Genomic DNA, 56,783 nt, shown 5'->3' with positions numbered 1-56,783 from the left:
TGCCACGGTCGACGCCGCCGGCGCCCTGGAGTTGGTGGCCTGTGTCGTCGTCGGCACGCTCGCCATGTTCGCGGCGATCACCGGGAGCCGTCCGCTGCTGCGCCGCGTGACGTCGGACCCGGCGCAGACGGCGGACTGAGGCATGATGCCGCTCATGACCACCCCGAGCCCCAGCCCCTCCGGCGCCGGTGCCCCCATCAGGGTTCTGATCGCCGACGACCAGGACATGGTCCGCACCGGTTTCCGGTTCTTCCTGGACGCGCAGCCGGACATCACGGTGGTCGCCGAGGCCGCCGACGGCGAGGAGGCGGTGGCGCTGGCCCGCCGGATCCGGCCCGACGTGTGTCTGCTGGACATCCGGATGCCGAAGCTGGACGGCCTGGAGGCCACCCGGCTGCTGGCCGGACCCGAGGTGCCGGACCCGCTGCGGGTGGTCGTGGTCACGACCTTCGACCTGGACGAGTACGTGTACGGGGCGCTGCGCGGCGGTGCCTGCGGCTTCCTGCTGAAGGACTCCGGGCCGACGCTCCTGGCGGAGGCGGTCCGGGCGGCCGCCGCGGGCGACTCCCTGGTCTCCCCGTCGGTGACCGTCCGTCTGCTCCAGCACCTGACGGCCCCGCGGACGCCCACCGCGGGACCGCGCCCGGCCGCCCTCCCCGAACCGCTCACCGAACCGCTCACCGACCGGGAGCTGGACGTCGTACGCCTGGTCGCGCTCGGCCGGACGAACGCCGAACTCGCCGCCGAACTGTACGTCTCCCTCTCGACGGTGAAGACGCATCTGTCCAGCGTCCAGCTGAAGCTGGGCGCCCGCAATCGCGTCGAGATCGCCGCCTGGGCCTGGCAGCACGGGCACGCGCGACCCAGGCCGTGAGGGTCAGAGGTCCAGCAGGCGGGCGATGGTGCGCAGGACGCCGTTGTCGTTGTTGGACGGGGCGAGGTGGCGGGCCCGTCGGACGACCTCCGGGTGGGCGTTGGACATGGCGAAGGACCAGTCGGCGGCGTCCAGCATCTCCAGGTCGTTGAGGTAGTCGCCGAACACCATGGTCTGCGCGGGGGTGATGCCCAGCTCGGCCTGGAGGCGGCGCAGGGCGGCGCCCTTGTTGGCGGTGCGGTTCATGACGTCGACCCAGTGCTCGCCGGAGACGACGACCTGGTGGGTGTCCGCGAACGGGGCGAGTGCCGGGGCGGTGGTCTCCGCCGCGGACCCGAAGTCGAACAGGGCGACCTTGATGACGTCCTCGTCGACGGCGGTGAGGTCCTCGACGGTCTCGCAGCGCAGGTAGTACCGGCGCACCTCGGCCAGGAAGGCCTCGTCGGTCCGCTCGACGTAGGCGGAGCGCTTGCCGCAGACGACGGCGCCCAGGTCGGTCCCGCCGGCCGCGAGCCGCCGTACGGCGTCGACGACGCGCGCGGTCACGCCGGGTGCCAGCGGGTCGGAGCTCAGCTCCCGGCCGTCCCGGACCACGTAGGTGCCGTTCTCCGCGATGAACACCATCCCGGCGGCCACCTCGGCGAACTCCGCGGCCAGCGTGGCGTACTGCCGTCCGCTGGCCGGGCTGAACAGCACCCCGCGCTCGCGCAGCGCCGCGAGGGTGTCCCAGAGTCCTTCGGGTACGCGCTTGTCGTCGTCGAGCAGGGTGCCGTCCATGTCGGTGACGATCAGCCTGATGTCGACGGCGCCGGCGTCGGCACCCGTCGACGCCTCGGGAACGGCCAGTTGGGGGACGTGAGAGTAGGGCATGTCCTGCTTCTTGTCCGGGGATGATCGGAATTTCACCCTACCGGGGGACTGGTGAATCCCGGGACAGCGGTGATCATCCGGCGGCAGAATGGCAGCCGGAGAGTCAGGTGTGAGAAGGAGCGGGGACGTGAGCGGGACACGGCTGGACACGAGCGTGGCGCACAACGCGCGGGTGTGGAACTACTGGATCGGCGGCAAGGACAACTACGAGGTCGACCAGCGGGTCGGCGAGCACGTCGCCGGGATGTTCCCGCTCATCCGGGACATCGCCCGCGCGGACCGCTGGTTCCTGGGCCGGGCGGTGCGGTTCCTGGCCGAGGAGCGCGGGATACGCCAGTTCCTGGACATCGGCACCGGGCTGCCGACGGCCGACAACACGCATGAGATCGCGCAGCGCGTCGCGCCGGAGTCGCGGATCGTGTACGTCGACAACGACCCGATCGTGCTGGCGCACGCCCGCACCCTGCTGACGGGCACTGCGGAGGGCGTCACCGACTACATCGACGCCGATGTCCACGACCCGGCGGCGATCCTCGAACGGGCCTCCGGGACGCTCGACTTCGACCGCCCGGTCGCGGTGATGATGCTGGGCATCCTGAACTTCGTCCTGGACGTCGAGGCGGCCCGGACCATCGTCCGCGAGGTCATGGCCACGGTCCCCTCCGGCAGTTTCCTGGTGCTGACCCACCCGACGTACGACCCGGAGGTGGGCGGCGAGGGCCAGATCCCGGCGATGAAGTTCTGGAACGAGAACGCCACCCCGCCGATCACCGCCCGCGCCGGAACCGAGATCGCCGCGTTCTTCGAGGGCCTGGACCTGCTGGAGCCGGGCCTGGTGTCCTGCTCGCGCTGGCGCTCGGGCGACGACTCCCCGGCGGTGGTGCCGCAGTACGGCGCGGTCGCCGTGAAACCCTGACGGGAGGCACCACCTCAGGAGGACGCATGAGCACCCTTGCCGACCCCGTCCCCGGCGGACGTCCCGGAGACGTCGAGCGGGCGTCCGCGCTGAGCGGGGAGCTGTCCGGCAGGGGCGTGCAGGGGATCGTCCTGTCGTACGTCGACACCGCGGGCGTCGGCCGGGTGAAGACGGTCCCGACGGCGGGCCTCGCGTCGGCGGCGGCCTGGGGCGTCGGGATGTCCCCGGTGTTCGACACGTTCCTGTCCGACGACGCGATCGTCACCACCGACGTCCTGGGCACCCCGGACGGCGATCTGCGCCTCTACCCCGACCTGGACCGGCTGGTGGTGCTGGCGGGCCAGCCGGGGTGGGCGTGGGCGCCGGTCGACCGGATCACCCAGGACGGCGAACGGCATCCGGGCTGCTCCCGCACCTTCCTGCGCCGGATCGTCGCCGACGCGGCCCGCGAGCACGGCCTGGCCTTCCGGGCGGGCATCGAGATCGAGTGGTCGCTCGGCCTGGACTCCGCGCCCGCCGGCGAGTTCGTCCCGGCGACGACGGGACCGGCGTACAGCGCGACCCGGCAGGTGGAGCTGAGCGCGTACACCGCCGACCTGCTGGCCGCGTGCGCGGCGCAGGGTGTGGATGTGGACCAGGTCCATCCCGAGTACGCGCCCGGCCAGTTCGAGATCTCGGTGGGCGCCCTGGACCCGGTGGCGGCGGCCGACCGCAGCGTGCTGGTCCGGCAGACGATCCGCGCGGTGGCCCTCCGGCACGGCCTGCGGGTCTCCTTCTCCCCCGCGGTCACGGCGAAGGGTGTCGGCAACGGCGGGCACGTCCACCTCTCCGCCTGGCGCGACGGCGTCAACCTGCACGCCGGGGGCGAGCGGCGGTACGGCATGACGGCCGACGCGGAGGCGTTCGCCGCCGGTGTCCTGGCCCGGCTGCCCGCGCTGACGGCGGTGACCGCGCCCAGCCCGGCGAGCCGGCTGCGGCTCAAGCCCTCCCAGTGGGCGGGGGTGTTCACCGCGTGGGGGCTGGAGACCCGCGAGTCGGCGGTGCGGCTGGTGCGGGGCACGGCCGGGGAGCGCGGCGAGCGGGCGAACCTGGAGGTGAAGCCGGTGGACCTGGCCGCCAACCCCTATCTCCTGCTCGGCTGTCTGATCGCCGCGGGCCTGGACGGCATCGCGCGGTCCGCCGTCCTCCCCGAGGAGACCACCGGCGACCCGGCTCTCCTGGCGGCCGAGGAGGCCGAGGCCCGGGGTGTGCGCCGGCTGCCGACCTCGCTCACCGGCTCCCTCGCCGCCTTCCGCGCGGACACGGTGCTGCGGGCCGCGCTCGGCCCGGTCCTCGCCGACGCGGTGACGGCCGTACGCCAGGGCGAGATCGACGCGGCGCACGGGCTGGACGACGAGCGGCTGGCCGCGGCCTACCGCTGGCGGTACTGACATGGGCGCGGTCCATGAGGCACTCGCCGCGCTGGAACTGGTGGACCACCACTGCCACGGCGTGACCACCGGCCCCCTGGACCGGCCCGGCTTCGAGGCGCTGCTCACCGAGGGCGGCAGCTGGCCGGAGTTCTCCCCCTTCGACACCCCCGCGGGGGTCGCCGTACGCCGCCACTGCGCACCCCTGCTCGACCTGGAACGGCACGCCCCGCCCGACGTCTACCTCGCCCGGCGCGCCGAACTGGGCACACGGGAGGTGAACCACCGCTTCCTGACCGCCGCCCGTACCGGCGTCCTCTGCGTCGACACCGGCTTCACCCCGCTCCCCCTCGCCACCCCCGCCGAACTCGCCGACGCCGCGGGCGCGGTCGCCCACGAGGTCGTACGCCTGGAGCCGGTCGCGGAGGCGGTGGCCGCGCGGGGCGTCGACGCGGGCGGGTACGCGGACGCGTTCCGGGCGGCGGCGCTGGACGCGGTGCGCGCGCCCGGGGTGGTCGGCGTGAAGTCGGTGGCGGCGTACCGCACGGGCTTCGACCTGGATCCGGCCCGGCCCTCGGACGCGGAGGTCACCAGGGCGGCCCGGCGGTGGCTGGGCCGGGGCGGTGGCCGGCTCGACGAACCGGTGCTGATCCGCCATCTGCTCTGGACGGCCGTGGACCTGGGCCTCCCCCTCCAGCTGCACACCGGCTTCGGCGACAGCGACATCCGGCTGCACCGGGTGGACCCCACACTTCTCACGGACTGGCTGCACCTCACAGCGGGCACGATCCCTGTGCTCCTCCTGCACTGCTGGCCCTACCAGCGGCAGGCGGCCTACCTGGCCGCCGTGTTCGAGCAGGTGTACCTGGACGTGGGGCTGACCCTGCACCACGTCGGCCCGGTGCGGGCACGCACGGTGCTTGAGGAGGCGCTGGAGATCACACCGTTCCGCAAACTGCTGTACAGCTCCGACGCGTACGGTGTCGCAGAGTTCTACGGCCTTGGCGCGCTGGCGTTCCGCCGGGGCCTGGGGGACCTTCTCCAGGACCGGGTGGACGCCGACGAACTGAGCCTGCCGGACGCGCTGCGCCTGGCACGCTGGGCCGCGGCGGACAACGCCCGCCGGGTCTACCGGCTTCCCGACGGACACTGAAAGTATGATCAAGCAATGTCAGACTTGACCGATACCACGCCAGGTTGGCTGAGCCAGGACGAACTCGAACTGGCCCGCGCCCGGATGCCGATCCTCTACGTCGAGGCCGTGCCCGTGCGCGTCGACGACAGCGGCGAAGTCACCAGCATCGGCCTGCTGCTGCGCATAGGACCGGACGGCAACGTCAGCCGGACCCTCGTCTCCGGCCGGGTCCTGCACCACGAGCGGGTCCGTGACGCCCTGCTGCGGCACCTGGAGAAGGACCTCGGCCCGGTGGCGCTGCCCCGGGTGCCGACCTCGCTCCAGCCGTTCACGGTGGCCGAGTACTTCCCGACCCAGGGCGTCACCCCGTACCACGACCCGCGCCAGCACGCCGTCTCCCTGGCCTACATCGTGCCGGTGTCCGGCGACTGCCGTCCCCGGCAGGACGCGCTGGACCTGGTGTGGTTCAGCCCCCAGGAGGCCGCCTCGCCCGCCGTCCAGAGCGAGATGCCGGGCGGCCACGGCTTCCTGCTCCGCCAGGCCCTGGCCCACGTCGGCCTGTCGGCCTCCTGACCGGAATGGATCCTCTACCGGGCCGGCGACGCCCCTGCACACTCGTGGTGTGCAGGGGCTGCTGCTGCGGAGACCCCGGCAAGCATCCCGGCTACGACCACGAAGCGCAGCTGACCCGCCTGCGGACGGCCGCCGCCGACTCCGACGGCGCCTTCCGGATCCGTACGACGGACTGTCTCGGCCCCTGCGACCAGGCCAACGTGATCGTCGTGCAGCCCTCCCCCACCGGCCGGCGGGCCGGCGCCCGCCCGACCTGGATCGGCTTCGCCACGGACGACGACTGCACGGACGAGATCCTCACCTGGGCGGCGTCCGGCGGCCCCGGCGTGACCGCACCACCGGCGACACTGGAACTTCAGTTCATCGAACCGCCGAGGGACGCACGGGTGCGCAGCCGGCGCTGAGCCGGCGGGCCGGTGGGTGCCGGTTTCGCCGCTCCCTCACTCCGTGAGCTGTTCCGTCAGGGTCGCGCGGGCCCTGGCGACGCGTGAACGGACCGTGCCGACAGGGCAGTCGCTGACCTCGGCCGCCTCCGCGTAGGGCAGGCCCAGGAGCTGGGTCAGTACGAAGGCCTCCCGCCGGTCCCCGGGCAGCGCGGCCAGCAGGTCGAGCAGGACGACACCGTCGTCGAAGCCGGGCAGCCCGCGCGGCTGGGCCAGTTCGACGGCCGGCTGCCAGTCCGGCACGTCCGCCAGGCGCGGGCGGGCGGCGGCGTACCGGTAGCTGTCCATCACCGCCCGGCGCGCGATGGACAGCAGCCAGGCCCGCGCCGAGGACCGGCCCTCGAAGCGGTGCAGGCTGCCCAGCGCCCGCAGAAACGTGTCCTGGGCCAGATCGTCCACCGCCTGCGGATCGGCGCAGAGATGGGCGACGTACCGGGTCACGTCGCGGTGCAGCGCCCGTACGAACCGCTCGACGGCGTCGGCGTCTCCGCCGCGGGCGGCGAGCGCGAGAGCGGTGGTGGTCTCGTCGGCGGCGGCGTGCGCGGAGGTCCGCCGGACCTTGGCGTGCTTGTCGGTCTTCGAACCGTGTCGGCTCTTCTGATGGTTCTCGTGCTTCTGGTGCCGGACAGGGGTCAACGTCAGAGTCCTTCTCGGGGTGGGCGGGCAGAACGGCTCCGGCTGCCGTCAGGCGGCAGCGGCCCGCGCGGGCGGACCCCGAGAAGTGATCGCGTGGGCGAGGAGGAGGGTGCGCGGCGGTTGATCCGCACCGCCGCGGATCCCGCGGACGCAGGGCGGAACGGGTGGCAGCGGCCGGTCCGACGGTCGTCGCAGCGGCGCGGCCAGCCACCCGGCGACGGCCCGCAGCAGCCGGAACACGGCCCGTTCCCCGTACGCCAGCCACAGGCCGCACAGCAGCGCGGTCAGCAGATGGGCGACGACCATGCCGCCCGACGTCTCGGAGGGGCCCATGGCGCCCATGTCGTGCCCGGCGGCGGTGCTCGGCGCGAGGGAGAACGCCGTGTGCAGGGCCGCCTGGGCGCCGAGCGCGCCGGTCGTGACCAGCGGCACCCCACGCTCACGTCCGGTCAGACACCAGCCCACGCCCGCCGCGCCGACGACTCCGCCGGCCAGTGCCCACCGGGACGGTTCGTCGCCGGCCATCATGACGTGCCCCAGGGCGGCGAGCAGCACGCACACGGCCGCGAACACAGCGGCCCGCAGCATGCGTGAGCAGCGGCCCGGGGTCATGGCGCCTCATCCTGGCAGCGGCTTCGCGGACGTCAGGGAGGGTTGGGCGAATCCACAGTCACCCTCGGCAGGTTCACAGGTGGTGGAACGCCGACGTGACAAACGCGGAAAGGGCACTCGCCGACTCCCGTCGGTGAGTGCCCTTCTCGCTGTCGGGACGACAGGATTTGAACCTGCGACCCCTTGACCCCCAGGAGTAGGGGCCAAGGGTATTTTCTGGATATATTAGATCTAATCAGGGCGCATGATGTGCGCAGAAGGATCCCTCGTGCGCCATCGCGCACACCGTGTGGTCCCCAACTGGTCCCCACCCGCGGTCATAGCTCTGCCGCACAGGTACCCCCCAGGGCGATATCTGCACTCTGGGGCATAGATGACGCGGTGGGTGCGGGTCGCGGCCAGGTCGTGAGCGCGTCCCGGCACAACCCAGGTGAGATCTACAGCACAGTGTCGGCCGGTCTGTGACGACCTGGACATTCACTCCGAGGCAGCGGTACTCGGCCGAGTAGTCGGCGCTGCTGTCACCGACCCGGAGGCACTCGGCGAGGGTCCCATCGAGCAGCGCGAAGTCCGAGTCTGGCTCGCGCAGCACTTCACCACGGCCGACACCGCGAGGCAGTTCCGTGCAGCGAACACTGGTCCCCAGAGCTGGTCCCCAAGCCAACGTTGCCGAGGTCTCCGCCGAGTTGGAGGAGGAGACGCTTGCGTCATCGCCTACAGGGCATCCATGACACACGCCCAAGGGCCGCGGGTCACGATGCCGGTTCGCCAGGGGCCGGTCACGGCGTGAGATCTCGCCACCCTCCGCCTGAGCTCGCGGATGGTGTCGCGCCACTGCCAGGAATCACTGCTGCACCACTCTGCTTCATCGGTCGACTGCCAGGGCGCCAGTTCGTCCAGGCGAGCGATCACTGTGGAGGTCTGGGCGCCGGGGATTCCGCTCCCGCCGTCAAGTCGCCATTTGATGTCGTGCAATTGGTGAGCCGCACTGTAGTAGGACAGCTGGGAGTCGCTGAGCCCGCGCATGGCGTAGCCACCACATTTGCTGCACCAGTCGAAGTCCGTGCGAGCCATGAGTTCGGCGATCGTGAGGAGGTCGTCGCCGGCCACAACCGCACGTTCGTGAGCGTGCCGGCACAGTGGCGAGTGGCCCTTGCCCTCGATCAGAGGGTTGGCGTTGGTGGTGTAGAGCTGGACTGCGGCCAAGGGCCCCAAAGGGAGGCCGCTGCCGCTTCGCCAACGATCACTACCAGGCTGCCGGAAGGGCACGAGGTCGAGGCGTTCCTCCGTGAGCAGGGTCCAGGCGCGGTGAGACACCACGATGGTGATGCGTTCGGCCTTGGTGCGGCCGAGCTCCTGGAAAACCTCCTGTTCGGCTTCGGCGTCGATGGCCGATGTCGGTTCGTCGAGGATCCAGATGGGCGCGTTGCGCAGGTAGATCCGTGCCAGCGCGAGGCGCTGCCACTGGCCGCCGGGATTCCGATCCGCCCCACTGCTCACCGAGCTGGGTTTCGAGCCCGTGGGCATGGCGCGTACGAACTCGCCGGCCCGGGCGGCGTCGGTGCCAGCCCAGATCTGCTCATCGGACACGTCGTCGTCCGGGGTGCTGAGCGCCACCGCCTGCCGGACGGTGAACTCGTACTGGCCGAACTCCTGGGTGAGGAGCCCGAACTGGCCGAGCCACGCGGCTTCGCCGAGCTCGGCTCGCTTGCGGCCGCCGACGGTGACGGCACCGCCAAACGCCGGTGACATCGACGGATGCCGAGTGCCGCACGGCCTCCGGGACACCGCCTTCATAATCCGGCACGGCGCGCTCAAGCCTGCTGTGCTCCGGCACGGCTGCCGAGACGAACACCTGACGGCCCAGAAGCTTGGACAACTGTCCATCCAGGTCAGGGGCCTCCACCGAGAGGGCTGTGCCGCCCGGCAGCAGGACCCGGACCACGCCGGAGTCGTCCATGGGGCTCCGGCAGCGCAGCAACGCACCCCACTTCCGCAGGTGCTTGGCACTACCCACCGCACCCGACTCGTCGAGGACGGCGTAGGCCCGGTTCCTTACGCGACCCGCTGATCGTGGGGAAACACCGTCGAGGTCAGGTGTTGCGCAGTATTGGCGCGATGTCGGTGCCGAGGCGGTCCAGCGACTCGCGTACCAGGTGGTCGGGGAGCCCACCCCAGTCGACCAGGGCCTGTACCCGGTCGAACGGGACTGCCTCATGCAGCAGGAGAAGTTTCTCGGTGACCTGGTCGGCGGTGCCGATCATCAGGTGCCGTCCGGGTCGAAGTCCCTCGGAGAAGGCTTGAGGCGAGACGGAGAACCCAGGACCACCCGATCGCTTGGGCCGGAGAAATTCGTGGTAGTGGCGATACGTTGAGGCTGCCTCGTCCTGCGACCTTCCGGCGAAGTAGTGCACCGCGACGCCGACTTCGAGGCGGTCGGCGTGACCGGCCTCCGCGCCGGCGGCGTGGTAGAGATCGACGAGTTGCCGCAGGTGCTCCGGTGTGCCGCCGATGTAGCCGAGGATGAGCGGGAGGCCCGCCGCTCCGGCGCGCACGACGCTGCCTGGACTGCCGCCCGCGCCGATCCATACCGGCAGCGGATCCTGCAGCGCGCGCGGCATCACGGCCGTCGGCACGACCGGTGGACGGTGCCGGCCCGTCCAGCGCGCGGGTCGCCGTCGCGAAGGCGCAGCAGCAGCTCCAGCCGCTCGGCGAACATCTCGTCGTACCGTCCGATGTCCACGCCGAACAGTGCGTTCTTGGGGGGCTTTTTCTTAAAGCGTGGGCACCGTTTGCTATGCGGCAGCGGTCAGCGTAGCTGATCGTTGTTCGAAGGCAATCGGGCTGACCTGGCCGAGCTTTGAGTGCCGCCTTCTCGTGTTGTAGCGGGTGACCCACCGGAATACCGCGAGACGCGCCTCACGGGCGCCTGGCCAGCGTTTCTTGCCTTGCAGAGTCTCCCTTTTCAAGGTCGCGTTGAACGACTCGGCAGCGGCGTTGTCCGCGCTCGTGCCGACCGCACCGCGTGAGCGGGTCACCCCGAGTTCATGGCATACGTTCGCGAACTCCTTCGATGCGTACTGGGCGCCGTTGTCACTGTGGAAAACGGCTCCCTGCAGGCTGCCGCGGGTGCGGGCGGCGGCCCGGAGCGCGTCGGTGACGAGCTCGGTGCGCATATGGCCGGCGATCGACCAGCCCGCGAGCCGTCTCGAGTGCAGGTCCAACACCGTTGCCAGGTAGAGGAACTGGCCGCCGCCGATGGGCAGGTAGGTGATGTCGCCGACGTACCTGGTGTTCGGCTCGCTCGCGGTGAAGTCGCGCTGCAGCAGGTCGGGCACCGGGGGCGCGGACGGCTCGGGAACGGTGGTGCGGACCTTCTTGCGCAGGTGCACGCCCTGGAGGCCGATCCTGCGCATGACGCGGGCGACGCGCTTGTGGTTGACGTCGATTCCGGCGTCCTTCAGTTCGGCGGTGACGCGCGGGATGCCATAGGTTGCGCCGGACTCCCTGTGGATCTCCCGAATCCGCCGCGCGAGGCGGGCGTCGGAGCGGGCCCGCGCCATGCGGGCCGGGGCGGCCTTCAGCCACCGGTAGAACCCGGACCGGGAGACCTCCAGGACCTGGCACAGCCGCTTGACGCCGAAGGCGCCGCGATGATCCTCAACGAACTGGAAACGGCTCACCAGTTGGTCTCGCCGGCGAAATACTTCGCAGCCCTCCGGAGGATCTCCCGCTCGGTCTCCAGCTCCCGGATCCTGGCCCTGAGCTGCTTGTTCTCCTTCTCCAGCATGTCGTCGGAGGGTACCTGGGCAGCTTGCGGGGGCCGTGGTGAGCCGCTTGTGCCCGCCGCCCGGCCCGTCCGGGCCCGCTCGGCCCGCACCCAGTTCCGCAGCGTCTCCCGGCTGATCCCCAGGTCCTTGCCGACGCCCTCGAACGTGTTCTTCGGGTCCGACAGGTACAGCGCGACGGCGTCCGCCCTGAACTCCGCCGAGTACACCTTCATCACCATGCGTGACATCTCTTCCTCTGAACCCTCAAGGTCCAGTCTCCAAGGTGTCCACGCTCAGGGGCAAAGGCCCCGCCGGCGGTGTGCACGGTGATCCTCGTGGACCCAGGTTGCGCAAACCGGCCCGTCAGTCGTGGATGTCGACGGACAGGACGACGCGGTCGAACCGGCCGGCAGCCAGGTCGTCCAGCCGGATCATGTAGTTGAGGTACTCGCCGTTTTCGGTCGGGGACTCGAACACATGCAGCAGCACCATCCACTCCTGCCGGGCCCGGGCCTCAAGCTCCTCCATGTCGCCGCCGGTCCGCTCATGCTCATCCCGGGCCATGGCCCACTCTGGCGGGTACTGCTGGGCGCTCGGGTAGCCGCCGACGCCGTCGAGACACTGCTTCGACTCGTTCCACATTCCCTCGATCGCGTCGTTGAGGCGTTGGCACTCCTCGTCGGGGAGCTGGCAGTAGAAGTAGTCGAGACCCAGTTCGAGCGACGGGATGGCGTACAGGTCGACCCGTTCGGCGATCTCCGGCTGGTACTCGCTCTCGGGTGGCGTGCGTTCGGCCGCCTCGACCGTGTCCGGCACGTACAGCACCGCGAACGCGTCCGGATCCCGGACGATGTTGCAGTCTTCGGCCTCGGCGTCGCTGGCGTAGAAGAACAGCACCTGCCCGGAGTCCGGCAGCGGCGCGGCGAGATGGTCGCGTGGCAGCGCCGCACAGTCCAGCGCCCCGATATAGCTCAGGGTCAAGCCGCAGCAGGAGGAATGAATCGGCCAGGCGACGTCGGCGGGCAGCCGCGGCAGGCCGCCCAGCCGGAACGCCGGCGCAGCGCCGGTGGGCTTGCTGCTGAGGCTCACCCGGCGGCGCACCATGCCCGGCAGTTCCGTTTCCAGGACACGGTCGATGTCCGGCGCGTCCCACCCGGACTCGAGCAGGAGTTGGCGGATCCGCTCCCGTAACGCCGGCAGTTCGAGGGTGCTCTCGATCATGCGGTTTCCCATTCTCGTCGGCGACATCGCAGGAAGGTAACCTAGCGGGCGCGGATGGGCCGGTCGCCGTCGCGTAAGGGTCGGCCGCTTCGGCCGTGGCGAGTGGCCGCCGCTGACGTACGAGACACGATGCGCCAGATCCGCGACGAAGCCCCGTCGCTGCCCGCCCAGCAACGACGCTGACCGACGCACACACGGTGCTGATCGCGGGGTCCGTGTTTCCCCCTCCAGCACCGGACGGGGCGTTGTCACGTTGTTGAGTGTGTGGGTGCCTGATGGCGTGTCGGGGTGTGGTGGGGCTCGGGTGCCGGCCTGTGGTCAGGCCGTGGTGAGCCGGCCGGCAGCGCCGGTGATCTGGTCCCAGATGGCGAAGCGGATGGTCATTTCGGCTCGGTGTTGGGATGCGGTCATCAGGTGGCGGTGGGGTCGGAAGTGGGGTGAGATGCCGCTGAATGCGGACAGGAACCGCTGGGCCGCGCCGACGGAGCTCGTCGGCCTGGCCGGAGCGGCGGCCGCGCAGGCCGCCTCCGGCGGCGGGCTGCGCTGGCGCGCCCTGCTGGCGCACTCGTTGCCGCCGCTGGCGGTGGCCCTGCTCACCGGCGCTTTCGGTAGGCAGCTGTCGGCGGGGGCGGCGGTGTGGCTGCTGGTCGCGGCGACCTTGTGGGGGCTGCGCGGCTACCTGGGACGCCTCACCCGCGACGAGACGGGCCCCCGGGCCGTCTCGTCCTGACCGCCTGGGCCTGCTGAGGGCGGCGGGCGGCGGTCAGGGCGTGGCTGCGGCGCCGGGGGCGGCGGTGTGCTGGTCGAGGCCGCCGAGGATGAGGGCGAGGCCCGCCTCGAACGCCGCTTCGTGATCGAGCGCGGGAAAGTCGTCGGGCAGGTCCCCGGGGTCCGGGGTGTCGGCGTCGGCCTGTTCCTCCAGCACGCAGCCGATGATGAAGCGGCTGGAGGCCAGCATCGCCATCTGCGCCTGCTGCTCGGGCACGCCGGAGGTGACGAGGAAGGCCATCTTGTGGCGGAGGCGGTCCAGGGCGCCGGTCGGGGTGCTGCCCGCATGCAGGAGGGCGCCGTCGCGGCGCATCAGCAGGGTGCGGCGGAAGCTGCGGGAGTTGTCCAGGAACCAGGTGCGCCAGTCGTCCCCGTGCTGAGGCAGGGGCGCGGTGGCGTGCGGAGCCATGGCCGCCTCCGCCATCGCGGCCAGCAGGTCCTTCTTGGTCTTGAAGTGGTAGTAGAGCGACGGCTGCTCCACGCCCAGGCGCTTGGCCAGCCGCCGGGTGCTGACGGTTTCCAGACCTACGTCGTCCAGCAGGTCCAGCGCCTCGGTGACGACGGTCTGACGGTTCATCTTGGTCACGTTGACAATCTATCACCGATAGAAGAACCTGGAGAGGAAAAACCAATCACCGATAGATTTTGGAGTGGGCCATGGCGGGCATCAACGTGAAGCGGTCGCTGCGGATCCTGGTGGCAGGCGGCGGTGTCGCCGGGCAGGCGCTGGCCTTCTGGCTTTCGCGCGGCGGCCATGAGGTGACGGTCGTCGAGCGGTTCCCGGCGCTGCGGGCCTCGGGGGCGCAGGTGGACCTGCGCGGACAGGGCATCGACGCGGTGGAGCGGATGGGGCTGCTTCAGGAGGTGCGCAGTCAGCTGGTGGACGAGGCCGGGGTGGCGTTCGTCGACTCCCGGGGCAGGCCGAAGGCGACGATCATGGCGAACACCTCCGGCAAGGGCCGTCAGACGCTGACCTCGGAGTACGAGATCATGCGCGGTGACCTGGTGCGCATCCTGCACGAGGCGACGAAGGACGGCGCCGGCGCCGAGTACGTCTTCGGCAAGAGCGTCAACGGCTTCGACCAGCATGCCGACATGGTCACCGCGCACTTCTCGGACGGGACCTCGGGCGAGTACGACCTGCTGATCGGCGCCGACGGGCAGGGCTCGCGCACCCGCCGGGCGCTGCTGCCCGAGGGCTGCGACCCCTACTGGCGGGTGGGCATCCACATGGCGTACTGGTTCGTGCCGCGCATCGCCTCCGACACCAACATCCGCGACACCTACATGGTCCCGGGCGGCCGGCAGGTCATGCGGCGCAGCCACAACGCGACCGAGACGCAGGCGTACTTCGTGATGCGCGAGGACTCCCCGGAAGCCTCCGCGATCCACCGCGCGCCCGTCGAGGAGCAGCAGAGGTTCTGGGCCGAGCGGTTCAGTGACGCGGGCTGGCAGACCGAGCGGTTCGTCAAGGGCATGAAGGACAGCCCGTTCTTCTACTCCCAGGAGGTCGCCCAGGTGCGCATCGACAGCTGGTCCAAGGACCGGGTGGTTCTGGCCGGGGACGCCGCGCACTGCGCCTCCCCCTACAGCGGCATGGGGATCTCCGGCGGCCTGGTCGGCGCCTACGTCCTGGCCGGGGAGATCAACCGCAACCCGGGCGACCTGCCGACCGCGCTGGCGAACTACGACAGCGTGCTGCGGCCCTTCGTCAACAAGATCCAGGGGGAGGTGAATCCGCGCCTTCTGCGCCTGGCCATGCCGATGACCCAGCGTGCGATCGACGCCTTCCAGGCCGCCACCGCACTGGCCTGCGTCCTGCACGTCCCCGACCTCGCCGCGCGCTTTTCCAAGGAGGACCGCGGCGGCAGTTGGCAGCTCCCCGAGAACCCGGCGCCGACCAGCACCGCCTGAAAGCGGCCGGACATCAGGACCGATGGGCGTCGCGAGTAGCACGGCAAGAACAAAGGCGCTGGCCCGCAGAGCGATCAGCGCCTTGTCGACTCTTGACGCTCACTTCTGCCCGCAGTTGTCATCATCTTCGTCCGTGTGCGGTTCGCGTAGCCTTCGCAGCCCCCGGCGCGGCAGGTCGGGTGAAGGCGTGGCGGCCGAGGAAGTTGATGTGGTCGTACTGGACCGGGGAGAGACGGGCGAGGAGTTCGTCGGTGACGGGGAAGCCGTCGGCGGCGAGCTGTTTGACGGCGGCGTCGATGTAGAGGTTGTTGAAGAGCGCTACGGAGTTCAGGGCCAGGCCGAGCGCGCTGAGCTGGTCTTATCCGAACTAGTGCCGCATCAGGGAGCGTTCGCCCTGTTCACGACATCGAGGAGGCGTTCGTCGGCGGCGTGCTTGTTTCACCAGATGATGTAGCGACGGATCACGGGTGCGTCGAGGAGATCGCCGTCGTGCCCGCCGGCCGGGAGGGGGTGATGCTTGCCGCGGGTGTGGAGGCGCTGCCGGTGACCACCCGGGTCTGACAGATATATTTCGTAGCTCGATATATACTCGATGCATGGCCAGACGGAATCCGCCCTTGACGGAACCGCAGTACTTCATCCTTGCTGCACTCATGGATGGTCCGTTGCACGGCTACGGCATCATCAAGGCCGCCGAGCGGACCACCGACGGGCGGCTCCGGATCGCTGTCGGCACTCTCTATGGTGCGCTGGAGCGGATGGAGCGGGCCGGGCTGGTGGCCGCCGGCGACGAGGAGATCGTGGACGGGCGGGCCCGACGCTACTACCGGCTCACGGAGGACGGCACCGAGGCGCTCGCCCGGGAGGCGCTGCGGATGCAGCAGGCGGCGGCTGTCGTCATGGGGCGTGCGCGGGATGCCGGGGTGGCCCCGGCATGAACCGCCTGCTGCTCGCGGCCTATCCCGAGCCCTACCGTTCCCGGCAGGGAGAGGAGGTGCTGGCCTGCCTGTCCGAGGCGTATCCCGGCCGCTCCTGGCCCCCGCCGCGTGAAGTTGTCGCCCTGGCGCGTGCCGGGGTGCGGGCCCGCGCCCGCGCCGTCGTCGACGACACGGCCCGGCCGTGGTGGCTGGACGGCATCCATATGGCCGCCCTGGCCCTCGCCGCGCTGGCGCTGGTTCCGTACCTGCAGGATGTGTGGCACTGGGCGCTGCACATCGATCCCGGCCACAATGCCATCGCCTTCCCCTTCTCCGGCTGGTACCCGTGGGCGCAAGGTCCCGGCGGCGGGACACGGCTGCTGCCCTACGGGCTGCTTCCGCTGGTCTGCCTGATCGCCCTGCTGCGCGGCAGACCGTGGATCGCACTGCCGGCCGCGGCAGCCATGATCTGGGCCGGTGCCACGTCCCACGGCCGCACCCTCTTCGGCAACGAGGGCAAGGGGGGCTTGAGCTACTACGGTCTCGGCGCCCCGATAACCGCTCGTGACCTGGCGCTCTCGGGGACACTGTGCGCCGCGTGCGCCGTGCTGGCGCTCTGCCGTCCCAGTCGCCTGCGACGCCGCTCCTACCGCTGGCTGGCCCCCGTCGTACTCGCCATGTTCATTGCCGGGAGCCTGCACATCATCTACGTCAGTCCGACCTTCCAACGCGGCCTGTTCGTCCTCGAAGCCACCGCGCTGATCGCCGCGTGGGTGGCGACGGCAGCCACCGGCGACCACCGGTGGCTGATCCCCGTCGCGGCGGTCGCGATCGTCCGCACGCAGGCGATCGTCGTCCGGCCGGACGCGTTCATGCAGTCCTTTCCAGACCTCGTCGTCCTCATCCTGCTGATCGCCCCCCTCCCCGCCCTGGCGTTCACCGCCCAGCGCCGACAGAACCGGGCGCTCCTCGAATAGGAGCAGATCCCCCGGTGGGCCGGCCGAGCCCGGCGGCCCACCGCGTGCAACAAGAGGCGCGTGACCGAAGTGCTCCCACGGACGAAAGCAAGCGATGACCCAGCATGATTCCTCCACCCCGCCCACGCACCGGTCGACCGGCTCCGGACGAGACCTCGCAAGCCCCGGCCGGCTCCGGCCCTTGGCGGACGACACGGTGGCCGTGGACCCCAACTCTCGTGTATTCCCTGGGGTTCCTGGCGATCTACCTGCTCGCTGCCTGCACTCCGGTCGGGCAAAGGGCGGAGAACGCCGTGTTCGATCTCGGTGTGCCCGACATGGAGAAGGCATGGATCTTTCCCTGGTCGGGAGGGGGCATCGGCTCGACAACCCTGCCACCGCTGGAATTGACCCACATCAAGACCCTGATCGTGGGCCTGGGCGTCATCGCGGTCGTGACCCTGGTGCGCAGGTGCTGGTGGCAGGGGTGTGCGGCGGTCGGGGTCGTGGTGGCCACGATCGGGGCCAAGGAAGTGCTCAAGTCGGTCCTGCCCCGCCCGGACCTGGTAAACGCACGGGAAACGCTCATCGAGGGGAGCTTCCCCAGCGGGCACACGGCCATCCCCGCCGGCTGACCCTCGGCGTCTTCCTCGTCGCGTCCCCCCGCATCCGCCCCTACGTCACCACGGTCGGCGTGCTGTGGCTGGCCTGCATCGCCGCCGCCGTCCAGGCCCTTGGTCACCACCGGCCCAGTGACGTGCTGGGGGCAACACTGCTGGCCTGCGCCTGCTACAGCCTCGTGTCCTGGCTGCTGCCCGCCGCCGCACCGGACATCACGCGCGGCCCCCGTGCGCTGCCGTCCGTCACCCTGGCACTGTCCGCGGCCGTCGCGGTCGCCGCCGGCGTACGGAGCGACACCCTCGCGGGTTCATTGATCGACGCCGCCGCGGCCTTCGTGTGCGCAGCCCTGCTCTGGTACGCCGCAGTCGGGCGACCCGTACACACCGCCAGGCGGCTATGAATTGCTGTCGGCCGCCACCGTTCACGTTCCCGAGGTGGTCACTTCGTATGTGGAAGGCCTGGCCGAGCTGCTGACAACCATTGTGAGCGAGGTCGTCCCGGGGACAGCGCAGCAAGTGACCAGCGTGCTCCTCACGTTCACCCGAGGTCTGGAGGACGACCTTCGCGCCCCCTAGGCTGCCCACCGTGACCTCAAGACCGGCGTTGACATGATCACGGGCGGCGCGCGCGGCCGTCCCGCTCCGGGCGGTGGCCTCCAGGACTCCACCGGCACGTAACAGCGAAAGCAGGAAACATGAGCAGAGCGGATACCCCTGTCTACTACCGCGATCAGCAGGCTTGGCGCGATCTCCAGCAATTCCTGCCCGCTCGACTTCAGTTAACCGACGCAACCGCCCCCGAGGAAGAGTTCTGGGACTGGCGCGGACATCGCGTCCATCTCGACCGCTACCCGAACCCGGAAGCGAAGGCCAAAGTCATCCTGCACCACGGTGTGGGCACCAACGGCCGCCAGATGTCGCTCATCCTGGGCGCCCCGCTTGCCGGCCGCGGCGTCGAGACCGTCGCTCTGGACAATCTCGGCTACGGCCATACCCAGGTCATGCCAGGTACGACGCCCTCCTATGACGACTGGGTCGATCTGGTCGTCGACTTCCTTGCCTACGAACAGTCACGCGACGACCGCCCGATCGTGCTTTACGGGCTGAGCGCGGGAGGCATGCTCACTTACCACGTCGCGGCCAGGACTCCCCGTGGCTCCCTGGCCGGGATCGTCGGTATGACCTTCCTCGACCAACGGGTCCGCCAAGTCCGCGACGAGACGTCCCATGACATCGTCAGCGCACGCCTCGGCGCTCCGTTCATGGGTCTGATGGCCAAGACACCTGCCCGCTCGCTGAAATACCCCATGGGCTTGGCCTCCAAGATGTCAGCCCTCACTAACAACACGGAAGCCCTGAAGGTGTTCCGCAAGGATCCGACGTCCGCCGCGAACTGGGTCAGCCTCCGCTTCCTCGTCAGCTACCTCACGTATGCCCCTGCCGTCGAACCGGCCGACTTCGACGCCTGCCCGGTCCTGCTGACCCAGCCTGCCCAGGACCGCTGGAGCCCTCGTCACCTGAGTCAGCCAGTACTGTCCCGCATCACTAAGGTCCCCGTCGACACTGTCATGCTTGACAAGGCTGGCCACTACCCGCTCGAAGAGCCCGGCCTGCAACAGATGGAAGACGCGATCGTTGACTTCTTGACCACGTACGCCACGTGACCGACGCTCCGCGTGCCGCTGTGGGCCGGCAGTCCTGACCTCGGACATTCTGCCCAGCCGGGAACTCGCAAACGACAGAACCTCTTTGTCCGCCATAGTCGCTCGCATCGGGGAACGCTCAGAACAGAGTCATGAGGTTCACTCGAAGTGGGACCGCAGGACTTGCTTGTGATCAGATCCGTACATCTGACTGGCTCTTCTTGACTACAGCTGAGGAGTACCACGAAGTGGCAAGGGGGCACCGCGTCGCAGGCGTCACTGCGTTTGACGGCGAACCAGGAGTGGTGAACATCAAAACGATTAGTGAAGTGCCGATAATTCGGCATTATGAGCGCCTTCGGTAAGATGGCGTTGGTGGAGGTGGTTTCCCTTTGGAGCCGCCTGTACGTCTCTCGTCGCACTCCGCATCGGAGTGAGATAAGCCATGAACATCGAGATGGAAACCTAAGAATTCTCCACCAACCTTCTCCGCAAGGAGGCCGCAAAGCCCCGGCCTCGCATAAGATGGGATAGATCGGGCTATCGAATCGACAAGGATAAGGAGCACATCATGGAACGTACGAGCGGCAGAGGGCTTACCGTGATCACAGGAGCTTCTTCTGGGATCGGGGCTCAGTTGGCACGCGAACTGGGGAAGCAGGGTGCCGCCCTTTTGTTAACCGGTCGTAACGCTGAACGGCTCCGACGCGTGGCCCGTGAAATCGAGACGGTCGAAGGCGTGACCGTCGAGACCGTCCCTGCCGACCTGACGCGGACCGAGGGTGTGGACGCGGTGGTCAGAGCCATCGAAAACCGCGACGTAGACGTGCTGATAAACAATGCCGGGTTTGCAACCTACGGACCGCACCACACAATTGATCCGGATACAGAGGCATCGCTCATCTCCGTCAACTGCGGAGCACTCGTCGCGCTCACGCACGCAGTTCTTCCGCAGATGATCGAACGCGGCCGTGGCACAGTGATGAATGTAGCCTCGACCATCGCGTTCCAGCCCGCACCCCTTCAAGCCGTCTACGGTGCGTCCAAGGCATTTGTGCTCTCGTACAGCGAAGCACTGCACGAAGAGACCCGAAGCACCGGCGTCTGCGTGATTGCCTTGTGTCCCGGACCTACGTCCACAGGATTCATCGCCGCCATGAATTCCCCCGAGGCTTCGCAAAGCACGGTCTACGGGAAGGTTGACAGCGCGGAGCGTGTGACCCGAACGGCCGTCCGGGCGCTAAGAAAGCGGCGCGCCATAGCGGTGGTGGGAATCAAGAACTCGTTGACCATGAATGCGGCACGCTTCGCCCCCAGATCGGTCACCCGTCGGCTCGCGGCACGGATGCTTCGGCCGCGGTAACCAGTTCCGCGCTGACGACGACCCGATACCGTTGCACCACCCTTTGGAAATCCGCAAGCTGGCTGTCGCGGGGCTCAGCACAGACGGAAGTCGGTTCACTCTTTACGGTCAGGCAATGCGAGGGGGAATAACATGGCGTCGCAAATATCCGCCGCTCAGTTCGCCCGTGAGCAGGTTGGCCCGGCACTCCAATCGCCAAGTGCACGTCTTGCGCTGATGCGCCGTCTCTACGAAGGTACGGGCGGACCTCAGCGGCCGCATCTGCCCTACCGTCGCGCAGTCGGCGCCTTCATGGACTGGCAGATTCGCCGTGGTCTGCTCATGCCACGTACCGCTCCGGCGCCCGGGAGCGCGTGGTGGCGTGCAGTCAACGAGCGCCTGTTGAGCGATGGCTGGGAGGCGCTGGGCCTGTACCTTGGCATGCCCGGAAAACCCAGCGCGCCGAGTGTCGCTGCCACAGTGGAGTTCATTCGCGCACCGAACCCGAGCACGTGGTACCGCGCGCACAACCTCAGCGTGGTCTCTGCTTACCTGGAGCACCAAGAACTGGCGGAGACGGAAAGCCGGACTGAGCGGTTTTTCATGAACGTCGTCCTGCTGCGCGTGCTGTACGCACATGCGCTGGTCTCCGCTCCGCGCCTGGCGCTCGGCCGGCTCAGCCAAGCAGCCCCGTTCCTTGGCGATCCCAGGCTCGGGATGACGGGGATCTTCCTCTCGCTCTCCCGCGTTCTGCCCAACCGTTACCCCTTGAGCGACGACGTAGAGATCTACGTCGCGCGCGAACACGGACTCGGCCGTCTACTCGACCACGGTGTCATCACACCCCGGCTCGACCTGCTGTACGGCTGGTCAGCGAAGACGCTCCGCGAGCCACGGTTGGCGGACCTTCTAAAAGGTGGGATACCGGTGTACACCTGGCCCGCGCAAGACACTCGGCCCTGGCAGCCGAAGCCTTCGCCGATCATCCGCGCTGTGCGCAACATCCTGCCCACATCACAGCAGAAACAGACCGGTGAGCGTCACGGAACGATCTAAGCGCCATGTTCGCGGAGCATCTCCTCGTCGGCACGCCATCGCCGACGGGGGACTGACCGTCTGTACCAGCTCGACGACGTCGGCCTCATCAAGGTCAGGACCTCCTCGGCCAGTAGCACGACGTTTGCCAGCCTCATCAACACCACAGCGGGTAACAGATGAATCGGACTACACGAAGGGCTGAAGGACACAAAATGACGGGCAGCAAGCAGCAGATCGCATTGATCACGCCGGTGGCCACAGAGATTCAGCAAGAAGCACTTGCCTTCGTGGCAGACGGGCACGAGGCTAAGGCCGTGAAATGCCTGCGAAAGGCATCCGGTCTCGGCCTCCCTGAAGCGCAAGCTGCGCTCCAACTACTTCGCTCCGGAAAGGCCCTGCCTGCCGATTACCCCCAGGCTCTGGAAAACCTGGAGGCGCTGGACTCGGACCTGATGCGCGAGTTGGGCTCTTCACTCGCCGAGGGCGACAGCGTCAAAGCCGTCAAAGTGCTACGCGAACGGATGGACCTCAGCTTGACCAGCGGCTACCGCCTGATCAAGCAGTTGGAGGATCGCGAAGCCAGCTGATTCAGTACAGCGCGGGCTCAAGCGTGTATCTGGAGCAGCTCTGGGATGCAGATATTCCCCGGTTCCCGGCGCGGAGTCTGGCTCGGGTGCTTTCAGCCCACTTGCGACGCAGAAGGAAGCCCGGCACGCGCAACCCTCTACTGTCGACCAAGGAACGCCGTAGAGTCAGATAATGGCGAACTACTGAGCTTGAACTCATGAAGTCGTTGGGGTGAGGGATAGGCCGGTCCCGGCAGGGCGGTTTCAAAGTCCTGAACCTCATGAATTTATGCAGATCACGGCCGTGCCACGGTGTATCGGTGACCCGCCACGTACGCAACGAAGCTCCAGTTGAAGGGGTGACCTTGCCAAGTCGCCCTGTCCAACCGGAGCTTCGATGTGCCGTCAGTCTGCCAGCGTCTGCCTGATCAAGTCGCCCTCGCGTCAGCACCGCGCGCTCCCACGTCTGTCGCAGCGGCTGGTCACGCTGGCCGATCCGCGCCACCGGCGCGGGAGGCGTCACTCGTTCGTGAGCGTTCTGCTGATCGCCTGCTCCGCCGTACTGGCCGGGGCCCGCTGGTTCACGGCGATCGGCCAGTGGGCCAAGGCGGCCCCGCAGACAACCCTCGCCCGGCTCGGTGCCCGCGTGGCCACGGTGTTCAGCGTCCGCATCGCGCCGAGCGCGGCGACCGTGCTTATGGGATGTGGGTTATCCAGTGAGCGCCAGGTTGTGTAGGCGGGCGATGCCGAGCATGGCTTGGTGAACGCCGTTGTCCTTGAGTCGGCAGTCGCGCAGGATTTTCCAGTTCTTCAGCCGGGACAGGGCGTGTTCCACCCGGGCTCGCGCCCGGCGGTGTACGGCATTCTCTGCCTCCTGCTGTGGGCTGAGATGCGTCTGGCCTCGTCGTCTGCGGTGCGGGATGAGCAGGCCGGTGCACCTGGTATCCGCCGTCGGCGATGACAGGTGCACCGCGACAGGCCAGGTCGACGCCGGACTCCGTGAAGGCCCGGCAGTCATTGCGGCTGCCGGGCAGCGGTAGGCCGATCGCCACGACCAGGCGACTGTTGGCGTCGATGACCACTTGGAGGTTGGTCGAGTACCGGTAGTTCTTGCTCGATGCCGCAATGTTGCGGTCGCGGGTGGGCACCAGGGTGCCGTCGACGATGTAGACGGTGTCCTTGCGCGGCCGACGCGCCAGCGAGATCGCCAGCAGAGGTGCGAGGTGGTCCAGAATTCTGTCGGCTGCGGACTTCGACACCCCGAACAACGGCGCGGCCCGCCGCAACGTGAGGTTCGTGCGCCAGTACGTCGCGACCAGCAGTATCCGATCCTCCAACGACAGCCGCCATGGCCAGCCCCGCTGAACGTCACCGCCACGACGCCACCAGCCTGCCGAACTGCCCCTCGGTCAAACCTGCGAACGGCTCGATCTACTTCGGATCATCCGCTGAGATCACCCCACCCGTGCCCAGCCAACGCACCAACCGCCCCACCAGTTACGGGACAACCTCTAGTAATCCATACACGGACCACGGCCCCAACTGCCCCGGTTCTGCTTATCGGTTCGCGCAGGGAGCCCTCTTGGGCGCATTCTGATCTCATGTCCGTTGAAGACGAAGACGTCCTGAATCTGCCCCGCCCGAAGTGGGAGCACCGCGAGATCGCGATCCTCGGTGGAAGTCAGGAGGACGACCTGGCGATGGCGGGTAACTACGCCTCCGCCGCCGAGATCGTCGCCCTCCACTGGATCGAGAAGGGGCCGGACGACGGGCTTCCCCTGCCGATCCTGTATCTGTACCGCCACAGCCTCGAACTGGCGCTGAAGTGGCTGATCAGGGTGGCAGCGCGGTGTGCTGTACGGGACGGCTACGCGGGGCAGGAGAACCTGAGCCCGGCCCGGGTGGACGAGCGGCTTCGCGAACTCGGGCACAACCTCAAGGACCTGGCCGACTGCCTCGACCGATACATGCAGTTGCTGAAGCGATTCGGCCCGAACAACAGTGTCGACCGCGACTCGCGGAAGCTCCTGCGCAAGCTGAGTAACGAGGACGAGTGGGGCGACGCCTTCCGGTACGCCGTGATCGGCAAGGCCCCGAACAGTGCACCGGCCCGGCCGACGCAGGAGTCCCGCAACTTCTACGAGGAGGTGAACGAGCTCCACAAGCTCGCCATCCTCCTCACGCACGGGTACTCCACCGAGCTATACAACTACGAAGAGATGCAGACCAGCGGCTTCTGATCACCCGGCTACGGGCGGCGAATCGGCTATTCGCCGATCCGCCGCCCGCACGCCGGCGCCGCTCCCGCCGGCCAGCTGCGCCGGAACCGGCCGGGCTGTGGGAGCGTCGGGAGGGGCGTGAACAAGCACGGCGTCCTACTTGATTCCGTCACCGCATCCTGCGGCTCGTCGTTGATCAGGACTGTAGAAGGCCACCTGCACGCGGCCGAAGCGATCCTTGCTTGGATCCCACGAGGACAAGCTGCCGCTAACGAGCTGGTGCACGACAAGCGGTGAGACGTCGAGCCCGTGATGGTTGATCATGGTCGGGTGGTGGGGAACAGGACTCGTGCAGTGATCGTCAGCAACCGTCGCATCACGGGCCTGACGGGCGATGTGATCGCTGAACTCGTAGCCGAGGTAGGTCCGTTGTGGCATGAGCGTCACCAGGCCAAGCTGGCTTCTCGCCCGCGTAAGCGGGCCGTGGGCGGCGGGCCGAAACACCAGTTGGTGTTCGTCGATCGACTGCTGGCAACTCTCGTCCATCTTCGTCACGGGGCCACTCACGACGTGCTGGCCTGCTGGTTCAGAGTGGACCGCTCCACCATCACCCGGTCCATCGGTGAAGTGCGGCCCCTGCTCGCCGAGCGAGGCTGCACCGTCAGCCCCGACGTGCGGCTACGGACCCTGGCCGAGGTCGTCGAGCATCTCGGCACGAGTGGGACAACCGGCATCATCGACGGCACAGAGATTCGGGTCCGGCGGCCCGCCGTCGGGCGCAAGGAACGGGACAAGTTCATCTCCGGCAAGAACAAGCAGAACGCGGTCAAATCCATGGTGGTCACGGATAGCGGAGGCCGGGTGCTGTGGTGCAGCCCGGCCCAGCCCGCAAGCTGCGCGGACATCACCCACGCCCGCCAGTTGGGGCTGGTCACGCTCCTGAGCGATGGCCCTGCGGTGGAGATCCTCGCCGATGCCGGCTACCAGGGTTTGGGGGCTCAGACCGGTGGCCGGGTGGTGACACCACCACACCGGAAGTTCAAGAAGAACGCCCCGGACTGGTACGAGGAGATGTACGAGCGTCAGCGCAAGGCACACTCCTCGCGCCGCATCCGGGTCGAGCACGGCATCGCCCATCTGAAGAACTGGCGTGCCCTGGCCCGACACCTCGGCCGCCGCGAGCACATGAGCGACACCGTCCAGGCCATCGCCAGCCTGCTGTCCCACCAGCAGACCACAGACCTGCACTCAACACGGCAGACGTGAACACGGGCCTCACCGAGGTTCTCGACGCCTCACCGCTTGTCGTGCACCAGCTCGTTAGCGGGATTCCATAACCATCCGTCATGCCAGAGCGTTTCAATCCCTGTTTACCGCGACCGCCCTGCGACCTCACCACCGCCGGGGGCTTTGGTGATCGAGCCGTCGACGGCGATCTGGTCGAGCTCGAGGCCGCCGATCCGGTCGTAGGCATCCAGCGCGATCTGCTTGAGCTTGGCGAAGACACCGAGCCGGATCCACTCGTCGCGATGGTTGCGGATCGTGGTGGCCGAGCAGGTCGTGTCGGCGATCGCCTGGTAGGAGCAGCCGAACCGCAGACTCCTGCTTGCGGACCACCGAACGGAACATCAGCAGTAGCCGGGCCAGGTCGTGCTGACCGACCCGGACCGTGTTCGCCTCTGGGTCGTAGCCGTACGGGTTGGAACACCTATCAAAGTGGCCCTGGAATGTGGGCAGTTGTGGGGGTTGTTGACCTGTGCATGAGGAAGGGGCAGCAGTCGCCGTGGATCGTGGCGGATGAGCTGTGGGTGCGGATCGAGCCGTTGCTGCCCGGTCGTGCCGCGCCGGCCAGATCATCCCGGCCGTAAGCGTCTGGATGACCGGAAGGTCCTGTCCGGCATCCTGTTCGTGCTCTACACGGGCATCCCGTGGGAGTTCCTGCCTCAGGAACTGGGCTTCGGCTCTGGAATGACCTGCTGGCGACGCCTGCACGACTGGAACGACGCGTCAAGCCCTGTTGCAAGTCGGCCTGTAGTGCGTAGGCACCAGGACACGTGAGTGGCTGGTCCGGGTGCACCAGGGGAAGACGGTGGCGGAGGACGATGCCCGGCGGGGCGCCGGAGGGGAGTGTGGGAGGCGCGTGAATCTCGCGCATTCCCCTTGCCTAGCGGTATCTGGAGCGATCAACAGATGGCAGTATTTCTTTACCGGATCGGACGGTGGGCCTTCCGGCGGCGCCGGCTCGTCAGTGCTGTGTGGCTGGTTGCCCTGGTGCTGGCCGGGGTCGCCGCCGCCACGGCGCCGGAGGGGAAGGAAGAGGACCTCTCCATGCCCGGCACCGAGTCGCAGAAGGCGTTCGACCTGCTGGACGAGCGCTTCCCTCAAAGCAACTCCCAGGGCGCCGAGGCCCGCTTGGTGTTCCAGGCCCCGGACGGGCAGCGGGTGACGGCCAAGGAGAACAAGGCGGCCGTCGAGGACACGATCGGCTCCCTGGACGGCGGCTATCAGGTCGCGTCGACCACCGACCCCTATGAGACCGGCGCCGTCAGCGAGGACGGCACCATCGCCTACTCCACGATCACCTACACCGCGGACGCCGTCGACCTGACCGAGCCGACGAAGAGCGCCCTGGAGGACGCTGCGAGCCGGGCCCGGGACGCGGGGCTGACCGTGGAGATCGGCGGCTCGGCCCTGGATGCGGAAGTGGAACCGGGCGGTACGACGGAGCTCATCGGCGTGATGGTGGCGGCGGTGGTGCTGGTCCTCACCCTCGGGTCGCTGGTCGCGGCCGGACTGTCGCTGCTGACCGCCTTCCTGGGCGTGGCCATCGCCTTCGCCCTGGTCACCGCGCTGGCCGTTCCGCTGGGCCTGACGTCCACCGTCGCCATCCTGGCGCTGATGCTGGGCCTGGCGGTCGGCATCGACTACGCCCTCTTCATCACCTCCCGCTTCCGCGACGAGCGCGCCCAGGGCAGCGAGCCGGAGGAGGCCGCCGGCCGGGCGGTGGGCACGGCCGGATCCGCCGTCGTCTTCGCCGGCGCGACCGTCTTCATCGCCCTGGCCGGGCTGGGGGTCGTCGGAATCCCCGAACTCACCAAGATAGGCATGGGCGGCGCGGGCGCCGTGGCCCTTGCCGTACTCGTCGCACTGACCCTGGTCCCCGCGCTGTTCGGCTTCTTCGGCCGACGGGTACTGTCCCGCACCGTCCGCAAGGCCACCCGGCCGGGACGCGAGCGCCCGCACCCGGTGCCCACCGCGGCCGGCCGACCCGGGCTCGGCACCCGCTGGGCGCGGTTCGTGCTGCGCAGGCCGGTGGCCGTGCTGATGGTCGCCGGACTCGGTCTCGGCGCCGTCGCCCTGCCGGCGCTGAGCCTCGAACTCGGGCTGCCCGGAGACGAGTCCAAGTCGGTGGAGACCACCCAGCGCCGCGCCTACGACCTGCTGTCAGAAGGCTTCGGCCCCGGCTTCAACGGCCCGTTGACTGTGGTCGTGGACACGTCGAAGTCCGCGGACCCGCAGGCCACCACGGACCTGGTCGTCAAGACCGTACGGGGAGTGGACGGGGTCGAGTCGGTCGGTGATCCGGTTCTCAGCCAGAACAAGGACACAGCCGTCCTCACCGCTGTTCCGCGGACCGCGCCGAACAGCGGCGAGACCAAGGACCTGGTGCACGCGATCAGGGGCGCGGTCGACGGCGTCGAGGCCGACACGGGCGCCGGCATCGCGGTGACCGGCACCACTGCGCTGAACATCGACATCTCCGAAGCCATGTCCGACGCCCTCATCCCCTATCTGATGGTGGTCATCGGCCTTGCGGTGCTCCTGCTGCTGGTGGTCTTCCGCTCGGTCCTGGTCCCGGTCAAGGCCGCGCTCGGCTTCCTGCTGTCGGTGGGTGCCGCCTTCGGTGTCCTCGTCGCGGTCTTCCAGTGGGGCTGGGGGGCAGACCTTGTCGGCATCGAGCAGACCGGGCCGGTCATGTCGCTGATGCCGATTCTCATCATTGGCATCGTGTTCGGCCTCGCCATGGACTACGAGGTCTTCCTCTTCACCCGGATGCGGGAGGCGTACGTGCATGGCGCGTCCCCCGGCGAGGCGATCGTCAGCGGTTTCCGGCACAGCGGACGTGTCGTGGCCGCGGCGGCGATCATCATGATCAGTGTGTTCGCCGGATTCATCGGGCTGAACAGCCCGACCATCCAGACGATGGGCGTCGGCCTTGCCGCCGCCGTCGCCTTCGACGCCTTCCTGGTCAGGATGGCGATCGCACCCGCGGTTCTGGCCCTGCTCGGCCACCGGGCCTGGTGGCTGCCCCGTATCCTGAACCGCGTGCTACCGAACGTGGACATCGAGGGTGAGGCACTGAACGGACATGCCCCGGCCTCCGCAACCGAGCCGGACGTAACGGTGCAGCGGTTCCCCGTCGGCCGGCACCGGTAGAGAGCCGGCCATGACGAGCACGGGGGGCGGCCACCGGCGACCACGCAGCACGTGGTGGCGGGAGGGGTCGATCACGGCTACGGCGTTTGCGCTCTGTCTGCTCGGCGGCACGCTGCGCGACGGCAGCACCCTGTCACCGCCGCCTGCCGCCGCCTACTTCCTCGCCGTGGTGTCCTGTGCGGTGCTGCCGTTGCGGCACCGGGCACCCCTGGTCGTCATGGCGGTCACGACCGTGAGCGGCATGCTGGTGCCGCCCTTGGACCTCCTGCTGAGCCCGCTCATCGTGGCCCCCGCCGTGATCACCACCTACTCACTCACCGTGCGCGCCGAACGGCACGCGGTGAGCGCGGTGTCGCTCACCTCCGTGGCACTGCTGGTTGCCTCCATCCCCTTGTTCGGAGACCTCTCGTGGCAGGATGTGATCAGGGTGGGAGCGGTGGCGGCGTTCCCGCTGGTGGCCGGCCTACTCGGTCATTCCACTCAGATCCGTCGGGCCTACCTGGCGGCCATCGAGCAGAACCGGCGGGCTCGCCTGACGGCTGTGGAGGAGCGGGCCCGGCGGGCCGAGGAGAGCCGGGACAGCGAGGCGCGCCGGAGGGTGGCCGAGGAACGGGTGCGTATCGCCCGGGAGTTGCACGACCTCGTGGCCCATCAGATCACCCTGGCCAACGCGCAGGCCACGGTCGCCGCCCACCTCTTCGACGTCCGCCCGGAGCAGACCCGCAAGAGCCTGAAGGAGCTCGTCGAGACCACCGGCCACGCGCTCGACGAACTGCGGGCCACGGTCGGTCTGCTGCGTCAGTCCGGGGACACGGCCGCCCCCGCCGAACCGGCGCCCGGGCTGTCCCGGCTGCCCACGCTCCTCGAATCCTTCCGCCGCGCGGGCCTGGAAGTGGCGGTGCACCAGGAGGGCACGGCCATGACGCTGCCACCGGGAGTGGACCTCACGGCCTACCGCATCGTCCAGGAGGCCCTGACCAACGTGACCAAGCACGCCGGCACCGGTAGCGCCCGGGTGCGCCTCGCCTGGAACGCCGATCGAGTGATCATCACCGTCGCCGACGACGGAGGGGACGCCCGTACGACGCCGACCGCGTCCACGGCGCCGCACCGTTCGCCCGGTTACGGTCTGATCGGGATGCGTGAGCGTGCCACCGCGGTCGGGGGACACTTCTCCGCGGGCAGGCGCCCGGAGGGCGGCTTCCTCGTCTCCACCCAGCTGCCCCTCCCACCTGCCAAGGACATGACGTGGCGGACTGACGAAGCAACAACCATCGAGGAACGAATGGCCGACGGAGCGACAGACGACGGACGGACGGGCGACGAAGAGGCCGGTGATGCGCGGTGACGCTCTGCGTGCTGCTCGCCGACGATCAGGCCCTGCTGCGCGGTGCCTTCCGGTTGCTTCTCGATTCCGCCGACGACATCACCGTGGTCGGCGAGGCCGCCGACGGCAGAGAGGCGGTGAGACTCACCCGGGAGCTGCGCCCCGACGTGGTGATCATGGACATCCGGATGCCCGAGGTGGACGGTCTCGCCGCCACGTCGGAGATCTGCGCGGACCCGGAACTGCGTGCCAGCCGCATCCTGATCCTCACCACGTACGAGACCGACGAGTACGTCGCTCAGGCGCTGCGCGCGGGAGCCGGAGGCTTCATCGGCAAGGGCATCGGGGCCGAGGATCTGCTGAACGCCGTGCGTACGATCGCCGACGGCGACACTCTTCTGTCCCCCGCCGCGACCCGCTCCCTCGTCGCCCGTTTCCTGGCCACACCGGACGACGCCCCGCCGAACCACTCCGAACAGCTCGCCGTACTCACCCCGCGCGAACGCGAGATGGTGGCACTGGTCGCGACCGGCCTGTCCAACCAGGAGATCGCCGAGCGGATGTTCCTCAGCCCCTTCACCGTCCGCGCCCACGTACACCGCGCCATGACGAAGCTGGAAGCCCGCGACCGCGCCCAACTCGTCGTCATCGCCTACCGGACCGGCCTGGCCCACGCCGCCCCCGACGGCGGCACCGACCGCCTGTCCTAGTCCGACAGCAGGAGTCCGGTACCGGGAGCCGTTCGGCGGCTCGCTGGGCCCACTCGTCGTGGCCCCCGCCGTGATCGCCGCCTAGGAGTGCCCTGAAAATCTTGCTTCGACAGCCCGGCGTGCCCTAGTTCGCTAGTAAATACCGATTTTGGCGAACCGGTGAAAATCGGGCGCGTTTTCAAGATCTTCAGTGGGCTCCTAGTCCTACTCGCTCACCGCGCGCACCGGACGGCGGCGTGCTGGTCGACAACGCCCTGGGGGGCCTGAACCACCGGATCGAGCCCATCTGTGCCCGCACCTACCGAGCGCGGCGCACACATCAAGCAGGTTCACGCACTTGCTCGCAACCAACGATGAAAGGGACGTCTATGTCCGAAGCTGTAATTTCCCCGGTCCGCATGGGGAGGCTGTCGATCGGTGCCCTCGGCATCCTGGCACTCGCCCTCGGCACCCTGCAGTCAGTGGTGGAGCCTGCGCTCCCGCTGCTGGCAGGTGAGCTGGACGTCAGTAGTGGCGATGCGGCATTGATCGGCAACGTACTGCTCATCACCGGCGCGGTCATCACGCCCATCGCAGGCAAGCTCGGCGACCGCTTTGGCGGAAAGCGGATGCTGGTCTGGCTGATGGCCGTGGTGTCGGCCGGTGGTCTGGTGGCCAGCATGGCGCCGAACCTGCCGGTGTTGTTGCTCGGTCAGGCATTGCAGGGCGTCATGGTGGGTGCGATGCCTCTCTCATTCATCCTGGTGCGCAAACACCTCTCGACAGGTGAGTCACAGGCGGCGATCGGGGTGGTCGTCGCGCTGTTCACGGGCGGCGGCATGGTGGGAATGCTGTTTGCCGGGCCGGTCGCGGAAGGAATGTCCTGGCATTGGATGTTCGGGCTACCGACGATCGTGATCATCGTGATGACGTTGGCCGTGACTTGGCTGATGCCGCATGATTCGCCGATCAAGTCGGCCAGCAAGATCGACTGGCTTGGCGTCACTCTGCTGAGCGGCACGTTACTCGTGTTCATGATCGGGTTGAAGACGGTGACGAAAGACGGCGGCGTGTCGCCACTCGTGGTCGTTGCCATCGTGGTGGGCGTGGCCGCCCTCGCGGCCGCATGGGTCGCCGTCGAGCGCAGGGCTGTCTCTCCGATGGTCGATCTACGAATGCTGGCAATGTCTGCAATGCGGAACGCGATCGGGCTCACCTTCGTCATCACCACCAGTTTCGGGATGGTGGGCACTCTTCTCCCGCTGATGTTCGGGGAACCGGCCGACGGGTACGGCTTCGGAGCCGGCACCACCGACATCGGACTGCTCCTGCTGCCCGGCGCCATCGCCGGGTGTGTAAGCGATTTGATCGGCGGGATCGCGGCGCGGCGTTTCGGTACGCGCTCCGTGGTCGTCATGGGCGCCGTCGTCACGGCGACCACGATGATGGCCCTGGCGGCGCTGCACACCGCGGAATGGCAGCTCGCCCTCGCCAAGTTGCTGACCGCGTTCGCCGCGGGCATCGCCAGCACGGCGTTGCTCACCAGCACCGCCACCGCCGTCGAGACCAAGGACACCGGCATCGCCACCAGCCTGCTCGTGGTGACACGCGTGGTCGGCACCGCCCTGGGCGCCCAGATAGCCGGTGCGCTTCTCGACGCCGGGGTCGACCCGGTGACGGGCCTGAAGGCCGAATCCTCCTTCGTCACAGCTTTCGTCGTCGCCGGCCTCGTCGCCGCATTGTCACTGCTTGTCGTCCGCATCACGAAAAAAGGAGCCCAGGCATGACCCCCGCCGGTCCGTCGATGAACGTGAGCACGACCGCGAAGCGCAAAGTCCTGATCGTCGGGGCCAGTATCTCCGGACCCGCGCTGGCGTACTGGCTGCACCGGGCCGGATTCACGGTCACCGTGGTGGAGAAGGCAGGCGCCCTGCGCGACGGTGGCTACCCGATCGACATCCGCGGTACCGCGACGGAGGTGGTCCGGCGGATGGGAATCCTGCCGCGGCTACGGGACGCGCACATCGACTTGCGTCGCTGCACCTTCCTCGACACTGAGGGCGGCGAAGTGGCCTCGGTCCCCCCGCGCGCCGTGGCCGGCAGTGCCGAGGGACAGGACCTCGAAGTGCGGCGTGGGGATCTGGCCGCGAACCTCTACGCGCTGGTCCGCGACGACGTGGAATTCCTCTTCGACGACTCCATCGACACCCTCGACCAGTCCGGACATGGGCTCGACGTCACGTTCCGCAGTGGGCGACGGCGCACGTTCGACCTGGTGGTCGGAGCCGACGGGATGCATTCGCACACCCGGGAGTCGCTGTTCGGCCCCGAAGAACAGTTCCACCGCTACCTCGGCTACTGCTTCGCCCTCTTCACCATGCCGAACACCCTCGGGCTCTCCCGCGAGCTCATGCTGTGGAACACCCCCGGGAAGGCCGCGGCACTCTACGCTGCCGGGGACAACGACGAACTGCACGCCTTCCTGACCTTCCACCAACCAGAACCGCCGTTCGACGCCCTCCGGAACCCCGACGCCCAGCGGAACCTGGTCGCCACGGTCTTCGCCGGCGCGGGATGGGAGGTCCCTGGCATGGTCAACGCCATGCGCGTCGCGGACGACCTGTTCTTCGACACGGCCGGTCAGATCCGCATGCCCCACTGGTCCAGCGGCCGCGTCGCGCTCGTCGGCGACGCCGCCTACGCACCCTCGTTCCTCACCGGACAGGGATCGAGCCTCGCGCTGGTCGGCGCCTACATGCTCGCCAACGCCCTGGCCACACACCGCGACCATACCGCCGCCTTCGCCGCCTACGAACGCGGCGTTCGTGAGTTCGTAGCCATGAATCAGGCACTCGTCGACAACGGTGCGGCCACGCTCTTCCCCACCACGGAGCGGGCCCTGGAGCAACGCAACACCATGCTGCGCGACCTCGTCACCATGCCCTCCGCGTCGGCGCGACCGGCCCACTCCGCCCTCACACTGCCCGAATTCGCCCCGAATCCGTGACCTCACACGGCAGCCGCACTCGGAGGTTGTCCCACGTGGACCTGCGTATCGCCGAGGATGCCCTGTTCATCGACAGCGGCGACCTCGCTGGGCTTACTGGCTCTAACAAAAGCAGTGTGATCATGCGACTGTCGGCTTGATCGCTGGTTGATGAGGACATGCGGCACAGCACAGCGATGGCGCTCTTGCACGCGGGAGTCGACATCTCCGTGATCGCCCTCTGGCTCGGCCATGAATCAACCGAAACCACACAAATCTATCTGCACGCCGACATGGCCATCAAGGAACGCGCGCTCACGCGCACGGCCCCCTCCGGCAGCACACCCGGCCGCTACACCGCCCCGGACACCCTGCTGGCGTTCCTCCAGGCACTCTGAGCAGCAGGCCAAGGGTTATGCCGACCGCTTCGGGACCCGGCACCGAGCCCATCAGGCTTCCGCCCGTCGCAGTCGGCATAACCCGGCAGGCGGCATAAGCAGATGATTTCGTCGCGATGTGCACCAGCCGTGAACAGGCCGAGCAGGTCAAGGAACGGCTGGCTGCATGGCTGACGCCCAGGGGACTCGCCTTCCACGAGGACAAGACAAGAATTGTCCACGCGGAGAGCGGATTCGACTTCCTGGGATTCAACATCCGCCGCTATCACGGCAAACTGCTGATCAAGCCGAGCAAAGCGGCTCAGAGACGGATACGGGAACGGCTCAGCATCGAAATGGTGGCCCTGCGAGGGGCCAACGCCGGTGCGGTACTCAAGAAGATCAACCCGATCGTGCGGGGTTGGTCGGCCTACTACCGGACGGTGGTGTCCAGCGAGATCTTCACGGCGCTGGACAATCACATGTGGAAGCTCGCTTACAAGTGGGCCAAACACAGCCACCCGAACAAGCCGAAGCACTGGATATCCGACAAGTACTTCGGCCGGTTCAACAGGTCCAGGAGCGACCGGTGGGTGTTCGGCGACCGCGACAACGGCGCCTACCTGCTCAAGTTCTCCTGGACGAAGATCGTCCGGCACCAGCTGGTCAAGGGGAAGGCGTCCCCGGACGACCCTGCCCTGAAATCCTATTGGGCTCAGCGGCGACGCAAGGGAACCCCTCTACCAATCGACGCTATGACCGTGCGTCTACTACAGGCACAACACGGCCGTTGCCCGATCTGCGGAGGACTCTTACTGCACGCCGACCACCCGCCACAAAGCCCGCAGGAATGGGAAGCGTGGCGGGCGGTCATCCGGAAGGCGATCTCCAAGCAATACATCGCGTTTCCGGATGGCAGGACGCCGGACGGTCAACGACTCCGTCTCCTCCACGCCCATTGTCTACGGCGGAATGGAGCCGCCGAGATGACAAATCCAGCACTTTTGCCTGCTGGCGAGCCTTTGGGGCTTGCTTGAGCCGTGTGCGGTGAAAGCTGCTTGCACGGTTCTGAGGGGGCGGGGAGCAGCAATGCGTCCCCGCTACCCGACTGATCATCGGGCTGAACCGGTCGGCGATCGGCACGCTCGTGGAGCGTACTACCCGCTACACGATGCTGGTTCACCTGCCACGGGCCGAGGGCTACGGCACGATCCCGCGTATCAAGAACGGCCCTGCCCTGGCCGGCTACGGTGCCGTGGCCATGAAGGACGCCCTGACCACCACGATGGCCACCTTGCCCGACAAGCTTCGCCGGTCACTGACCTGGGACCGCGGGAAGGAACTCTCCGCTCACGCCCAACTCACCATCGAAACAGGGCTACCGGTCTACTTCGCGGACCACCTGCTTATGTGCTGTCCTGTCAGATACACCGCGAGTTATGCCGGATCGCCAGGAGATGCGATTCATGCCTTTCACCGCGCTGCACCCCGACCTGGGCCGTCTCGATGCCACTCTCCCAGACCTAGGGGGTGGCCTGGACTGGAGCCAGGTCCACAAGGTCCGTCCACGCATCCCGCTTGCCTGCCCCGAGTGCACCTGGAGCCTGCACCCCAAGGTCTCCCGGTACGGCGTGCGGTTCTTCTGCCACGACCCAGGACGGCCACCGTCGTGCGAGCTGTCGAACGAGTCATGGGAACACCACATGCTCAAGCTGGAGATGGCCGCCGCGATACGGGCGGCCGGGTGGTACGCCGCATTGGAGGTGCCAGCCGAGGACAACTCCTGGCGCGCGGACGTCATGGCGTCGTCCGTGGACGGTACCCATCGCATGGCCTGGGAGGCTCAGCTGTCGCCGATCACCTTGGACGGCATTTCCGCCCGCACCGACCGCTACGCCGACGAAGCCATCCGGGTGTGCTGGGTGTCTCCGCACGAACGAACGCCGCAGTGGATCAGCACAGTGCCGGCGGTCCGGGTTCGTCCTCCAGAAGAACGGGAGCAGCCCTGGATTGTGGACGACGGCCTGGCCGGATTCGACTTTCCCGCCGGCCAATGGGTGTCCCGCGAGGCGCCGCTGTCCCAATTCGTGCGTTGGGCGCTGCGGGGGCAGCTTGTCCCCGCAGCAAGCATGCCGCGGTATCGGCGGATCTACCGCGTCGTCGACGGCAAACAGCGGCGGTTTCGACGGAGCCAGTGGTGGACGTCGCTGCAGTCAGTCCGCGACCAGGAAAGGCACGAGGCGATGCGGCAGCGGCAAGAGGCGCCAATGCCGAGCGGGAGGCCCGGCAGAAGGAGCGGGAGGAGAAAGCCGAGCGCCGTCGGCAGGCGGAGCAGGAGCAGGAGCGGGTCCGCAGGGCGGAAGAGTCGCGCGTCCACTGGGAGAAGGTCCGTCGGCAGTGGGCGGAGGAGGATGCGCGCCGGGCGAGGGAGAAGGCGGAGGAGGATGCGCGGCTCGCCCAGGAGCAGGCCGAGCGGGAGGAGGCGGAACGGCAGGCCCTGGAAACCGCGAGGGCGTGGTGGGGCCGGCTGTCGCCGCAGCAGAGGACCGAACTGTTCACCGCCGTCGCCGAGTATGCGTGGCGGGAGTCAAACCTGCGGGTGGAGATCCCGGAGAAGCCGATGATGTCATCGGAGTACGCCTATGGGGTGCCGGTGTACGCGCTGGGGAAGCAACGGCCCCTGTACGGAGTCGTGCGGCCCTGCCCCAGCCTGGTGGCCTCCTCACCCCGAGTCGCGCGTCTGCACGCCTTGACCCGAAGCTCCCAGGAGGCCCGGGAACTGGCCGCGGCGATGCCCGGAGGCCGGGTCACGGACCTGGACCTGCCCGAGCACGAGCAACTGAGCATGTGTTGAGCGCCAAGGGCTTGTTCGGACCGGGCCGACGGAGCCGAGCCACCATCACATCCTGTCCGCCCCGAAGCCAGCGTCCAGGACTCCCCGGCCGGCACCCGGCTGCTCGACCGGGTCGCCACCGGCATCGTGCGCCAATGGCGCCGTACGCCATTCATCGCCGCTTACGGGAAGGCCACAGTCCAGGGTCACCGCGACAACCGACACATTCTCATGCTCTCGCTGTGCCTGTGCCTCGTTCTCCTGGTACAGCCGGACTTCGGCGAGGCTGTGCGCATGGGCCGGGCACTTCCGCTGTTTCGAGGGACCCCAGCGGTCGCAGTGGAAGTATGCGGTCAGGAAGATCCCGGCGGTCCTCGCGCTTTGGAGATACTCAGCTACGAGTTGCTGGGCCAAAGCTGTGTCCAGCGATGCGTTCCAACAGCCCTTGCATTCGATGACGAGCCTGATGGCGTCGTTGCCAGTATCTTCCCGGGCGGGCACTTCGATCTGGATGTCCGTGCGCAGCCCCGGGAAGCCCGGTCTGCGCACTTGGACCTCGCGGTTGACGACGACTCGGTGGCCGCCGATGTCGTGCAGGAGGAACGTAGCGACAATGTCGCTGAAGTCCTCTTCCCAACATGGCCACCACTCGTTGTGGTTCACTCCGGCCCGGTCTCGGTTCCACAGTGCTGTGATGAGGCCGTTGGGACGGTGAAGTGTCTGCCCGAAGCGTTCGAGTGATTCCAGGACGACGTCGAGAAGGTGTCGCTCGTCGGCGACCCAGCGGAGTCGAGCAGTGTCAGCGAGCCGGATCAAGTGCTCGGGTTCGACCGGCATGGCGTATCTGGCGGCTGCTGCGAACTTGGTGGCGCGGGCCTCCACACGCAGCCGCCAGACTGCCGGGTATTCGTCGGCGAGACATCGCAGTTCCGCGGCGGCCTCCAAGGTGCCCAGATGAGCGAGAACGTTGGGCAGAGAGCGAGCCATGTCGAGTAGCCGGTCCTCGTCGTTGACGAAACCGGAGTGCAGGGGAGCGTTGGCCACGTCGTCGATGCCGATGTGGCCAACGAGCAGTCGATAGAAGTCCGCGAGACGGTCTTCCGGCAGCAGGGCGACGGCCGTGGGCCAGTTTCCCGGCGGGGCGGGGAAGCGTGTCAGTCGTCGCAGGTATGCCGCGAGCGTTGCCGGGTTGTCGAGTCGGCGTCTGATGAATGACCAATGGGCCGGTAGGGCCGTGAGATGCAGGAGCGCGACTGCCGCCAGCATCCAGCGCACGTGTTCTGGCGACTGAGGTGCATGGTCCGCTGGATCGTCTGCCAGTGCGGCAGCCAGTTGGTCGGCTGCTTCCTCGTCTCCTTGAGCCGCGAGTTCGCTCAGAACGCCCTGCCACTGCTCCGGTCGGCGCTCTCCATGGGCTGCCCAGGTCCGGACGGCGCGGCGCACGCTGTCCTGCGGCAGCTTCGCAGACGTACGGGCAATGGTCCGGGCAACGTCGTCGTGAACGCCGTCAAGGACCTCCGTCATCAGTCTGGCGATTTCGTCCTGGGCCTTGTTCGTGCACTCGAAGAGCAGCCGTTGTTGAACCTTCTTCGCATCACCATCGGCATGAAGGCTGGAGAGGGCGACGGCCCATCCGGCCCAGCGGTCGGGTTCACCGGGGATGTCGGGGAGCGGGCCGAGGAGGGCCATGGCCGTGAGTTCGGGAGCATTGCTGATGCTCATGGCTCCGTAGGGCACCAACATCTCGGGACTCAAGGGCGGAGCTGTGCACAGCACATGGTGTGTGGCTTTGAGGAGGAGGCTGTCCAGCTCGGTGCCCGCAGGTGGCCGAGACGGTGCTTCGGCCACCGCCATGAGCCACGGTCTCTCCCACTTTGGCGACGAGCCGTCGGTCGTGCGGTGAAGCTCGCCGATGACCCGCCCCCAGGCACTCCGTACCTCGTTCGCCCCTGTGGCAAGCACAGCGTCAAATGCCGAACGCAGGGCGGCTTCGTCGTACGTGTTCCGTCGGCGCTCAGCTTCTTCAAGTTCGCGTTGCTCTCGCTCCCATGACGACTCTTCTGGTGGGTTATCCCAAAAGGCCGTCGCCGCGTACAGGGTCGGATGAGATGCACGGGCTGCTCGAGCTCGATCCAGGGCAGCTTGGTCCTCCGGGGGCGGGAAGGCAACGGCCAGTCGTGCGAACCTCTCGTCGGTTCCGGACAACAGGTCCCAGTGCTCCATCCAGTACACAGCGTCTTCCCGAAGCAACAAGGCCCTGGTAAGTCGGCCCATGTGCAATGCGAAGAGCTGCTCGTCGGTGGCGCGTGTCAGCAGCATTGAGGCAAGGGCTCGACGGACCTCGATGTGATCGCCGAGTGCGGCAGCCAAGTCCTTCAAGGGCGTGTGCATGTGCCGGCCCAGAAGATGTCCATGGTGGTCGGCGAGACCCAGCAGGGCGTCCGCAAGATCGTGCAACAAAGCGGCAGAGCCCGATGCCTGACCGGCGAGGCTGACGGCGCGGGCGAGAACGGCGACCGCTAGGGTCCTGCTTTCCCCCTCGGTCGTTCCGCAGAGGGCGTCACGGGCCCAGGTGACGGCCTCTTCCACGTGAGTCGCCTGGATGAGCTCGGGGATCTCCATGCGGAGCATGTAGGCACGGCCGATCAGGTCCGGATCCGGGTCGCGCGTGTGCCTGAGGAGCTCCGTCATTGTGAGGTGGTCCGGCCACAACTGTCGCAACGCCGCCGCCACGATCTCCGGGGAGTCGTCGTTCAGCAGCCCCCGAATGCGCGCGACGAATCCGCTCTCCGGTTCGGTGATGCCAGCCAGGGCCGAGACTCTAACGTCTGTGTATGCGTCCCGGTCTTCGGCGAGGGCCAGCAGATCGGGGTTCAGCTCGGGCCGGCGACAAGCCCGGGCCATGCCGACTGCAGCGAAGAGCGGAGTCACTTCTGCGCTGGCGTTCAGGTAGGGGCGCAACTGGTCCGCAATTTCCGGGTGATCCAAACGATGAAGTGACTCGCTGTCGAGCCGGATGGTGTCGTCGTTCTGGAGCAGGGCAAGAAGCGCCTCAACGACGCGCCCCCGGTCGCGATCCGAGCGCCGGGGAAGGTCAGCGAGGAGCAGTACTTGTGGGTCGTCCCGAAGTAGGTCCTCGAACATCTCGGCATCCGCGTTGCTGCGCCAAGCGGCTACCTCCTGATGAGCGGGAAGGACGTGCCGGGACGGTCCGTCGCCGATCCACAACAGTTCTCGCTCCACGGCTGGCTGAATCTCACGAGAGCGCAGGAACTCCGCAGCGAGAAACTCTTGGTAGCTCTTGTGTACGAACGTCCAGCGGTAGTCGCCGAGCGGGTGCAGCAGACTCGACTCGGTGAGCTGGCTCAATTCGTTCATCGTGCAGGGAACCGGGGTCCCCAGAGGTCCCGGCTCATTGCCCGGGGCCAAGCGGGACAGCTCAAGATCGTCAACCGGCGTGCCTGTCGACGGAGGGGCCCCATCCGCCAGCGCTGTGTAGGGGCCGAGCTGCAGAGCCGCGGCAACCCGCGCCGCAACAGCGTAGAGGTTCTCGGCCGTCGCCTGGGTTCGACGTACCTCTGCGCGTTTGGGACGGCGGATCTCCTTACAGAGTTGCAGACACGCCTCGCGATACGCCTCCGCGGTTGTCTCTGGGAGGCTTCCACGGTTTGTGTAGCTCGTCAGCATGTGCCGCAAGGTCATCGGGTGGGTGGCCAGCGCCACCAGACCTCGCTGCTGTACCACCTTGCAGAACGCCACCGGGTCTTCAAGACCCACGACTTCAGCCGCAAGGGCGACATCGTCCCGCGACAGCGGAGCCAGAGCGACCATCGCCACCATGTCAGTCGGCCAGAACCGCCCGAGATCCGTCTCCAGCCCGGCCGGCCATCTCGCCGTACGGCAGCTGATGCGCAGCCGCAGTCCCCTCCTGCCCTCATCTCCAAGGCCCTCAAGCTGCTCCACGACCAGCTGATCCAGATCCGGCAGAGCGTCCAACCCCTCGTCCAGACCGTCGAGAAGCACATGCCACTCGATCGCCGTGGAGGGCCGCTGGAACACCGCTTCGAGTTTCGCCGCAGCGCGGCTCGCGTCGCTGCCGCACTTGCCGAGGTCAAGCCGTCGTGCGACCCTGCCCGTGGCTTCCAGATCACGGTGCTCTTGATCCAGCGCGAACGACTTGCCCATTCCCCATTCGCCGCGCAGGACGAGCAACGGAACGGCCCGCTCATCAGCCAACGACCGCCCTGGAGTGGCCCCGAGGTACCGCGCCGAGAGCGGCCATCCGTACCGGTCCGACTCCGGAGGTTCTCCCAGCGGGAGAATTCGCCGTCTCCACGGCACACACTGCCACTCCACGATTCGCCACGTCCCAACCGCTCTCAGGCATACCGCGCCACTCTGCAGAGCTCACACGATAAGCCTCAGCACCGGCAACCTGAGCGACGTGGCCCCGGCAGGCCCAGGGGAGCATGTGGAGCTACCACCAGCAGACCAAAAACCTGCTGGGCGGTCTGCACCAGTGGCTGAGCATGACCGCTTGGCACCACGAAATCCTCGGCGATCATGCTTGACCGGCCTACGCATCAGATCGCCTGACCAGCGGCGCAGCACGCCTGACTCTCCATCAGAACAAGCGGGTCGGTCTCGTGGTCCATCGGGAACTAACTCATCCGAACGAACCTCCGCTGCCATGGGCGCGGACGATCTGCTGCAGTCGGTCCAGTTCGTGCCGTTCGCGTTCGTGCCGGATGGGTGGTGCCAGCGGGTCGTTCACGATCTGCGTGAGCTCTGCAGCTCTGCGTCGGATGTGCGCGATGTCGCGATCCGTGCGGGCGATGTTGGGGCACTTGGGACGACAGTCGTCTGTGTCGGGGGTGACCATGGGGTCGTCGACGGCTCTGCGAAGCTGGCAGGCGGCTGTCGCCGGGTTGAAGGCGCAGCGAGGGCCAGGTCCACGATCGTGCGGACCAGACCGTCCGTGCACAGCAACGCATCGCCGCGCGAAAGCAGGCAGGAGTACAACTCGGTCCGGAATGCCGTCACCGCTGCGAACGCGTCCCGTTGAACCCCGTGCTCAACCCGTTCCACGATCTGGCCTCCGCGCGCCGCGCCGAACTCTCCTCGCAGGATCAGGCCCCGGCCTCACGGACACGCCGTGAACAGGGGAAGCCCGGAACAAATTCGAGCCCGTTCGACGGCGAACCAAAACGTCAAGCTCAGCTCCGAGCAGCGCTCCACACGGTGGTCCTCGCGCCCCCCGATGTCAGTGCGGCGGGATACCGTCCCTCATCACGCTGAGGTGAGGGGAGAACCATGGCGAGGAACGCCCGGGCCGAGCAGCTGCGGGAGTACGGCTGGTCCGTGCTGGAGGGGGCCCGGTCGGAGCAAGTGCTGCGCATGGCACGGCAGGTGAACGCCGTGTCGTACACGAGCGCGCGGGAGTACGCCGGCCGCTCGCTCTTCGAGTTGCTTCAGAACGGCTACGACGCGCATCCGAGGGACCGCCGCGACGGACGGGTCCACGTCCTGCTGGACGAGGCGGAGGGCGAGTGGGGGACGTTGTACGTCGCCAACGGCGGCACGCCCTTCACCTGGCGGGACGTCGAGCGGGTCTGCGAGCTCGCGCAGAGCTCGAAGGAGGTCGGTGAGGGCATCGGGAACAAGGGCGTCGGGTTCCGCAGCATCTTGCTGATCAGCGACGCGCCCGAGATCTACAGCGCAGACCCCGACAGCCCGCTCGGCCCGGAATTGGACGGGTACTGCTTCCGCTTCGCGCAGAAGGTCGACGTGGAGGAGTTCCTCGCCGGTGAGGACAACGCCCACGAGGTGGCCGCCAAGTATCCGCCGCTCCAGGCGCCCCTGCCGCTGGACGATGTGCCCGCGACCTGCCGACAGCTCGCCGCCCAGGGGTACGTAACCATCGTCCGGCTACGCTTGCTAAGCGAGGCCGCACGGGCCGAGGTCCGGCTGCGGATGCGCGAGCTCGCCGGGGCGAAGGTACCCGTGATGCTGTTCCTCGACCGGCTCGCTGGCCTGACGCTGGAACGGCGGGCTGCCGATGGCGAGTCGGGCGACCGCCAAGAGGCGCACGAGCGGTACGAGCTGACCCGCTCGGAGGAGCGCTTCGATGTGGAGCAGGACGGCGCCGGGCACGGATTTCCCGTCTCCTGCGCGACCGTGGACCTGGGGCCGTCCGGCACCTTTCTCGTAGCCCGGGGCACCGTGGAGAAGGAACGGCTGAACAGCACGCTCGCCGAGGCCGTGGGTTCCGGGCTCCTCGACGACACGTGGCAGGAGTGGAAGCGGTCCGCCGTTGTCGAGGTCGCGCTCCCGCTGCCCGCTCCGCGCCGACCGCGACGCGGGCAGATCTACACCTTCCTGCCGATGGGCGAGGACCAGGCCGCGCCGTTCCCGGGGCACGTGAACGCCCCGTTCTTCACCAAGTTCGACCGCACCGGGCTTCCCTCCGACAACCCCCTCAACGTGCTGCTGCTCGACGCGGTCGCCGAGACCTGTCTGGCGGCCGCCGCGGTACTGCGTACCGTGCCCGAGCCGTCGATGGGGCAGTTCGCCGTGGACCTGGTGAGCTGGGAGAGCGAGAAGGGCTCTGCGGGGCGGCTGCGCGCGGCCGCTCTGCGCGTGCACGGGAGCGAACTCGCCGACGTACCGCTCGTGCCCGTGCTCGCCGCGGACGGCGCCCCGCCGGAGGCGGGCTGGGCCCCGCCCCGGGGCGCGGTCCTGTGGCCGGACCTCGACCTGGCCGTCCTCACGGCACACCGTGCGTACGAGGCCGGCGTCGTGGTGGCGGACCCCGAGATCGGCGGCGACCGGCTGAAACGGCTGGCCGCCCTGTGCAAGACCCTCGCGTGCCCTTGGGAGCCGGGCCCGGAGATCCTCGCCGAGTACGTGGAACGGATCGTCGGGGGCCTTCCCCTCCCCCGGTCCGGCGAGTCCCCGGAGCAGTGGAGTGCGCTGTACGAGGACCTGGCCGCCCTCTTCGAGGACGACGGGCACGTCCTGCACGGCAGGCAGCTGCTGCTCGCGGAGGACTGCACACTGCGGCACACCAACCGTCCCCTCGGCAGGGCGGGGACGGGCACAAGTACACGTACACAGGACAAGGCGAGCGGTCAGGGTGCCCGCCGCGAGGCGTTCTTCCAGCCGATGCGTACGGAGGCGAACCAAACCGAGGCCCCTTCCGTCCCCGCCCTGCTCGGCAAGCGGTTGTTCTCCCTGCACCCGGGGCTGGTCTGGAAGGACCGCGGCGAGCGTACGCGCGGGCGGACCGCCCGCGCCTTCCTCGAGCAGGAGGGGCTCGTCCGGCCGTACGACACGAGGGGCCTGCTGGAACACGTGCGGCAGGCGCTCAGCGCAAGCACCGATCTCCGGCTGCGGCTCCAGACCCTGCGGTTCGTCTTCCGGCTGTGGCAGCCGCGACGTTCGCTGGGCGGGACGGAGATCTCCTCGCTCGGACTGTACGTACCGTCCGCGGACGGCCGACTGATCAGGGCAAGCGGCGCCGTCTTCGGCCGAGGCTGGGGCCGCGCGTCCGTAGGTGAGGACCTGGCGGCGGTGGTCGCCGCCGGGCAGGACGTGTCGAAGAGCCTCAAGGAGATCGCCGAACGCCTCCTCGCCGGGCCCGAAGAGTTCGCCAAGCGGGGCGACGAGACCACCGCTGCGGAGTGGCGGGCGTTCCTGCTGGAGGCCGGGGTGGCCGACGGGCTGCTCCCAGTCAGGTCCTCCGACGCCTTGAGCCGGGTGGACCAAGGCCGGGAGCTCAGCGGTCGGCAGCTGGTCCGCATGGCGAAGGTGTCTGCCGAGGTGCAGGAGCAGTGGGCGCCCTACGTCCACTGGCCCGGTGTCCACTACCCCCGGACGCCGTACCGGGGAACACCCGCCTGGCGGCTCCCCGGCCAGGACGTAGTCGGACGCCTCGGCCAGGAGGCCCGGCTGGCGTACGCACGGCTTGTCCTGCACGGCCTGGCCAGCTGGAACGACGAGAAATTCGCCAGTGTCTGGACCAGTGCCGGCAGCCAGAACTCCCCGGACACAGAACAGGTCACGACCCCGCTCGGCGCCTTCGTCCGAGAGCAGCCGTGGCTCCCAGTGCGGGGCCGCGACCGGGCCGTCCGGTTCGTCCGGCCGGCCGACGCCTGGCACTGCCCGCCCGGGCTGGAGGAGGAGCCCTCGTACGCGCCGACCGTCGACCATCGGCTGCGCCACCTCCTGGAGCGCGGCAAGGCAGGCGACCGCCTGCGGGAGATGCGGCTGCCGACCTGGGACGACCCCCGGGACAGCGACCGCCTCATCGCCGCGCTGGGACGGCTCGCCGCGGAGGGCACGCTGGGTGCCGAGGCCCGGCCCGCCGCGCAGCGCGCCAACGAACGCGCGTGGAGGCACCTCGTGAGGCGGCCCCGTCCCGCACTGCCCGAGGGCGCCAGTCTCCTCGCTGAGTCCGAGGACCGGCTGATCAGCGTTCCGCTGTCCGCCCTGGACGGCGGGGAAAGCGATGGTGATGCCGGGACCGTGCTCTACGTCAGCGGTGAACGCGACGGCTTGACGGCCCTGCTGGTACGGGAGATGGCGCGCCCCCTGCTCACCCTTCCCGGTGTCTCGGCGGAGGCCGCCGCGCTGCTGGCGGCCGAACACCCCGCCACCGTCCGGCACACGAACGACCTGATGTTCACGGTGACCGTGGACGGCGCACGGGTGGACCCCGCGACCATGGGAGAGCCACTGGTCCAGCAGCTGCCCTGGCTCACGCTGGCCGTGGGCGTCCTCTCCGACCACGTGGCGCGCGGTCCCCGGGCGAGCGATGCCGAGCTGAGCGAGCTGACGTCCCTGGTCCGGAGCGTATGTCTGCACCGCTACCGCTCCTGGGACATCGAGCTCGACGGCCGGCCCGTGACGTTGCCGGGCCGCCTGGGCGGAGTGCTGCCGCTGCCCGATCCGAAGCATCCGCTCGTCCTCGCCCCGGCAGGCGAGCCGGGCTGGCCCGAGACCACCCGCATCGTCGTGGCGGTCGCCGAGCTGCTGGGACGGCGGGATTTCGGCGACCGGCTGCGCCTCGCCGCCCACCAGCTCGCCTCCCGCCACGCTGACCTGCGCGACCCGGGCCAGGAGGAGCTCGCCGACGCCCTGGAAGTCACGGTCCACCAGGTCGAGGAGACGAGTCGCCGGATCGACGGAGCCATCGGCGTGGTCCTGGAGCGCTGCCGGCCTTTCCTCGTCCACCTGCTCGGCACGGAGGCCGCGAACTCTCTGTTCCTGCCGCCGCCCGGCGCCACACGGGAGTTCCAGGCTCACCTTGAGGAGTACGCCGCCGAGCTCCCGGTCTCCGTATCCGAGTTCATCGCCAGGGCCCGCGCGGCCCGCGGTACGGACGAACTGCGGCGCGACCTGGGCATCGGATTCGCCGAGCTGAACGACACCCTGCGCGCGATGAACCCGCCCCTGGAACCGATCAGCCACGCCGACGAACACGAGGAGGCGCTCCGCACCTACCTGGACCTGCGCAAGAAAGAGCTCGTCAACCGGCTGCGCTGGGCGGTGCTGGAGGACTTTGACGCGCGCCGTCCGATGCCCGACTGGCCCTCGGTCCGGGCCCTGGACTGGATCACCGCGCCGGAGGCATGGACGTACACCGTGGACACGGCCGACACGGGGAGCCTGGAGGCGCACGTGGAGGCGCAGCTGGCGCTGCGCCTGGGCCGCGCGGTGCCGTTGCCCCGGTCGGGCGAACGCCTGCCCGCCCCTGACCAGGTACGCGGCGCGAACCTCCGTACGATCACCGGCCTGGCCGCCGACCTCGCGGTCCTGGTCAGGGCTGCCGGACACCCGTTGCCCACGGCCCTGACCGGAGTCGAGCCCGCCGAGGAGGTCACCGCGCGGCTGGAAGCCGCGGGCGCGCTGGACTTCCGACCCCTGTCCCCCACCGACGTCGTCGGCTGGCTTGCGGCCCTCGGCCAGTGGCCCGACGGGATGGCGATGGCGACGGATCCCGAACGGCACGGGCTGTCCGAGGGCGACCTGGACCGGGTGCGCAACGCGGCGGAACACGAGCGCCGCGAACGGGAGCGCAAACGGCGGTCGATCTCCGTCGGCGGCCGCGACTTCGACGTGCACTCAGGCGACTTCACCGCCCTCACCCGCGAACTCGACCGGGTACTGCAGAGCGGCTCGGCGCCGGCCATCACCGCCGCCGGGCCGCTCCGCTTCACAGACCCCCGTCCCCAGACCGGGCGCACCCAGGCCAGCAGTCACACGCGCGGGCGGCGGTACGGGGGCGGCACGGACAGCGGGCTGACCACGGCCCAGCGGGAGGCCATCGGCTACGTGGGCGAGTGGTACGCGTACCAGTGGCTGTGTGCGTGCTACCCGGACCGCATGGACGAGACCGGCTGGGTGTCGGGCAACCGCCGCAAAGCCTTCCCCGGCCCGTCCGGCGACGACGGCCTCGGCTTCGACTTCCGGGTCGGCTCCGGCAGCCGGCCCTACCTGTACGAGGTGAAGGCGACCGGGGGCGAAGGCGGCCGCTTCGAGCTGGGAGAAAGCGAGGTCCGCGCGGCCCGCCAGCACGCGGGCAACGACCGCTGGCGCCTCCTGGTGGTCACCCACACCCTCACCCCTCACAAGATGGCCATCCAGATGCTCCCCAACCCCTACGGAAAGCGCGGCCGGGGCCGCTACCGCGAGGAGGGCGGGGCACTGCGCTTCTCCTACCTGCTGTGACCTTGACGTTCAATTCCAGCGCGAGATGAGGCGGGGTTGAACGTTCCCCGGCGCCCAGGCTGCGGAATGCTCATCACCGGCGGCGAGCCGTTGGAGCAGTGCGCGTTGCCGTTCATTCGGGTCAGACCGTCGATCCACGATCACCAACCCACAGCGCGCTCGCATGCCCTGTACAGAGCCGAAAGAGTGGCACCTGCCCGTGGGAGTTCTCTGGGACTTTCCTGGGACTTCCGGCCGCATCAGCCAGTACGAGCGTGAAACAACCGAAAGGGCATTCATGCAGGTCAACGACCTGCGACGGCCAGACATCGCAGGTCACGGCGTTGGCTGGTCTCTTCCGGGACATCTGACCATCAGGAACCAGCAGCTCCGCGCAGAGCGTCGCACACCCTCAGCGCCCATCGATATACGCCCCCTGACAGGGCCTGACCTGCCCAACAGGTCGCCTGACATCCCATCAGAACGAGCGTCAAATGAGCGTCACGAGCGTCATTTCAGCGTCGAGATATCGCCCGTAACGCCCACACCGCACATAATGCGCACACGCAAAACCGCAGGTCAGGAGCCCTTCGCGGCCGGTTCAAGGATCGCGACACACTCCACATGGTGGGTCATCGGAAACACGTGGACAACTCCACGAAGCGCCTGCCGTGCGCATTGCCGTCCGCCCCAAGGTTCCGGTCCCGCAGGAACTCCAACCCCGCCTTGAACTTTTCCGACACGGGCTCCCCTGGCGCCGACATCCCCGGAGCCGGGTCAACGGGTTGATCACGCAAACGAATTCACATGCCGACTCCAACCAGCGTCTGGCCGATTCCAGAGGGCCACGTCCGCTGGAGTGCTACATCGACAGCCACTCCAGTAGACATAACCCGCCACCGCCGCCTGCTCGGAACGCACCGGAAAGTCACAGTTCAGACATGGGACCGCACCATTGGCCCGCCACCAGTAGCGCACCTTGACCGGGTCAAGTCGCGCCACAGCCCCGTCAAGTACGCTGGTCCCCAAGCGGTCCCCGATAACGATCAAGAGGCCGCTCCAGGTATCCTCTGAAACGGCCCCCGACCTGCGACTTCGAAAAGTCGGGACGACAGGATTTGAACCTGCGACCCCTTGACCCCCAGTCAAGTGCGCTACCAAGCTGCGCCACGTCCCGTTGCCCGTCTGACCTGGGGTTTCCCCTGGGTTGACGTGCAGGAAAACAATACCGCACTCGGGTCGGTGGTCGCGCCCGCGTTTACGGCACGACCGCGTCTACGGCACGCCCAGCCCGGGATGTGCCTCCAACAGGCGCGGCGGGGCCGCCTGGCGCCAGGAGTCGGCGAGGACGGCGCGCAGTTCCGCCTCGTCCTCGATCTCGGCGAGGCGGGCCCGGACCCAGGCGAACTGGGACTCGTGATCGGCGATCCAGAACTTTCCGGGCTCGGCGAGGACCAGTTCGTCGCGCTCCTCCTTGGGACAGCGCACCGCGATGGACGTCTCGTCCTCGGGCAGGGTGGCGAACATCTTCCCCGCCACCCGGAACGTGGGCATGTTCCAGGCGACCTTCTCCGTGGTGTCCGGCAGGGAGAGCGCGATACGGCGTACGTCTTCGGCGTCGGGCATGCTTCGCACGGTAGCGGCTGCCACTGACAGTCACCCGCCGGCGAGGTGCTTGTAGTACAGGGTGGTCGGGCGGAGCACACCCGTCGGGTCGGCCGCGTAGTCGGGGATCACCCCGGCCCTGGTCCAGCCCGCCGTGCGGTAGAGGTGCTCGGCGGGGCTGTCGGTCTCGGTGTCCAGGTGGAGAAGGGTGACACCGGCCTCGGCGGCGGCCCGCTCGGCCAGCGCGAGGAGGCCGCGGCCGAGACCCTGCCCGCGCGTGTCGCGGTGGACCATCAGCTTGACGAGTTCGGCGCGGTGGCGGCTGTTGGGTTTGTCGGGGAAGGCGAGGCTGACCGTGCCGACGGCCCGGAGGCCGTCGTACGCCGCCCAGACCGTGAGCCGGTCCGCCGCCACGGCATCCGCCCGCTCACGCCACCAGGCCACGGCCTCGGCCCGGTCGAGCGGGGCGAGGAAGCCGACCGACGCTCCGCCGTCCACCGTGTCGACCAGAAGGGCCGCCAACTCCGCGGCGCGGTCGAGGAGTTCGGTGGGATTCATACGGGTGGCGATCACGGGAGCACCACCGCCAGCGCGTAGCGCGTCTCCGCGTCGCCGGCGCAGCGGAACCGGGTCGGGCCCCACACCCGCAGCCGTAGGCAGTCACCGGTCTCCAGGCGGTGGGCGGTCTCCCCCGCCGTCACCTCCAGGGCGCCTTCCAGGACCCAGATGTGCTGTTCCAGGCCGGGGACGGGCGGGCGGTCGTAGGCGATGTCGGCGCCCGCGGCGAGCCTGCCCTCGACCAGTTCGCCGCGCAGCCCGGGGTGCGGCGGGGACACCGAGCGGCGGACGAAGCCGGAGGCCCGGTCCGCCCAGACGGGCTGGTCGGCGGCGCGCAGCAGCGGGACGGGCTCGTCGTCCGCCTCGACCTCGCTGAGCAGCCGGGACATCGTGCGCCCGTACACGGCGCACAGCCGGTTCAGTGTCGAGGCGGTGGGGCTGATCTCCGCACGCTCGGCGCGGGACAGCGTCGAGCGGCTGATCCCGCTGCGCTCGGCCAAGTCGCCCAGGGACCAGCCGCGTTCGGCCCGCAGCTCGGCGAGTCGTGTGCCGAGGCGGGTGTCGAGGCGGGTGTCGAGCAGCTCCGCATCCTGTCTCATATACGGGATGCTATCCCATTCATGAAACGGACGGATTGCCGGAGGCTCACACCGGCGCCGCCTCCCGCAGTGCGTCCAGCACCGGACGGATCAGGGGGTGCTCCTCCGTGCCGCGTCGTACGGCGGCGAAGACGCGGCGGGTCGGGGCCGCGCCGTCTATCGGGCGGACGACGACGCCGGTGAGGTCCATGCCGCGCAGCGCCGAGCGCGGGACGAGGGCGACGCCGGCGTCGGCGGAGGCGAGCGCGACGACCGCGCGGAAGTCGTCCGAGGAGTGCTCCAGGCGGGGCTGGAAGCCGGCGTTCTCGCAGGCCAGGACGACCACGTCATGGCAGGGGTTGCCGGGGTAGGGGCCGATCCAGCTGTCCTTGGCCAGCTCGGCCAGCGCCACCGGATCGGCGTCGGCCAGCCGGTGGTGCACGGGGACGACCGCGTCGAACGGCTCGGCGTAGAGGGGCAGGTGGATCAGCCGGGGGTCGTCGGCGGGCGGGGCCCCGCGGTACTCGACGGCCACCGCGATGTCGACCTGCCGGTCCAGGACCATCGGCAGACTGGCGTCGCCCTCGGCGTCCTGGACATGGAGGCGGATGCCGGGCGCGGTCCGGGCGAGCCGGGCCAGTGCGGGGGCGACGACCAGGGCGATGCCGGTCGCGAAGGCGGCCACCGTGACCGTGCCGGCCTCACCGGAGCTGTACGCGGCGAGTTCCGCCTCCGCCCGCTCCAGCTGGGCGAGGACCGCGTGGGTGTGGGCGAGCAGGATCTCGCCGGCCGCGGTGAGCCGTACGCCCTTCGCGCCGCGCTCCACGAGGCGGTGGCCGGTCTCCTGCTCCAGGGCGGTGAGCTGCTGGGAGACGGCGGATGGGGTGAGGTACAGCGCGGCGGCCGCCGCTGTCACGGTGCGGTGGTCGGCCACCGCACGGAGGATGTGGAGCCGCCGCGCTTCGATCATGCGACCGATTATTGCAATATGTCAGTCTTCCAGTTGCGCTCGCGCACCGATGAACGCGTCCACCGCGCGGTTCACGTCGTCCGTCGAGTGCGCCGCCGACAGCTGGACGCGGATCCGGGCCTGCCCCTGCGGGACGACCGGGAAGGAGAAGCCGATCACGTACACCCCGCGCTCCAGCAGCAGTTCGGCCATCCGGGCCGCCTTCGCGGCGTCGCCGATCATGACGGGGGCGATGGCGTGATCGCCGGGAAGGACGTCGAAGCCCTCGTCCGTCATCCGGCGGCGGAACAGGGCGGTGTTCGCGGCGAGCCGCTCCCGCAGGTCCCCCGCCGACTCCAGCAGGTCCAGGACCGTCAGGGAGGCGGCCGCGATCACCGGGGCCAGCGTGTTCGAGAAGAGGTAGGGGCGGGAGCGCTGCCGGAGCAGGGCGACGATCTCGGCGCGCGCGGCGACATAGCCGCCGGAGGCGCCGCCGAGCGCCTTGCCGAGCGTGCCGGTGAGGATGTCCACGCGGTCCATGACGCCGTGCAGTTCGGGGGTGCCGCGCCCGCCGGGGCCGACGAAGCCGACGGCGTGCGAGTCGTCGACCATGACCATCGCGTCGTAGCGCTCGGCGAGGTCGCAGATCTCGCGCAGCGGTGCCACATAGCCGTCCATGGAGAACACGCCGTCGGTGACGACCAGTCGGCGGCGCGCGTCGGACGCCTCCTTCAACTGCGCTTCCAGGTCGGCCAGATCGCGGTTGGCGTAGCGCAGACGGCGGGCCTTGGACAGCCGGATGCCGTCGATGATGGAGGCGTGGTTGAGGGCGTCGGAGATCACCGCGTCCTCGGGGCCGAGGAGGGTCTCGAAGACTCCGCCGTTGGCGTCGAAGCAGGAGGAGTAGAGGATCGTGTCCTCCTGGCCGAGGAACGCCGACAGCCGCGCCTCCAGCTCCTTGTGCACCTCCTGCGTGCCGCAGATGAAGCGGACCGACGCCATGCCGTAGCCCCAGCGGTCCAGGGCCCGGTGAGCGGCGGCGACCACCTCGGGGTGGTCGGCGAGGCCGAGGTAGTTGTTCGCGCAGAAGTTGAGCACCTCGCCGGGGCGCCCGCCCGCGGTGACGCCGACGGTCGCGGACTGCGGGGTGCCGATGACGCGTTCCGGCTTGTGCAGACCGGCGGCACGGATCTCGTCGAGGGTGGTGCGGAGGTCGTCGCGCACGGAGTCGAACATCATCAGTTCCTTTACAGAGTCCAGTCCAGGATGACCTTGCCGCCCTTGCCGCTCGCCGCGTCGGCGAACGCCGCCTCGAAGTCGCGGTGTCCGTACCGGCCGGTGATCACGGGGGCCAGGTCGAGACCGCCCTCCAGGAGCACCGACATCGCGTACCAGGTCTCGAACATCTCACGGCCGTAGATGCCCTTGATCGTGATCATCGAGGTGACGATCCGGGCCCAGTCGACGGCGAACTCCTCGGCGGGCAGGCCGAGTACGGCGATCCGGCCGCCGTGGGTCATGTTGGCGATCATGTCGCGCATGGCCTCCGGGCGGCCGGACATCTCCAGGCCGATGTCGAACCCCTCGCGCAGGCCCAGCTCCCGCTGTCCGTCGGCGACGGACGACACGGAGACGTCCAGGGCGAGGCTCACACCGATCTTGCGGGCCAGCTCCAGCCGCTCCTCGCTCACGTCGGTGATCATGACGTGCCGGGCGCCCGCGTGCCGGGCGACGGCGGCGGCCATCAGACCGATCGGCCCGGCGCCGGTGATCAGGACGTCCTCGCCGACCAGCGGGAAGGACAGAGCGGTGTGCACGGCGTTGCCGAACGGGTCGAAGATCGCGGCCACGTCCAGGTCCACCGGCACCCGGTGCACCCACACATTGGACGCGGGCAGCGCGACGTACTCCGCGAACGCGCCGTCGCGGCCGACCCCGAGGCCGACCGTGGCCCGGCACAGATGCCGCCGTCCGGCGAGACAGTTGCGGCACTTGCCGCAGACGAGATGCCCCTCGCCGCTCACCCGGTCGCCGACGGCGATGTCGGCGACGTCCCGGCCCGTCGCAACGACCTCGCCGACGAACTCGTGCCCGATCACCAGCGGGGTGCGGATGGTCTGGCGCGCCCAGCCGTCCCAGGCCCGGATGTGCAGATCGGTGCCGCAGATGCCGGTCCGCAGCACCCTGATCAGTACGTCACCCGTGCCGACGGCGGGCTCCGGGACGTCCGTGAGCCACAGCCCGGGCTCCGCCTTCTCCTTGACCAGCGCCTTCACGTCGCGGCTCCTGTGGTGAGGCCCCGGACCCGCGCCGGGGAATGCGGTGGACTCGCCCAGCAATCTTGCGCAAGCCACCCGCCCCCGGTCCATCGAGCTTTTCTTAAGCGGAGCAACAGCTTTTCTTCAGGCCCGGCGCTACGGCGTCTGCGCCTCCAGGCGTACGACGAGGTCGGCGGCGGTCGTCTTGATGGTCTCCAGGCCCGCTCTGCCCCAGGGGCGGGGGGCGAGGTCGGCGACGCACACCGTGCCGAGGACCGTGCCGGTCGTGTCGATGAGCGGGGCGCCGAGATAGGAGTGGATGCCGTACTCGTCGACGGCCGGGTTGCAGGCGAACCGCGGGTAGTCGCGGACGTCCTCCAGGACCAGCGCCTTGCGCCGGACGACGACATGCGGGCAGAAGCCGTACTCGCGGGCCAGCCGGCGCCCGACCACGGGCTTGCCGCGCTCGGCCCGGCCCCCCTCCGGGGTGTGCAGTCCGGCGAAGAACTGCCGTTGCCCGTCAGGGAAGTTGACCATGGCGTACGGCGCCCCGGTCAGCTCGGCGAGACGGTCCGCGAAGGCGTCGAGGGCGGGCTCCGGCCGTTCCCCGAGGCCGAGTCGGCGCAGCCTCCGGGTGCGGGCGGGAGCTTCCCTGTCCTCCGGGGTGAGCAGCAGACGACCGGCCGGGCGGGGCGGGTCGTAGCTCATCTGCGGGCTCCGTCTCTGGGGACGTGTGGCATGCGGCGGCTCCGGTGCGTGGTGTGCGGGATGGTCACATATGGGCGCCGCGGCTCGGCTGGGGTGCCGCCGGTGCGTGCGCGATGAGATGGCGGACGAGGGTGAGCAGGGTCTGCACGCCGGAGGCGGAGATCCGGGCGTCGCAGCGCACGATGGGGATGTCCGGGTCCAGGTCGATGGCGGCGCGCACCTCCTCGGGGTCGTAGCGGTGGGCGCCGTCGAACTCGTTGACGGCGACGATGAAGCCGAGCCCGCGTTCCTCGAAGAAGTCGACGGCGGCGAAGCACTCCTCGAGGCGGCGGGTGTCGGCGAGGATGACCGCGCCGAGGGCGCCCTCGGACAGCTCGTCCCACATGAACCAGAACCGTTCCTGTCCGGGCGTGCCGAACAGGTACAGGACGTGCTGGGGGTCCAGGCTGATCCGGCCGAAGTCCATGGCGACGGTCGTCTCGACCTTGTTCTCGATGCCGTCGAGGTTGTCGGTGGCGGCGCCGACGGTGGTGAGCAGCTCCTCGGTGCTGAGCGGCGCGATCTCGCTCACGGCACCGACGAAGGTGGTCTTGCCGACCCCGAACCCGCCCGCGACCAGGATCTTCAGGGCGGTCGGGAACGGGTCGGCGTGGCCGTCGTCGTAGGCATGCTGGGCTCCGTATGTGTCGTACGCGCCGTACGCGTCGTATCCGTCGCTGTCAGAGCTGTCGTCGTAGTCCATCGAGCACTGCCTCCAGTAGGGCCCGGTCGGTGGGGTTGTGGTGGAACTCGGGGGGCTTGGTGGTCAGGGCCCCGCAGTCGACGAGGTCCGAGAGAAGCACTTTGGTGACCACCGCCGGCAGCTTCAGATGGGCCGCCACCTCGGCGACCGGGACCGGGGCCCGGCACAGGTCGAGGGCCTGCGCGTGTTCGGGGCCGAGGTACCCGAGGGGTCTCGCGCCCGTGGACATCACCTGGGACATCAGGTCGAGGGCGACGGTGGGCTCGGTGCGGCCGTTGCTGACCGTGAACGGGCGCACCAGCCGACCGGCCGCGTCGTCGAGCCAAGGCCCGTCGCCGGTCGCCGTCACGCTCAAGTTCCCGTCACCGACGCATCGACGGCCGTCTGCCGGGGCGCGGTCGTCAGATACGGCCGCACGCTCTTGACCAGCATCGACATCTCGTAGCCGAGTACGGCCGCATCGGCCTCGCGGCCGGCCAGCACCGCGAGGCAGGTGCCGGAGCCGGCGGTGGTGACGAACAGCAGCGTCGAGTCGAGCTCGACGACGACCTGCCGTACGTCCCCGCCGTCGCCGAAGCGGATGCCGGCGCTGCGGCCGAGGGAGTACAGGCCGGAGGCCAGGGCGGCCATGTGGTCGGCGCTGTCGGTGTCGAGGCCGTGGACCGACTTCACCAGTCCGTCGCAGGACAGCAGTACGGCGCTGGTGGTGTGCGGTACGCGCTGCACCAGGCCGCTCATCAGCCAGTCGAGATCGGATACCTGGGCGGTCGGCGCATCGCTCGCCATGGTGGATCGACTCCTTGGGGTACGAAGGTCTGCGGGAGCGCTGGGGGTGGGGGTGCCGCTCATCCGGCGGGCGCGCTCCCGTCGTGGCGGGGGGTGGAGTGGTCGGTGCCGGGGGGGGGGCCGCCGTAGGCCTGGGGGTCGGCCGGCGCCTCCGGTATGCGGGGCGTGGGGAAGGGGGGTGCGGCGGCCGGGTCGAGGGGGGCGGACACCGGGTAGGAGCTGTGCTCCAGTGCCTCCCACTCCGGGTAGGGGGCCGACGACGACTCGAGGACCTCCGCCTCCAGGCTCTGCTGGGCCTCGGCGAGGCCGATGCCCCGCTGGAAGGCGGCCATCAGTCCGGGGTCGTGCCCGACGGGCTGGTGTTCGACGTCCGGGCGGGGGACCGGGCCACCGCGCAGCTGGGGCGCGATGTGCTCCTGGGCGCGGCGGCGGGGCAGCCGGGGCTTGCCCATCGTCCCCCGCACGACGGCTCCGGTGCGCGGCACGGGCGCGAGGCCGGCGTTCTCCTCCACGGCGGCCCGGTCCCCCGGCCGGATCCCCGGCAGGGCCTCGGCGGGATTGGCCCGCCCCTCCCGACTCCCCCGCACGGGCAACGGCGCGGGCCCGCGCCCGCTCACCCGGGAGCCATCGGCCCACCGCGCCTCTGCGGACGGCGGGGGCGGCGCGGTCCCGGACACCGGGGCCGGGGGGCGCAGGGTCGGGGACGCCGGGGCCGGCACCGGAGTCGGGGGGCCCAGGGTCGGGGACACCGGGGGCGGGTCGGTGCGGCGTTGGTCGGCGTCGGGGGTGGGGTGGGGG

At 69.0% G+C, this 56,783-nt stretch carries 50 protein-coding genes, 1 tRNA gene and 9 pseudogenes (1 of these 60 running past the window's edge); 33 read left to right on the top strand and 27 right to left on the bottom strand.

The features are described from left to right. Positions 1-139 carry the 3' end of an FtsX-like permease family protein gene (locus ACFPIH_RS49380; RefSeq protein ID WP_381181830.1) on the top strand. 1,874 nt of this gene lie to the left of the window's left edge, so the window shows 139 of its 2,013 coding nt (coding positions 1,875-2,013); the start codon falls outside the window, past its left edge; it ends in the stop codon at positions 137-139. A 15-nt stretch (positions 140-154) separates the two neighbouring features. Continuing rightward, positions 155-874, top strand: a complete 720-nt coding sequence (locus ACFPIH_RS49375) for a response regulator (RefSeq protein ID WP_381181833.1) — start codon at positions 155-157, stop codon at positions 872-874. Positions 875-877: 3 nt separating this feature from the next. Here the strand turns inward: ACFPIH_RS49375 and ACFPIH_RS49370 are convergent, their stop codons facing one another. After that, positions 878-1,744 (bottom strand): Cof-type HAD-IIB family hydrolase, encoded by an 867-nt coding sequence (locus tag ACFPIH_RS49370; protein ID WP_381181835.1) that lies wholly within the window; start codon positions 1,742-1,744, stop codon positions 878-880. 88 nt (positions 1,745-1,832) lie between these two features. Here ACFPIH_RS49370 and ACFPIH_RS49365 point away from each other — a divergent pair, with 88 nt between their 5' ends. From ACFPIH_RS49365 to ACFPIH_RS49345, 5 genes are read left to right on the top strand one after another with little or no spacing between them, the layout of a single operon-like run. Beyond that, the gene (locus ACFPIH_RS49365) at positions 1,833-2,660 is read left to right on the top strand and encodes an SAM-dependent methyltransferase (protein WP_381181837.1); all 828 of its coding nucleotides are present in this window, start codon (positions 1,833-1,835) and stop codon (positions 2,658-2,660) included. A gap of 26 nt (positions 2,661-2,686) precedes the next feature. Next, positions 2,687-4,090 (top strand): type I glutamate--ammonia ligase, encoded by a 1,404-nt coding sequence (locus ACFPIH_RS49360; RefSeq protein WP_381181839.1) that lies wholly within the window; start codon positions 2,687-2,689, stop codon positions 4,088-4,090. 1 nt (position 4,091) lies between these two features. Beyond that, positions 4,092-5,222, top strand: a complete 1,131-nt coding sequence (locus ACFPIH_RS49355; RefSeq protein WP_381181841.1) for an amidohydrolase family protein — start codon at positions 4,092-4,094, stop codon at positions 5,220-5,222. Between the two features lie 15 nt (positions 5,223-5,237). Continuing rightward, positions 5,238-5,777, top strand: coding sequence for an NUDIX hydrolase family protein (locus ACFPIH_RS49350; protein ID WP_381181843.1), 540 nt, complete (start codon positions 5,238-5,240; stop codon positions 5,775-5,777). 5 nt (positions 5,778-5,782) lie between these two features. Further along, positions 5,783-6,181 (top strand): (2Fe-2S) ferredoxin domain-containing protein, encoded by a 399-nt coding sequence (locus tag ACFPIH_RS49345; RefSeq protein ID WP_381181845.1) that lies wholly within the window; start codon positions 5,783-5,785, stop codon positions 6,179-6,181. Positions 6,182-6,217: 36 nt separating this feature from the next. Here ACFPIH_RS49345 and ACFPIH_RS49340 read toward each other — a convergent pair whose 3' ends face one another. From ACFPIH_RS49340 to ACFPIH_RS49300, 9 genes and pseudogenes are all read right to left on the bottom strand, one after another. Then, a complete protein-coding gene (locus ACFPIH_RS49340; protein WP_381181847.1) occupies positions 6,218-6,856 on the bottom strand; it encodes a sigma-70 family RNA polymerase sigma factor in 639 nt (212 codons plus the stop codon). 48 nt (positions 6,857-6,904) lie between these two features. Further along, positions 6,905-7,468: a hypothetical protein gene (locus ACFPIH_RS49335; protein ID WP_381181849.1), complete on the bottom strand. Its 564-nt coding sequence runs from the start codon at positions 7,466-7,468 to the stop codon at positions 6,905-6,907. Positions 7,469-7,840: 372 nt separating this feature from the next. Then, a pseudogene (locus tag ACFPIH_RS49330) lies at positions 7,841-8,081 on the bottom strand (IS5/IS1182 family transposase); the annotation flags it as partial. Between the two features lie 101 nt (positions 8,082-8,182). Then, positions 8,183-9,265 carry an ATP-binding cassette domain-containing protein gene (locus tag ACFPIH_RS49325; RefSeq protein WP_381181851.1) on the bottom strand — a complete coding sequence of 361 codons (1,083 nt, stop codon included), beginning with the start codon at positions 9,263-9,265 and terminating at the stop codon, positions 8,183-8,185. 296 nt (positions 9,266-9,561) lie between these two features. Beyond that, positions 9,562-10,104 carry an LLM class flavin-dependent oxidoreductase gene (locus ACFPIH_RS49320; protein WP_381181853.1) on the bottom strand — a complete coding sequence of 181 codons (543 nt, stop codon included), beginning with the start codon at positions 10,102-10,104 and terminating at the stop codon, positions 9,562-9,564. Continuing rightward, the gene (locus ACFPIH_RS49315; RefSeq protein ID WP_381181855.1) at positions 10,089-10,211 is read right to left on the bottom strand and encodes a hypothetical protein; all 123 of its coding nucleotides are present in this window, start codon (positions 10,209-10,211) and stop codon (positions 10,089-10,091) included. The genes ACFPIH_RS49320 and ACFPIH_RS49315 overlap by 16 nt, the downstream gene beginning before the upstream one ends. A gap of 52 nt (positions 10,212-10,263) precedes the next feature. Beyond that, a protein-coding gene (locus ACFPIH_RS49310) for an IS3 family transposase (RefSeq protein ID WP_381181857.1) occupies positions 10,264-11,477 on the bottom strand; the annotation gives its coding sequence in 2 pieces (ribosomal slippage) (positions 10,264-11,162 and positions 11,162-11,477; 1,215 coding nt in all). Positions 11,478-11,601: 124 nt separating this feature from the next. Continuing rightward, entirely contained in the window at positions 11,602-12,459 is an 858-nt protein-coding gene (locus tag ACFPIH_RS49305) for a DUF1963 domain-containing protein (RefSeq protein ID WP_381181858.1), read from the bottom strand. Between the two features lie 318 nt (positions 12,460-12,777). Then, positions 12,778-12,945: pseudogene (locus ACFPIH_RS49300) on the bottom strand (IS6 family transposase); the annotation flags it as partial. Here ACFPIH_RS49300 and ACFPIH_RS49295 point away from each other — a divergent pair. After that, on the top strand, positions 12,902-13,189 hold the full coding sequence (locus ACFPIH_RS49295) for a hypothetical protein (protein ID WP_381182058.1): 288 nt from the start codon (positions 12,902-12,904) through the stop codon (positions 13,187-13,189). The pseudogene ACFPIH_RS49300 and the gene ACFPIH_RS49295 overlap by 44 nt on opposite strands. A 33-nt stretch (positions 13,190-13,222) precedes the next feature. Here the strand turns inward: ACFPIH_RS49295 and ACFPIH_RS49290 are convergent, their stop codons facing one another. Continuing rightward, a complete protein-coding gene (locus tag ACFPIH_RS49290) occupies positions 13,223-13,804 on the bottom strand; it encodes a TetR/AcrR family transcriptional regulator C-terminal domain-containing protein (protein WP_381182042.1) in 582 nt (193 codons plus the stop codon). An 80-nt stretch (positions 13,805-13,884) separates the two neighbouring features. Between ACFPIH_RS49290 and ACFPIH_RS49285 the strand changes: the two genes are divergently transcribed. Beyond that, positions 13,885-15,141, top strand: a complete 1,257-nt coding sequence (locus ACFPIH_RS49285; RefSeq protein ID WP_381181860.1) for an FAD-dependent monooxygenase — start codon at positions 13,885-13,887, stop codon at positions 15,139-15,141. Positions 15,142-15,262: 121 nt separating this feature from the next. On the opposite strand, the gene ACFPIH_RS49280 is transcribed toward ACFPIH_RS49285, so the two are convergent. Further along, positions 15,263-15,439 (bottom strand): Tn3 family transposase, encoded by a 177-nt coding sequence (locus ACFPIH_RS49280; RefSeq protein ID WP_385879059.1) that lies wholly within the window; start codon positions 15,437-15,439, stop codon positions 15,263-15,265. 298 nt (positions 15,440-15,737) lie between these two features. On the opposite strand from ACFPIH_RS49280, the gene ACFPIH_RS49275 reads away from it, so the two are divergent. The 9 genes from ACFPIH_RS49275 to ACFPIH_RS49235 all read left to right on the top strand — a co-directional run bounded on the left by ACFPIH_RS49275 (position 15,738) and on the right by ACFPIH_RS49235 (position 22,959). Continuing rightward, complete coding sequence (locus ACFPIH_RS49275; RefSeq protein ID WP_381181862.1) at positions 15,738-16,079, top strand: PadR family transcriptional regulator; 342 nt, start codon at positions 15,738-15,740, stop codon at positions 16,077-16,079. After that, complete coding sequence (locus tag ACFPIH_RS49270; RefSeq protein WP_381181864.1) at positions 16,076-17,035, top strand: hypothetical protein; 960 nt, start codon at positions 16,076-16,078, stop codon at positions 17,033-17,035. Before ACFPIH_RS49275 ends, ACFPIH_RS49270 begins: the two co-directional genes overlap by 4 nt. A 218-nt stretch (positions 17,036-17,253) precedes the next feature. Then, entirely contained in the window at positions 17,254-17,649 is a 396-nt protein-coding gene (locus ACFPIH_RS49265) for a hypothetical protein (RefSeq protein WP_381181866.1), read from the top strand. A gap of 59 nt (positions 17,650-17,708) precedes the next feature. Further along, positions 17,709-18,035, top strand: a complete 327-nt coding sequence (locus tag ACFPIH_RS49260; protein WP_381181868.1) for a hypothetical protein — start codon at positions 17,709-17,711, stop codon at positions 18,033-18,035. A gap of 294 nt (positions 18,036-18,329) precedes the next feature. After that, the gene (locus ACFPIH_RS49255; protein WP_381181870.1) at positions 18,330-19,298 is read left to right on the top strand and encodes an alpha/beta hydrolase; all 969 of its coding nucleotides are present in this window, start codon (positions 18,330-18,332) and stop codon (positions 19,296-19,298) included. Positions 19,299-19,848: 550 nt separating this feature from the next. After that, positions 19,849-20,640: an SDR family NAD(P)-dependent oxidoreductase gene (locus tag ACFPIH_RS49250; RefSeq protein WP_381181872.1), complete on the top strand. Its 792-nt coding sequence runs from the start codon at positions 19,849-19,851 to the stop codon at positions 20,638-20,640. 132 nt (positions 20,641-20,772) lie between these two features. Further along, on the top strand, positions 20,773-21,675 hold the full coding sequence (locus tag ACFPIH_RS49245; protein WP_381181874.1) for a hypothetical protein: 903 nt from the start codon (positions 20,773-20,775) through the stop codon (positions 21,673-21,675). Positions 21,676-21,869: 194 nt separating this feature from the next. Beyond that, a complete protein-coding gene (locus tag ACFPIH_RS49240; protein ID WP_381181876.1) occupies positions 21,870-22,244 on the top strand; it encodes an SEL1-like repeat protein in 375 nt (124 codons plus the stop codon). 376 nt (positions 22,245-22,620) lie between these two features. Further along, positions 22,621-22,959, top strand: a complete 339-nt coding sequence (locus tag ACFPIH_RS49235; protein ID WP_381181877.1) for a transposase family protein — start codon at positions 22,621-22,623, stop codon at positions 22,957-22,959. Here the strand turns inward: ACFPIH_RS49235 and ACFPIH_RS49230 are convergent. Then, positions 22,933-23,654 (bottom strand): annotated as a pseudogene (locus ACFPIH_RS49230) (transposase). The gene ACFPIH_RS49235 and the pseudogene ACFPIH_RS49230 overlap by 27 nt on opposite strands. Before the next feature lie 170 nt (positions 23,655-23,824). Here ACFPIH_RS49230 and ACFPIH_RS49225 point away from each other — a divergent pair. Together ACFPIH_RS49225 and ACFPIH_RS49220 are read left to right on the top strand one after the other, a co-directional pair. Next, entirely contained in the window at positions 23,825-24,463 is a 639-nt protein-coding gene (locus tag ACFPIH_RS49225) for a hypothetical protein (protein ID WP_381181879.1), read from the top strand. 333 nt (positions 24,464-24,796) lie between these two features. Continuing rightward, positions 24,797-25,708 carry a transposase family protein gene (locus ACFPIH_RS49220; RefSeq protein WP_381181881.1) on the top strand — a complete coding sequence of 304 codons (912 nt, stop codon included), beginning with the start codon at positions 24,797-24,799 and terminating at the stop codon, positions 25,706-25,708. A gap of 55 nt (positions 25,709-25,763) precedes the next feature. Here the strand turns inward: ACFPIH_RS49220 and ACFPIH_RS49215 are convergent. Further along, a pseudogene (locus ACFPIH_RS49215) lies at positions 25,764-26,040 on the bottom strand (IS5/IS1182 family transposase); the annotation flags it as partial. A gap of 162 nt (positions 26,041-26,202) precedes the next feature. Between ACFPIH_RS49215 and ACFPIH_RS49210 the strand changes: the two are divergent. The 12 genes and pseudogenes from ACFPIH_RS49210 to ACFPIH_RS49155 all read left to right on the top strand — a co-directional run. Beyond that, a pseudogene (locus tag ACFPIH_RS49210) lies at positions 26,203-26,449 on the top strand (transposase); the annotation flags it as partial. Positions 26,450-26,632: 183 nt separating this feature from the next. Next, complete coding sequence (locus ACFPIH_RS49205; protein WP_381181883.1) at positions 26,633-28,879, top strand: MMPL family transporter; 2,247 nt, start codon at positions 26,633-26,635, stop codon at positions 28,877-28,879. A gap of 10 nt (positions 28,880-28,889) precedes the next feature. Further along, on the top strand, positions 28,890-30,227 hold the full coding sequence (locus ACFPIH_RS49200; protein WP_381181885.1) for a sensor histidine kinase: 1,338 nt from the start codon (positions 28,890-28,892) through the stop codon (positions 30,225-30,227). Further along, positions 30,224-30,916: a response regulator transcription factor gene (locus tag ACFPIH_RS49195; protein WP_381181887.1), complete on the top strand. Its 693-nt coding sequence runs from the start codon at positions 30,224-30,226 to the stop codon at positions 30,914-30,916. The genes ACFPIH_RS49200 and ACFPIH_RS49195 overlap by 4 nt, the downstream gene beginning before the upstream one ends. A 368-nt stretch (positions 30,917-31,284) precedes the next feature. Further along, on the top strand, positions 31,285-32,682 hold the full coding sequence (locus ACFPIH_RS49190; protein ID WP_381181888.1) for an MFS transporter: 1,398 nt from the start codon (positions 31,285-31,287) through the stop codon (positions 32,680-32,682). Beyond that, positions 32,679-33,902 (top strand): FAD-dependent monooxygenase, encoded by a 1,224-nt coding sequence (locus ACFPIH_RS49185; RefSeq protein ID WP_381181890.1) that lies wholly within the window; start codon positions 32,679-32,681, stop codon positions 33,900-33,902. Before ACFPIH_RS49190 ends, ACFPIH_RS49185 begins: the two co-directional genes overlap by 4 nt. A 158-nt stretch (positions 33,903-34,060) precedes the next feature. Then, the gene (locus ACFPIH_RS49180; protein WP_381181892.1) at positions 34,061-34,279 is read left to right on the top strand and encodes a tyrosine-type recombinase/integrase; all 219 of its coding nucleotides are present in this window, start codon (positions 34,061-34,063) and stop codon (positions 34,277-34,279) included. 110 nt (positions 34,280-34,389) lie between these two features. Continuing rightward, positions 34,390-34,524, top strand: a pseudogene (locus tag ACFPIH_RS49175) (RNA-directed DNA polymerase); the annotation flags it as partial. Positions 34,525-34,614: 90 nt separating this feature from the next. Continuing rightward, on the top strand, positions 34,615-35,295 hold the full coding sequence (locus ACFPIH_RS49170; protein WP_385879057.1) for a group II intron maturase-specific domain-containing protein: 681 nt from the start codon (positions 34,615-34,617) through the stop codon (positions 35,293-35,295). Between the two features lie 71 nt (positions 35,296-35,366). Further along, positions 35,367-35,657 (top strand): annotated as a pseudogene (locus tag ACFPIH_RS49165) (transposase); the annotation flags it as partial. A gap of 40 nt (positions 35,658-35,697) precedes the next feature. Beyond that, positions 35,698-36,138, top strand: a pseudogene (locus tag ACFPIH_RS49160) (competence protein CoiA family protein); the annotation flags it as partial. A 317-nt stretch (positions 36,139-36,455) separates the two neighbouring features. After that, entirely contained in the window at positions 36,456-37,112 is a 657-nt protein-coding gene (locus ACFPIH_RS49155; RefSeq protein WP_381182059.1) for a hypothetical protein, read from the top strand. A 45-nt stretch (positions 37,113-37,157) separates the two neighbouring features. On the opposite strand, the gene ACFPIH_RS49150 is transcribed toward ACFPIH_RS49155, so the two are convergent. Continuing rightward, positions 37,158-41,327 carry an NACHT domain-containing protein gene (locus ACFPIH_RS49150; RefSeq protein WP_381181894.1) on the bottom strand — a complete coding sequence of 1,390 codons (4,170 nt, stop codon included), beginning with the start codon at positions 41,325-41,327 and terminating at the stop codon, positions 37,158-37,160. Positions 41,328-42,404: 1,077 nt separating this feature from the next. Between ACFPIH_RS49150 and ACFPIH_RS49145 the strand changes: the two genes are divergently transcribed. Next, the gene (locus ACFPIH_RS49145) at positions 42,405-47,822 is read left to right on the top strand and encodes a sacsin N-terminal ATP-binding-like domain-containing protein (protein ID WP_381181896.1); all 5,418 of its coding nucleotides are present in this window, start codon (positions 42,405-42,407) and stop codon (positions 47,820-47,822) included. 1,082 nt (positions 47,823-48,904) lie between these two features. Here ACFPIH_RS49145 and ACFPIH_RS49140 read toward each other — a convergent pair. The 12 genes and pseudogenes from ACFPIH_RS49140 to ACFPIH_RS49085 form a co-directional block, all read right to left on the bottom strand. Beyond that, positions 48,905-48,978 (bottom strand) — tRNA-Pro (locus ACFPIH_RS49140). A 98-nt stretch (positions 48,979-49,076) separates the two neighbouring features. Continuing rightward, complete coding sequence (locus ACFPIH_RS49135; RefSeq protein WP_381181898.1) at positions 49,077-49,427, bottom strand: MmcQ/YjbR family DNA-binding protein; 351 nt, start codon at positions 49,425-49,427, stop codon at positions 49,077-49,079. Positions 49,428-49,457: 30 nt separating this feature from the next. Continuing rightward, entirely contained in the window at positions 49,458-49,964 is a 507-nt protein-coding gene (locus tag ACFPIH_RS49130) for a GNAT family N-acetyltransferase (RefSeq protein WP_381182048.1), read from the bottom strand. An 11-nt stretch (positions 49,965-49,975) separates the two neighbouring features. Beyond that, positions 49,976-50,563: a helix-turn-helix domain-containing protein gene (locus ACFPIH_RS49125; RefSeq protein WP_381181900.1), complete on the bottom strand. Its 588-nt coding sequence runs from the start codon at positions 50,561-50,563 to the stop codon at positions 49,976-49,978. Positions 50,564-50,609: 46 nt separating this feature from the next. Further along, positions 50,610-51,512: a LysR family transcriptional regulator gene (locus tag ACFPIH_RS49120; protein ID WP_381181902.1), complete on the bottom strand. Its 903-nt coding sequence runs from the start codon at positions 51,510-51,512 to the stop codon at positions 50,610-50,612. Positions 51,513-51,533: 21 nt separating this feature from the next. Continuing rightward, complete coding sequence (locus tag ACFPIH_RS49115) at positions 51,534-52,727, bottom strand: glycine C-acetyltransferase (RefSeq protein ID WP_381181904.1); 1,194 nt, start codon at positions 52,725-52,727, stop codon at positions 51,534-51,536. Between the two features lie 11 nt (positions 52,728-52,738). Then, positions 52,739-53,767 carry an L-threonine 3-dehydrogenase gene (tdh, locus tag ACFPIH_RS49110; RefSeq protein ID WP_381181905.1) on the bottom strand — a complete coding sequence of 343 codons (1,029 nt, stop codon included), beginning with the start codon at positions 53,765-53,767 and terminating at the stop codon, positions 52,739-52,741. Positions 53,768-53,905: 138 nt separating this feature from the next. Beyond that, positions 53,906-54,457 (bottom strand): GAF domain-containing protein, encoded by a 552-nt coding sequence (locus ACFPIH_RS49105; RefSeq protein ID WP_381181907.1) that lies wholly within the window; start codon positions 54,455-54,457, stop codon positions 53,906-53,908. A 64-nt stretch (positions 54,458-54,521) separates the two neighbouring features. Continuing rightward, complete coding sequence (locus ACFPIH_RS49100) at positions 54,522-55,199, bottom strand: GTP-binding protein (protein ID WP_381181909.1); 678 nt, start codon at positions 55,197-55,199, stop codon at positions 54,522-54,524. Then, entirely contained in the window at positions 55,177-55,548 is a 372-nt protein-coding gene (locus ACFPIH_RS49095) for a DUF742 domain-containing protein (protein ID WP_381181911.1), read from the bottom strand. Before ACFPIH_RS49095 ends, ACFPIH_RS49100 begins: the two co-directional genes overlap by 23 nt. Before the next feature lie 2 nt (positions 55,549-55,550). After that, positions 55,551-55,985 (bottom strand): roadblock/LC7 domain-containing protein, encoded by a 435-nt coding sequence (locus tag ACFPIH_RS49090; protein ID WP_381181913.1) that lies wholly within the window; start codon positions 55,983-55,985, stop codon positions 55,551-55,553. Between the two features lie 59 nt (positions 55,986-56,044). Then, a pseudogene (locus tag ACFPIH_RS49085) lies at positions 56,045-56,783 on the bottom strand (ATP-binding protein); the annotation flags it as partial.

The sequence above is a fragment of the Streptomyces vulcanius genome (genome assembly GCF_042653945.1).
Classification (GTDB): Bacteria; Actinomycetota; Actinomycetes; order Streptomycetales; family Streptomycetaceae; genus Streptomyces; species Streptomyces mangrovi.
Note: the sequence above shows the minus strand (reverse complement) of the source record. Positions and strands in the feature narration are given on the sequence as shown.

Bases quoted from the DNA above. Each gene is read 5' to 3' on its own strand.
- ACFPIH_RS49375 (WP_381181833.1), top strand. From the start codon at position 155: ATGACCACCCCGAGCCCCAGCCCCTCCGGCGCCGGTGCCCCCATCAGG.
- ACFPIH_RS49370 (WP_381181835.1), bottom strand. From the start codon at position 1,744: ATGCCCTACTCTCACGTCCCCCAACTGGCCGTTCCCGAGGCGTCGACG.
- ACFPIH_RS49365 (WP_381181837.1), top strand. From the start codon at position 1,833: ATGGCAGCCGGAGAGTCAGGTGTGAGAAGGAGCGGGGACGTGAGCGGG.
- ACFPIH_RS49360 (WP_381181839.1), top strand. From the start codon at position 2,687: ATGAGCACCCTTGCCGACCCCGTCCCCGGCGGACGTCCCGGAGACGTC.
- ACFPIH_RS49355 (WP_381181841.1), top strand. From the start codon at position 4,092: ATGGGCGCGGTCCATGAGGCACTCGCCGCGCTGGAACTGGTGGACCAC.
- ACFPIH_RS49350 (WP_381181843.1), top strand. From the start codon at position 5,238: ATGTCAGACTTGACCGATACCACGCCAGGTTGGCTGAGCCAGGACGAA.
- ACFPIH_RS49345 (WP_381181845.1), top strand. From the start codon at position 5,783: ATGGATCCTCTACCGGGCCGGCGACGCCCCTGCACACTCGTGGTGTGC.
- ACFPIH_RS49335 (WP_381181849.1), bottom strand. From the start codon at position 7,468: ATGACCCCGGGCCGCTGCTCACGCATGCTGCGGGCCGCTGTGTTCGCG.
- ACFPIH_RS49325 (WP_381181851.1), bottom strand. From the start codon at position 9,265: ATGAAGGCGGTGTCCCGGAGGCCGTGCGGCACTCGGCATCCGTCGATG.
- ACFPIH_RS49305 (WP_381181858.1), bottom strand. From the start codon at position 12,459: ATGATCGAGAGCACCCTCGAACTGCCGGCGTTACGGGAGCGGATCCGC.
- ACFPIH_RS49295 (WP_381182058.1), top strand. From the start codon at position 12,902: ATGCCGCTGAATGCGGACAGGAACCGCTGGGCCGCGCCGACGGAGCTC.
- ACFPIH_RS49290 (WP_381182042.1), bottom strand. From the start codon at position 13,804: ATGAACCGTCAGACCGTCGTCACCGAGGCGCTGGACCTGCTGGACGAC.
- ACFPIH_RS49285 (WP_381181860.1), top strand. From the start codon at position 13,885: ATGGCGGGCATCAACGTGAAGCGGTCGCTGCGGATCCTGGTGGCAGGC.
- ACFPIH_RS49275 (WP_381181862.1), top strand. From the start codon at position 15,738: ATGGCCAGACGGAATCCGCCCTTGACGGAACCGCAGTACTTCATCCTT.
- ACFPIH_RS49270 (WP_381181864.1), top strand. From the start codon at position 16,076: ATGAACCGCCTGCTGCTCGCGGCCTATCCCGAGCCCTACCGTTCCCGG.
- ACFPIH_RS49255 (WP_381181870.1), top strand. From the start codon at position 18,330: ATGAGCAGAGCGGATACCCCTGTCTACTACCGCGATCAGCAGGCTTGG.
- ACFPIH_RS49250 (WP_381181872.1), top strand. From the start codon at position 19,849: ATGGAACGTACGAGCGGCAGAGGGCTTACCGTGATCACAGGAGCTTCT.
- ACFPIH_RS49245 (WP_381181874.1), top strand. From the start codon at position 20,773: ATGGCGTCGCAAATATCCGCCGCTCAGTTCGCCCGTGAGCAGGTTGGC.
- ACFPIH_RS49240 (WP_381181876.1), top strand. From the start codon at position 21,870: ATGACGGGCAGCAAGCAGCAGATCGCATTGATCACGCCGGTGGCCACA.
- ACFPIH_RS49235 (WP_381181877.1), top strand. From the start codon at position 22,621: ATGTGCCGTCAGTCTGCCAGCGTCTGCCTGATCAAGTCGCCCTCGCGT.
- ACFPIH_RS49225 (WP_381181879.1), top strand. From the start codon at position 23,825: ATGTCCGTTGAAGACGAAGACGTCCTGAATCTGCCCCGCCCGAAGTGG.
- ACFPIH_RS49205 (WP_381181883.1), top strand. From the start codon at position 26,633: ATGGCAGTATTTCTTTACCGGATCGGACGGTGGGCCTTCCGGCGGCGC.
- ACFPIH_RS49200 (WP_381181885.1), top strand. From the start codon at position 28,890: ATGACGAGCACGGGGGGCGGCCACCGGCGACCACGCAGCACGTGGTGG.
- ACFPIH_RS49190 (WP_381181888.1), top strand. From the start codon at position 31,285: ATGTCCGAAGCTGTAATTTCCCCGGTCCGCATGGGGAGGCTGTCGATC.
- ACFPIH_RS49185 (WP_381181890.1), top strand. From the start codon at position 32,679: ATGACCCCCGCCGGTCCGTCGATGAACGTGAGCACGACCGCGAAGCGC.
- ACFPIH_RS49180 (WP_381181892.1), top strand. From the start codon at position 34,061: ATGCGGCACAGCACAGCGATGGCGCTCTTGCACGCGGGAGTCGACATC.
- ACFPIH_RS49170 (WP_385879057.1), top strand. From the start codon at position 34,615: ATGGTGGCCCTGCGAGGGGCCAACGCCGGTGCGGTACTCAAGAAGATC.
- ACFPIH_RS49145 (WP_381181896.1), top strand. From the start codon at position 42,405: ATGGCGAGGAACGCCCGGGCCGAGCAGCTGCGGGAGTACGGCTGGTCC.
- ACFPIH_RS49135 (WP_381181898.1), bottom strand. From the start codon at position 49,427: ATGCCCGACGCCGAAGACGTACGCCGTATCGCGCTCTCCCTGCCGGAC.
- ACFPIH_RS49130 (WP_381182048.1), bottom strand. From the start codon at position 49,964: ATGAATCCCACCGAACTCCTCGACCGCGCCGCGGAGTTGGCGGCCCTT.
- ACFPIH_RS49125 (WP_381181900.1), bottom strand. From the start codon at position 50,563: ATGAGACAGGATGCGGAGCTGCTCGACACCCGCCTCGACACCCGCCTC.
- ACFPIH_RS49120 (WP_381181902.1), bottom strand. From the start codon at position 51,512: ATGATCGAAGCGCGGCGGCTCCACATCCTCCGTGCGGTGGCCGACCAC.
- ACFPIH_RS49115 (WP_381181904.1), bottom strand. From the start codon at position 52,727: ATGTTCGACTCCGTGCGCGACGACCTCCGCACCACCCTCGACGAGATC.
- ACFPIH_RS49105 (WP_381181907.1), bottom strand. From the start codon at position 54,457: ATGAGCTACGACCCGCCCCGCCCGGCCGGTCGTCTGCTGCTCACCCCG.
- ACFPIH_RS49100 (WP_381181909.1), bottom strand. From the start codon at position 55,199: ATGGACTACGACGACAGCTCTGACAGCGACGGATACGACGCGTACGGC.
- ACFPIH_RS49090 (WP_381181913.1), bottom strand. From the start codon at position 55,985: ATGGCGAGCGATGCGCCGACCGCCCAGGTATCCGATCTCGACTGGCTG.